At 66.5% G+C, this 57,007-nt stretch carries 53 protein-coding genes and 1 tRNA gene (2 of these 54 running past the window's edge); 30 read left to right on the top strand and 24 right to left on the bottom strand.

From position 1 onward, the window contains the following. The 4 genes from acs to ACQP0C_RS02310 form a co-directional block, all read left to right on the top strand. Window positions 1-873, top strand: partial view of an acetate--CoA ligase gene (acs, locus tag ACQP0C_RS02325; protein ID WP_433730091.1) — the 3' end only. It extends 1,083 nt beyond the left edge of the window; the window shows 873 of its 1,956 coding nt (coding positions 1,084-1,956); its start codon lies beyond the left edge, outside the window; its stop codon occupies window positions 871-873. 181 nt (window positions 874-1,054) lie between these two features. Next, on the top strand, window positions 1,055-2,314 hold the full coding sequence (gene nhaA / locus ACQP0C_RS02320) for a Na+/H+ antiporter NhaA (protein ID WP_433734399.1): 1,260 nt from the start codon (window positions 1,055-1,057) through the stop codon (window positions 2,312-2,314). Further along, the gene (locus ACQP0C_RS02315) at window positions 2,311-2,811 is read left to right on the top strand and encodes a phage holin family protein (RefSeq protein ID WP_433730089.1); all 501 of its coding nucleotides are present in this window, start codon (window positions 2,311-2,313) and stop codon (window positions 2,809-2,811) included. Before nhaA ends, ACQP0C_RS02315 begins: the two co-directional genes overlap by 4 nt. A 71-nt stretch (window positions 2,812-2,882) precedes the next feature. Continuing rightward, on the top strand, window positions 2,883-3,818 hold the full coding sequence (locus tag ACQP0C_RS02310) for an alpha/beta fold hydrolase (protein ID WP_433730087.1): 936 nt from the start codon (window positions 2,883-2,885) through the stop codon (window positions 3,816-3,818). A gap of 63 nt (window positions 3,819-3,881) precedes the next feature. Here the strand turns inward: ACQP0C_RS02310 and ACQP0C_RS02305 are convergent, their stop codons facing one another. From ACQP0C_RS02305 to nth, 4 genes are all read right to left on the bottom strand, one after another. Further along, on the bottom strand, window positions 3,882-5,075 hold the full coding sequence (locus ACQP0C_RS02305) for a MarP family serine protease (RefSeq protein WP_433730085.1): 1,194 nt from the start codon (window positions 5,073-5,075) through the stop codon (window positions 3,882-3,884). Beyond that, window positions 5,072-5,710, bottom strand: a complete 639-nt coding sequence (locus tag ACQP0C_RS02300; protein ID WP_433734398.1) for an NUDIX hydrolase — start codon at window positions 5,708-5,710, stop codon at window positions 5,072-5,074. Before ACQP0C_RS02300 ends, ACQP0C_RS02305 begins: the two co-directional genes overlap by 4 nt. A 77-nt stretch (window positions 5,711-5,787) precedes the next feature. After that, window positions 5,788-6,423 (bottom strand): redoxin family protein, encoded by a 636-nt coding sequence (locus tag ACQP0C_RS02295; protein WP_433730083.1) that lies wholly within the window; start codon window positions 6,421-6,423, stop codon window positions 5,788-5,790. Continuing rightward, on the bottom strand, window positions 6,420-7,253 hold the full coding sequence (gene nth, locus ACQP0C_RS02290) for an endonuclease III (RefSeq protein ID WP_433730081.1): 834 nt from the start codon (window positions 7,251-7,253) through the stop codon (window positions 6,420-6,422). The genes ACQP0C_RS02295 and nth overlap by 4 nt, the downstream gene beginning before the upstream one ends. 91 nt (window positions 7,254-7,344) lie before the next feature. Here nth and ACQP0C_RS02285 point away from each other — a divergent pair, with 91 nt between their 5' ends. Together ACQP0C_RS02285 and ACQP0C_RS02280 are read left to right on the top strand one after the other, a co-directional pair. Next, on the top strand, window positions 7,345-7,587 hold the full coding sequence (locus tag ACQP0C_RS02285; RefSeq protein ID WP_040773075.1) for a hypothetical protein: 243 nt from the start codon (window positions 7,345-7,347) through the stop codon (window positions 7,585-7,587). Window positions 7,588-7,734: 147 nt separating this feature from the next. Beyond that, a complete protein-coding gene (locus ACQP0C_RS02280; protein ID WP_011206875.1) occupies window positions 7,735-8,409 on the top strand; it encodes a Crp/Fnr family transcriptional regulator in 675 nt (224 codons plus the stop codon). Window positions 8,410-8,545: 136 nt separating this feature from the next. On the opposite strand, the gene ACQP0C_RS02275 is transcribed toward ACQP0C_RS02280, so the two are convergent. From ACQP0C_RS02275 to ACQP0C_RS02265, 3 genes are read right to left on the bottom strand one after another with little or no spacing between them, the layout of a single operon-like run. Then, the gene (locus ACQP0C_RS02275; protein WP_433730078.1) at window positions 8,546-9,334 is read right to left on the bottom strand and encodes an MBL fold metallo-hydrolase; all 789 of its coding nucleotides are present in this window, start codon (window positions 9,332-9,334) and stop codon (window positions 8,546-8,548) included. A 42-nt stretch (window positions 9,335-9,376) separates the two neighbouring features. After that, the gene (locus ACQP0C_RS02270) at window positions 9,377-9,835 is read right to left on the bottom strand and encodes a RidA family protein (RefSeq protein WP_355183684.1); all 459 of its coding nucleotides are present in this window, start codon (window positions 9,833-9,835) and stop codon (window positions 9,377-9,379) included. Window positions 9,836-9,851: 16 nt separating this feature from the next. Continuing rightward, complete coding sequence (locus ACQP0C_RS02265) at window positions 9,852-10,013, bottom strand: DUF4177 domain-containing protein (protein WP_085998464.1); 162 nt, start codon at window positions 10,011-10,013, stop codon at window positions 9,852-9,854. 386 nt (window positions 10,014-10,399) lie between these two features. Here ACQP0C_RS02265 and ACQP0C_RS02260 point away from each other — a divergent pair, with 386 nt between their 5' ends. Then, complete coding sequence (locus ACQP0C_RS02260) at window positions 10,400-11,419, top strand: ArsA-related P-loop ATPase (RefSeq protein WP_433734397.1); 1,020 nt, start codon at window positions 10,400-10,402, stop codon at window positions 11,417-11,419. Next, the gene (locus ACQP0C_RS02255; RefSeq protein WP_433730076.1) at window positions 11,416-12,555 is read left to right on the top strand and encodes an ArsA family ATPase; all 1,140 of its coding nucleotides are present in this window, start codon (window positions 11,416-11,418) and stop codon (window positions 12,553-12,555) included. The genes ACQP0C_RS02260 and ACQP0C_RS02255 overlap by 4 nt, the downstream gene beginning before the upstream one ends. Window positions 12,556-12,669: 114 nt before the next feature. On the opposite strand, the gene ACQP0C_RS02250 is transcribed toward ACQP0C_RS02255, so the two are convergent. Further along, complete coding sequence (locus ACQP0C_RS02250; protein WP_330251089.1) at window positions 12,670-12,993, bottom strand: WhiB family transcriptional regulator; 324 nt, start codon at window positions 12,991-12,993, stop codon at window positions 12,670-12,672. Between the two features lie 369 nt (window positions 12,994-13,362). Between ACQP0C_RS02250 and ACQP0C_RS02245 the strand changes: the two genes are divergently transcribed. Beyond that, window positions 13,363-15,735: a penicillin-binding protein gene (locus ACQP0C_RS02245; protein WP_433730074.1), complete on the top strand. Its 2,373-nt coding sequence runs from the start codon at window positions 13,363-13,365 to the stop codon at window positions 15,733-15,735. Between the two features lie 75 nt (window positions 15,736-15,810). Here the strand turns inward: ACQP0C_RS02245 and ACQP0C_RS02240 are convergent, their stop codons facing one another. Then, entirely contained in the window at window positions 15,811-16,275 is a 465-nt protein-coding gene (locus ACQP0C_RS02240) for a GatB/YqeY domain-containing protein (protein WP_433730072.1), read from the bottom strand. Window positions 16,276-16,439: 164 nt separating this feature from the next. Here ACQP0C_RS02240 and ACQP0C_RS02235 point away from each other — a divergent pair, with 164 nt between their 5' ends. From ACQP0C_RS02235 to ACQP0C_RS02205, 7 genes are all read left to right on the top strand, one after another. Further along, window positions 16,440-17,402 carry a metallophosphoesterase gene (locus ACQP0C_RS02235; protein ID WP_433682038.1) on the top strand — a complete coding sequence of 321 codons (963 nt, stop codon included), beginning with the start codon at window positions 16,440-16,442 and terminating at the stop codon, window positions 17,400-17,402. Window positions 17,403-17,451: 49 nt separating this feature from the next. Continuing rightward, complete coding sequence (locus ACQP0C_RS02230) at window positions 17,452-18,759, top strand: hypothetical protein (RefSeq protein ID WP_433730070.1); 1,308 nt, start codon at window positions 17,452-17,454, stop codon at window positions 18,757-18,759. Window positions 18,760-18,819: 60 nt separating this feature from the next. Then, window positions 18,820-18,893 (top strand) — tRNA-Pro (locus ACQP0C_RS02225). A gap of 545 nt (window positions 18,894-19,438) precedes the next feature. After that, window positions 19,439-20,146, top strand: coding sequence for a GntR family transcriptional regulator (locus ACQP0C_RS02220; protein WP_433730068.1), 708 nt, complete (start codon window positions 19,439-19,441; stop codon window positions 20,144-20,146). A 10-nt stretch (window positions 20,147-20,156) separates the two neighbouring features. Then, window positions 20,157-23,840, top strand: coding sequence for an urea carboxylase (gene uca, locus ACQP0C_RS02215; protein ID WP_433730066.1), 3,684 nt, complete (start codon window positions 20,157-20,159; stop codon window positions 23,838-23,840). Further along, complete coding sequence (gene atzF, locus ACQP0C_RS02210) at window positions 23,837-25,570, top strand: allophanate hydrolase (RefSeq protein ID WP_433730064.1); 1,734 nt, start codon at window positions 23,837-23,839, stop codon at window positions 25,568-25,570. The genes uca and atzF overlap by 4 nt, the downstream gene beginning before the upstream one ends. A gap of 105 nt (window positions 25,571-25,675) precedes the next feature. Beyond that, on the top strand, window positions 25,676-26,914 hold the full coding sequence (locus ACQP0C_RS02205; protein WP_433730062.1) for an FAD-dependent monooxygenase: 1,239 nt from the start codon (window positions 25,676-25,678) through the stop codon (window positions 26,912-26,914). A 740-nt stretch (window positions 26,915-27,654) separates the two neighbouring features. Here ACQP0C_RS02205 and ACQP0C_RS02200 read toward each other — a convergent pair. From ACQP0C_RS02200 to ACQP0C_RS02185, 4 genes are all read right to left on the bottom strand, one after another. Then, window positions 27,655-29,157: a catalase gene (locus ACQP0C_RS02200; protein ID WP_433730060.1), complete on the bottom strand. Its 1,503-nt coding sequence runs from the start codon at window positions 29,155-29,157 to the stop codon at window positions 27,655-27,657. Between the two features lie 10 nt (window positions 29,158-29,167). Beyond that, window positions 29,168-29,593, bottom strand: a complete 426-nt coding sequence (locus ACQP0C_RS02195) for a Fur family transcriptional regulator (protein WP_433730058.1) — start codon at window positions 29,591-29,593, stop codon at window positions 29,168-29,170. 48 nt (window positions 29,594-29,641) lie between these two features. Then, window positions 29,642-30,874 carry a tetratricopeptide repeat protein gene (locus ACQP0C_RS02190; protein WP_433734396.1) on the bottom strand — a complete coding sequence of 411 codons (1,233 nt, stop codon included), beginning with the start codon at window positions 30,872-30,874 and terminating at the stop codon, window positions 29,642-29,644. Between the two features lie 284 nt (window positions 30,875-31,158). Next, on the bottom strand, window positions 31,159-31,965 hold the full coding sequence (locus ACQP0C_RS02185; RefSeq protein ID WP_433730056.1) for a hypothetical protein: 807 nt from the start codon (window positions 31,963-31,965) through the stop codon (window positions 31,159-31,161). A gap of 265 nt (window positions 31,966-32,230) precedes the next feature. On the opposite strand from ACQP0C_RS02185, the gene ACQP0C_RS02180 reads away from it, so the two are divergent. From ACQP0C_RS02180 to ACQP0C_RS02170, 3 genes are all read left to right on the top strand, one after another. Next, complete coding sequence (locus tag ACQP0C_RS02180) at window positions 32,231-32,527, top strand: hypothetical protein (protein WP_433730054.1); 297 nt, start codon at window positions 32,231-32,233, stop codon at window positions 32,525-32,527. 271 nt (window positions 32,528-32,798) lie between these two features. Further along, window positions 32,799-34,043 carry an APC family permease gene (locus tag ACQP0C_RS02175; RefSeq protein WP_433730052.1) on the top strand — a complete coding sequence of 415 codons (1,245 nt, stop codon included), beginning with the start codon at window positions 32,799-32,801 and terminating at the stop codon, window positions 34,041-34,043. Between the two features lie 424 nt (window positions 34,044-34,467). Then, a complete protein-coding gene (locus ACQP0C_RS02170; RefSeq protein WP_433730051.1) occupies window positions 34,468-35,817 on the top strand; it encodes a serine hydrolase domain-containing protein in 1,350 nt (449 codons plus the stop codon). 185 nt (window positions 35,818-36,002) lie between these two features. Here ACQP0C_RS02170 and ACQP0C_RS02165 read toward each other — a convergent pair whose 3' ends face one another. After that, window positions 36,003-36,950, bottom strand: coding sequence for an oxygenase MpaB family protein (locus tag ACQP0C_RS02165; protein WP_433730049.1), 948 nt, complete (start codon window positions 36,948-36,950; stop codon window positions 36,003-36,005). Between the two features lie 77 nt (window positions 36,951-37,027). Here ACQP0C_RS02165 and ACQP0C_RS02160 point away from each other — a divergent pair, with 77 nt between their 5' ends. Further along, window positions 37,028-37,657: a TetR/AcrR family transcriptional regulator gene (locus tag ACQP0C_RS02160; protein WP_433730047.1), complete on the top strand. Its 630-nt coding sequence runs from the start codon at window positions 37,028-37,030 to the stop codon at window positions 37,655-37,657. Window positions 37,658-37,932: 275 nt separating this feature from the next. Beyond that, window positions 37,933-38,343, top strand: a complete 411-nt coding sequence (locus tag ACQP0C_RS02155) for a hypothetical protein (RefSeq protein WP_433730045.1) — start codon at window positions 37,933-37,935, stop codon at window positions 38,341-38,343. A 205-nt stretch (window positions 38,344-38,548) separates the two neighbouring features. Here ACQP0C_RS02155 and ACQP0C_RS02150 read toward each other — a convergent pair whose 3' ends face one another. Then, window positions 38,549-39,463 (bottom strand): aminotransferase class IV, encoded by a 915-nt coding sequence (locus tag ACQP0C_RS02150; protein ID WP_433730043.1) that lies wholly within the window; start codon window positions 39,461-39,463, stop codon window positions 38,549-38,551. A gap of 510 nt (window positions 39,464-39,973) precedes the next feature. Continuing rightward, the gene (locus tag ACQP0C_RS02145) at window positions 39,974-40,393 is read right to left on the bottom strand and encodes a nuclear transport factor 2 family protein (RefSeq protein ID WP_433730041.1); all 420 of its coding nucleotides are present in this window, start codon (window positions 40,391-40,393) and stop codon (window positions 39,974-39,976) included. Window positions 40,394-40,564: 171 nt separating this feature from the next. Here ACQP0C_RS02145 and ACQP0C_RS02140 point away from each other — a divergent pair, with 171 nt between their 5' ends. Together ACQP0C_RS02140 and ACQP0C_RS02135 are read left to right on the top strand one after the other, a co-directional pair. Next, window positions 40,565-41,131, top strand: a complete 567-nt coding sequence (locus tag ACQP0C_RS02140) for a TetR/AcrR family transcriptional regulator (RefSeq protein WP_433730039.1) — start codon at window positions 40,565-40,567, stop codon at window positions 41,129-41,131. Between the two features lie 278 nt (window positions 41,132-41,409). Next, complete coding sequence (locus ACQP0C_RS02135) at window positions 41,410-42,273, top strand: class I SAM-dependent methyltransferase (RefSeq protein WP_433730037.1); 864 nt, start codon at window positions 41,410-41,412, stop codon at window positions 42,271-42,273. Between the two features lie 377 nt (window positions 42,274-42,650). Here the strand turns inward: ACQP0C_RS02135 and ACQP0C_RS02130 are convergent, their stop codons facing one another. The 3 genes from ACQP0C_RS02130 to ACQP0C_RS02120 all read right to left on the bottom strand — a co-directional run bounded on the left by ACQP0C_RS02130 (window position 42,651) and on the right by ACQP0C_RS02120 (window position 45,499). Then, window positions 42,651-43,685: an aspartate-semialdehyde dehydrogenase gene (locus tag ACQP0C_RS02130; protein WP_433730035.1), complete on the bottom strand. Its 1,035-nt coding sequence runs from the start codon at window positions 43,683-43,685 to the stop codon at window positions 42,651-42,653. A gap of 3 nt (window positions 43,686-43,688) precedes the next feature. After that, on the bottom strand, window positions 43,689-44,954 hold the full coding sequence (locus ACQP0C_RS02125) for an aspartate kinase (protein WP_433730033.1): 1,266 nt from the start codon (window positions 44,952-44,954) through the stop codon (window positions 43,689-43,691). A 65-nt stretch (window positions 44,955-45,019) separates the two neighbouring features. Further along, window positions 45,020-45,499 carry an SgcJ/EcaC family oxidoreductase gene (locus ACQP0C_RS02120; RefSeq protein ID WP_433730031.1) on the bottom strand — a complete coding sequence of 160 codons (480 nt, stop codon included), beginning with the start codon at window positions 45,497-45,499 and terminating at the stop codon, window positions 45,020-45,022. Window positions 45,500-45,612: 113 nt separating this feature from the next. Between ACQP0C_RS02120 and ACQP0C_RS02115 the strand changes: the two genes are divergently transcribed. Further along, a complete protein-coding gene (locus tag ACQP0C_RS02115) occupies window positions 45,613-46,080 on the top strand; it encodes a MarR family winged helix-turn-helix transcriptional regulator (RefSeq protein WP_433730029.1) in 468 nt (155 codons plus the stop codon). A 35-nt stretch (window positions 46,081-46,115) separates the two neighbouring features. Next, a complete protein-coding gene (locus tag ACQP0C_RS02110; RefSeq protein ID WP_433734395.1) occupies window positions 46,116-46,523 on the top strand; it encodes a YjbQ family protein in 408 nt (135 codons plus the stop codon). Here ACQP0C_RS02110 and ACQP0C_RS02105 read toward each other — a convergent pair. Further along, window positions 46,520-49,867 carry a helix-turn-helix transcriptional regulator gene (locus tag ACQP0C_RS02105; protein WP_433730027.1) on the bottom strand — a complete coding sequence of 1,116 codons (3,348 nt, stop codon included), beginning with the start codon at window positions 49,865-49,867 and terminating at the stop codon, window positions 46,520-46,522. The genes ACQP0C_RS02110 and ACQP0C_RS02105 overlap by 4 nt on opposite strands. 159 nt (window positions 49,868-50,026) lie before the next feature. On the opposite strand from ACQP0C_RS02105, the gene ACQP0C_RS02100 reads away from it, so the two are divergent. After that, a complete protein-coding gene (locus tag ACQP0C_RS02100) occupies window positions 50,027-50,638 on the top strand; it encodes a dihydrofolate reductase family protein (RefSeq protein ID WP_433730025.1) in 612 nt (203 codons plus the stop codon). Between the two features lie 45 nt (window positions 50,639-50,683). On the opposite strand, the gene ACQP0C_RS02095 is transcribed toward ACQP0C_RS02100, so the two are convergent. Further along, a complete protein-coding gene (locus tag ACQP0C_RS02095; RefSeq protein WP_433730023.1) occupies window positions 50,684-51,259 on the bottom strand; it encodes a dihydrofolate reductase family protein in 576 nt (191 codons plus the stop codon). A 29-nt stretch (window positions 51,260-51,288) separates the two neighbouring features. Then, the gene (locus ACQP0C_RS02090) at window positions 51,289-51,864 is read right to left on the bottom strand and encodes a dihydrofolate reductase family protein (protein ID WP_433730021.1); all 576 of its coding nucleotides are present in this window, start codon (window positions 51,862-51,864) and stop codon (window positions 51,289-51,291) included. Between the two features lie 58 nt (window positions 51,865-51,922). Here ACQP0C_RS02090 and ACQP0C_RS02085 point away from each other — a divergent pair, with 58 nt between their 5' ends. The 4 genes from ACQP0C_RS02085 to ACQP0C_RS02070 all read left to right on the top strand — a co-directional run bounded on the left by ACQP0C_RS02085 (window position 51,923) and on the right by ACQP0C_RS02070 (window position 54,877). After that, a complete protein-coding gene (locus tag ACQP0C_RS02085) occupies window positions 51,923-52,513 on the top strand; it encodes a TetR/AcrR family transcriptional regulator (protein ID WP_433730019.1) in 591 nt (196 codons plus the stop codon). Window positions 52,514-52,573: 60 nt separating this feature from the next. Beyond that, a complete protein-coding gene (locus ACQP0C_RS02080) occupies window positions 52,574-52,762 on the top strand; it encodes a DUF1918 domain-containing protein (protein ID WP_354954598.1) in 189 nt (62 codons plus the stop codon). Window positions 52,763-53,142: 380 nt separating this feature from the next. After that, window positions 53,143-53,601: an SRPBCC family protein gene (locus ACQP0C_RS02075; RefSeq protein WP_433730017.1), complete on the top strand. Its 459-nt coding sequence runs from the start codon at window positions 53,143-53,145 to the stop codon at window positions 53,599-53,601. Window positions 53,602-53,665: 64 nt separating this feature from the next. Next, entirely contained in the window at window positions 53,666-54,877 is a 1,212-nt protein-coding gene (locus ACQP0C_RS02070) for a low temperature requirement protein A (protein WP_433730015.1), read from the top strand. Here the strand turns inward: ACQP0C_RS02070 and ACQP0C_RS02065 are convergent. Together ACQP0C_RS02065 and ACQP0C_RS02060 are read right to left on the bottom strand one after the other, a co-directional pair. Further along, window positions 54,855-55,703 carry an ion transporter gene (locus tag ACQP0C_RS02065; RefSeq protein WP_433730014.1) on the bottom strand — a complete coding sequence of 283 codons (849 nt, stop codon included), beginning with the start codon at window positions 55,701-55,703 and terminating at the stop codon, window positions 54,855-54,857. The two genes, ACQP0C_RS02070 and ACQP0C_RS02065, sit on opposite strands and share 23 nt — an antisense overlap. 57 nt (window positions 55,704-55,760) lie before the next feature. Then, window positions 55,761-57,007, bottom strand: the 3' portion of a protein-coding gene (locus ACQP0C_RS02060) for a GMC oxidoreductase (RefSeq protein WP_433730012.1). Its footprint extends 400 nt past the window's final position; only the last 1,247 of its 1,647 coding nucleotides appear in the window; its start codon lies beyond the right edge, outside the window; the stop codon is at window positions 55,761-55,763.

The raw sequence follows: 57,007 nt of genomic DNA, 5'->3' as shown, positions 1-57,007 counted from the left end.
GTACGCACCTTCATGAAGTGGGGCAAGGAGATCCCGGGTGCCCACGATCTGTCCAGCATCCGGCTGCTCGGCAGCGTCGGCGAGCCGATCAATCCGGAGGCCTGGCGCTGGTACCGCGAGGTGATCGGCGCGAGCACCGCGCCCATCGTGGACACCTGGTGGCAGACCGAGACCGGTTCGATCATGATCTCCCCGCTGCCCGGCGTCACCGCCGCGAAGCCGGGCGCCGCGATGACACCGCTGCCCGGCATCTCGGCCAAGGTCGTCGACGAGGAGGGCAGGGCGGTCCAACTCGGCGAGACCGAGGCCAATGGCTACCTGGTGCTCGATCAGCCGTGGCCGTCGATGCTGCGCGGCATCTGGGGCGATATGGAGCGCTACCGGGCCACCTACTGGGAGCGCTACGCCGAACAGGGCTGGTACTTCGCCGGTGACGGCGCCAAGCTCGACGCCGACGGCGATCTGTGGGTGCTCGGCCGGGTCGATGATGTGATGAACGTCTCGGGTCACCGCATCTCCACCGCCGAGGTGGAGTCCGCGCTCGTCGGCCACTCCGGGGTCGCCGAGGCCGCGGTGGTCGGCGCCAGCGACACCACCACCGGACAGGGCATCGTCGCATTCGTGATCCTCACCGCCGAGGCCAAGGACACCGGTGCCGCCCTGGTCGACGAGTTGAAGGCGGAGGTGTCGCGGGAGATCAGCCCGATCGCGCGGCCGCGGGAGATCCACGTGGTGCCGGAACTGCCCAAGACCCGCAGCGGCAAGATCATGCGGCGCCTGCTGCGTGACGTCGCGGAGGGTCGGGAACTGGGCGATACCTCGACGCTGGTCGATCCGAACGTCTTCGAGGCGATTCGGGCCAGTCGCACCTGAGTCGGCGCCCCGAAAACGGCACATCGTAGGGCCGGTGACGAGATTCGTCACCGGCCGTACCCGTTAGAATTGCGTAAGGTGTGCCGGGAAGCCTGGTCGGCATGCGGTCGTGTAGCTGAAAGCCGAATCGGTTGGATTGCGCGTCCGCAGCCATGTCCACCCTGCCGGAAGGTTTCCCGTGATCACCCAAGTGCGGTCGGAGCTGACGCGCTACCTACGCACCGAAACCGTTGGTGGCGCAATACTTCTGATCGCCGCCGCGGCTGCGCTGCTGTGGGCGAACTCGCCGTGGGGCGGCAGCTACGTCACCATCACCGAAACCGTCCTGCCCATCAGGGCGCTGCATCTGAACCTCACCGTCGCGGAATGGACCAAGGACGGTCTGCTGGCGATCTTCTTCTTCGTCGCCGGACTGGAACTCAAACGCGAGCTGGTGGTCGGTGAACTCGCCGATCCCAAGCGGGCCGCGCTGCCGATCATCGCCGCGGTCGGCGGTGTGATCACCCCGGCACTGATCGCGCTGGCGGTCGGATTCGGCATCGAGGGCATGGACCGGGGCTGGGCCATACCGGTGGCGACCGATATCGCCTTCGCGCTGGCCGTACTCGCCATGACCGGTTCCAGAATTCCGGCGAGCGCGCGGGTATTCCTGCTCAGCCTGGCGGTGGTCGACGATCTACTCGCCATCATCCTGATCGCGGTGCTGTTCACCACGACGCTGTCGGCGCTGTGGCTGCTGGCCGCGGCGGCCTGTTTCGCGGGCTGGGCGCTGGCCCAGCACCGGCGGATCTCCACGCCCCTGGTGTATTTGCCGCTGGCACTGATCCCCTGGTACGCGCTGCACGAGGCGGGCATCCACCCGACCCTGGCCGGTGTCGCGCTCGGCCTGCTGACCAGGGTGCGCAAGGATCCGGGTGAGGCGCAGGCTCCGGCAATGCGGCTCGAACACCTGATCCAGCCGATCTCGGCCGGATTGTGCGTACCGCTGTTCGCCCTGTTCGCCTCCGGAGTTCCGTTGGACGGCAAGGTCTTCCAGCAGCTGTTCACCGACCGCCTCGCGCTGGCCATCATTCTCGGATTACTGCTGGGCAAGACCCTCGGCATCTTCGGGATCAGCTGGGTGGCAATCCGATTGGGCATCGCCAAACGTCCGGTGAGTCTGGGCTACCGAGACATGTTCGCCCTCTCGGTGCTCGGCGCGATCGGCTTCACCGTTAGCCTCTTGGTGGCAGAACTCGCGCTGGCGGACGTAGGCGACGGCTCGGCCGTCGAATTGGCGAAGGCCGCGGTGTTGGTGACATCAATGACGGCGTCGCTCGCGGGTTCGGCGCTACTGTTGCGGCGTGGGCGTGTCCACCAGGCGCGGCGGGATGCGCGTGCGATAGAACGAGAGAGTGAGGCCGATACAGTGCCGGGACAGGGAGAAGGGTCGACCAAGTGAGTTTCACAAACGGCGGTAACGGGGACGAGTCGCGTCGCGGCCGCACTGTCACCTCGATTCCCCTCTCGGATACCGATCCCATCGGATCGGCGAGCTTCGGCACCCTGGTCCGCGATGCCACCGAGCAGATGTCGACGCTGGTGCGCGCCGAGGTCGAACTGGCCAGGGCCGAGGTGACCGGCGAGATCAAGAAGGGCCTGCAGGGCAGCGTCTACTTCATCCTCGCGCTGACCGTCCTGCTGTTCAGCACCTTCTTCTTTTTCTTCTTCCTCGGCGAGCTGCTCGATGTGTGGCTGGCGCGCTGGGCGGCGTTCCTGATCGTGTTCCTGTTGATGATCGTCGCGACGCTGGTGCTCGCACTGCTCGGCTATCTGCGGGTCAAGAAACTGCGGGCGCCGGAGAAGACGATCGATTCGCTCAAGCAGGCGCGCAACGTGCTGCCGAGTGGGTTCGGCTCGCACGAGGAGCACCTCGCGCTCGAGAAGCCGACGGAGTAGAACGCGCCGCACGGCCGATCCGACTGCGCCGACTAGGCGGCGAGGCCGCCGCCGCACTAGGCTCGATCGGCGTGTCGTCGAACTCGTTTCCCGATCCGTCCAGCGTCCGTTACGACGGCCCCTGGACGCATCGGGACGTGCACGCCAACGGCATTCGCTTCCACGTCGTCGAGGCGGCGCCGGACCGCAGGGATGCACCGCTGGTCGTGCTGCTGCACGGATTCGCCGACCTCTGGTGGTCCTGGCGACATCAGTTGACCGGACTCGCCGAGCTGGGCTACCACGCGGTCGCGGTGGATCTGCGCGGCTACGGCGATAGCGATAAACCGCCGCGCGGCTATGACGGCTGGACGCTGGCGGGCGATATCGCGGGACTCATCCGCGCGATGGGCTACTCCGAGGCCACGCTGGTCGGCCATGCCGACGGCGGATTGGTCTGCTGGACGACCGCGGTGCTGCACCCGCGGCTGGTGCGCTCGATCGCGCTGGTCAGTTCCCCGCATCCGGTCGCGCTCAAGAGCGCGGTGCTGCGGGATCGGCGCCAGCGCCGGGCCTGGCTGCCGAATTTCCTGCGCTACCAGCTGCCGCGGTACGGCGAACACCTGCTCACCACCGGCAATGGCTTCGAGGTCGAGCGGCTGCTGCGCCAGCGGGTGAGCCGAACCTGGTCGGGCAGTGCCGAATTCGTCGATACGGCCGATCGGATGCGCTCGGCCATCCAGATTCCGGGCGCGGCGCACTGTGCCCTGGAATATCAGCGCTGGGCCTTCCGCAGCCAGTGGCGTCCGGACGGGCGCCGCTTCATGGCCACCATGCGCCAGCCGATCCGCATTCCGGTCCTCACCATGCGCGGCGAACTCGACGGCTATTTATCACCCGCGACCTTCCAGCGCGGCCGCCGCTGGGCACCACAGCGGCGGCAAGTCGTGATCCCCGGCGCGGGCCACTTCGCCCACCAGGAGAATCCGGACGCGGTCACCGCCGAGCTCGCCAAGTTGCTCGGCTGACACCGATCCCAGGGGCCGCTCGCACGGACACAGGGGCGCTCGCACCCCTGTGTCCGCCGTCGATCAGCTCAGGACACACGCACCGGTATCCACCGCCGAAAACGAGGCCGTCGCGGCATCGAGTTGCGGCCGTACTTCCGCCAGTGTCAGGACGTATCCGGTGTCGTCGTCGGTCACCGCGGCACCGAATACGATGCCGAGCGCACGGCCGTCGGTATCCACCAGCGGCCCACCGGAATTGCCTGCGCGCACCTGTCCGCGGACCGTGTAGACCTCGCGTTCGACGGTGCCGTTGCGGTAGATCGTCGGTCCGGTCAGGTCCAGCGTTTCGCGGATACGGGCCGCGCTGGCGGTATACCGCCCGCCACCCGGATAACCGAGCACGATGGCATTCTCACCCGAGCGCGCGGGCGTTGAAGCCTGCTCCACCACCGGGGCGGTGAGCCCCGGCACCGCGAGGATCGCGACGTCCTTGGACGGATCGAAAAGCACAACCGAAGCGTTGAGCGGACCGCCGACGGCGTCCACCGTGATGCTGGTGGTTCCGGCGACCACATGGGCATTGGTCACCACCCGCTCGGGCGCGATCACGAAGCCGGAGCCCTCCAGTGCGCGCTGGCAGCTCGGGGCGACGCCACGGATGCGCAGGACGCTCTGCTGTAGCGAGGCCGCCACCGGACTGGTCAGGACGCTCGGGTCCGGGGGCTCGACGGCCGCGATCGGGGCGCGGCCGAAGGGACCGATGACGTCCGGGAGCCCGGAGGTGTTGAGCAGCTTGGAGAATTCGTTGGGCAGGCGGCGCAACCAGTTCGGCGAGACCTCGTTGACGTCGGCGAGCACCTTCGAACCATTGATGGCCGAGGCGATGGCGGGCTGCGAGGAGGTGGCCAGCGGCAGCGCCAGCAGCCATGCGGTGACCAGCACCGCCACCGCTTGCAACAGGGCACCGATGACGCTGTCCACACTGCGGGTGAACGGATGGCGCATACCGCCGCGCGCGGCCCGGCCCAGGACCATGCCCGCGACCTCGCCGACAATGACCAGCAGCACGATCAACAGCACGCCGGTGAGCACCCGCGGTCTGCCCTCGTTGACGTGGATCAAAATATGGGGCGCGATGAGAATGCCCGCGACCGCGCCGAGTACGACGCCGAGGAAGGCCAGTGCGGAGGCCACCGCGCCCTGCCGCCAGCCGGAGGAGGCGGCCAGCAGCGCGAGCAGCACCACCGCGATATCGAGCCAAGCCGATGAGGTCATAACGTCATTCCTACGGCCGCCAGCGCGGTCTCCAGATCACGGACATCGCTGTGGTCCCATTCCCGTTCCCACCCGGCGGCCTTGCAGATCCCGGCCAGAATGCCGCCGGTCAACCCCCACACCAGCATGCCGTCGACCTGGAAAGCCGCGCTCTGATAGCCCAGGCTGCCGCGCACCATGAAGCGGTTCGCCGGTTCCAGCAGGTCGGCCAGCGGCACCCGCACGACCCGTTCGGTCTCGGTCTCATTGACCACCTGGACCGCCCTAGGGGTGTGCCAGTAGGCCACCACCGGGGTCACATCGAAGCGGGACGGGGGCACGAACAGTTTCGGCAGTACGGCGAAGGGTTCGACGCCATCGCGCGCCAGTCCGGTCTCCTCACAGGCCTCGCGCAGCGCGGTGTCGATCGGCCCGGAGTCGCCGGGATCGACGGCACCGCCCGGAAAGGCGACCTGACCGCGGTGCTGGCGCATGGTGGACGCGCGCTGGGTGAGCAGCACATCCGCGTCGCCGGGCAACCCGCCGGGGGCATCGGGATCCGGTTCGGGTGAGCCGCTGAACAGCACGAGTACCGCCGCCTGCCGCGGCGTGCTCTTGGCGGTCATGGCCCGCCGCAACGCTCGCGCCAAGCTCATCGTTTCGGTGGTGTCGGTACTCGGGTCCGCCGCCCGACGCAGCCACTTCGGGATGCTGTCGGGCGTGGGGATCTCGGTCATGCCGCAACTCCCAGCTTGTTCGCGACCGTATCGGCGATATCGTCGATACCGGTGAAGGCGCGCACGACCACCTCGGCGACCGAGCCGTCCGCACGCAGCAGCACCGATACCGGTAGCACCGCGGGCGCACCCACCGCGGTGCGGACCTTGGCGCGCGGATCGAGCACGCCGGGCAATGTCACCCGCAAATCGGTCAGCAACGCGAGCGCTCTCGCCTCATCAGGATCGCTGTGCACGGTCAGCACGGTAATCGCGTTTCCGGCGCGTCGCGCGTACTCCTGCACATCTGGCAACTCTTTGGCGCACGGTCCGCACCAGTACGCCCACAGGTTCAGCAGTGCCGGTTTACCCGCCAGCGCGGCCGCCAGATCGACCGGCTTTCCGTCGGCCAGACAGCCGAGGCCGAGTCCGGCAAGCGGCCCGCGCCCCACCGCATCCGCCGCCGGCACCGGACATTGAGTGAGTCCGGCGGCGCTGCGGGCGGTGAGCGCGGCCGTTGTCCCGGAATTCGCCGGATGGTCGCCGCCCGCCGAGGTGTCGTCGCTATGGCGCGGCCACAGCGCGACCGCCAAGGCCACCATGGTGATCAAACCTGCCAGCGCCAAGCGCGCCCCGACAGGTATCCGTCTCACCGGCCCACCAGCTCGAGCAGATGCTCCGCTTCCGGACCCTTCACCAGCTTGGCCGCGGCTTCCGGATCGGTCGGCCCGGCCCCGAACGACGGGCAGTCCTTGGCCAGAATGCAGACACCGCATGCGGGTTTGCGGGAATGACAGACCCGGCGCCCGTGGAAGATCACGCGATGGGACAGCATCGTCCATTCCTTGCGCTCGATCAGCTCGCCGATGGCGTGTTCGACCTTCACCGGATCTTCTTCGGTGGTCCACGCCCAGCGCCGCACCAAGCGGCCGAAATGGGTGTCGACGGTAATGCCGGGTACCCCGAAGGCGTTGCCGAGGATGACATTGGCGGTTTTGCGGCCGATGCCGGGCAACTGCACCAATTCCTCGAGGGTGTGAGGCAATTCACCATCGTGCCGTTCGACCAGTGCCTGCCCGAGCCCGATCAGGGAACTGGTCTTATTGCGGAAGAAGCCGGTCGGCCGGATGTATTCCTCCAGTTCAGCGCGGTTCGCCTCGGCGTAGGCGCGGGCATCGCGGTACTTGGCGAACAGCGCGGGTGTGGTGAGATTCACCCGCTCATCGGTGCACTGCGCGGAAAGTATTGTGGCGACCGCCAATTCGAGCGGAGTGGTGAAGTCGAGTTCACAGTGCGCGTTCGGGAAAGCCACCGCGAGCGCACGGTCCATTCGGCGGGCTCTTCGGGTCAGGCCCAGTTGGGTTTCCGCTTGTCGCGCTCGGGATTTGCGTTTCGGAACGGGGACCGCGGCGGGTTGCGCATCGGTCGCCTCGGCGGCAGAGGAAGGCCCGCTGACGGCGGCTGTGGGGGGAGAGACACGCACCCGTCCACCATACGGAACCACGCGACAACGGTGCCCTCCTAGATCTCTTGCCGTGTTCCATCTGAGACCTAGACCGTGTTTACTGCTCGTCATGCAAGGACTCGCCGTGGTGCTCTTCCCAGTGGTGCTGATGCTTTTCGCACTGGGCATGGAGCGGGTCGAGAATCGGCTCCGCAAACTTCTCGAACCCGACGAAGAGGTTCAGCAGTACCTGGACAAGGCAAGCAACGCCGAAGTGAAGGAGCTGACGAAGCTCGGACTGCCCGCCGCGGTGGCACGGATGCGCAGGCGCCGGTCCCGTGGTGACGAACTGGACGTCGCACGCGCCAGCTGAAAGCCCTACCAACCGGTATCTGGCACGGCGCGCAATCCACTCGTTACGTGGTGTCTGTCACTACGCTGCCCTGATGCCGCGTAGACTGCGCTGTTGGCCGATTCGCTTCGGTCCAGGACAGAGCCATTTCCCATAAGGAGCACATTCGTGGACGAGGCCCTCGCCAGAGCAGGCATCTTCCAAGGCGTAGAGCCCACCGCGGTGGCGGCTCTAGCCAAACAACTGCAGCCCGTGGATTTTCCGCGCGGACATGTCATCTTCAACGAGGGCGAGCCAGGCGACCGGTTGTACATCATCACCTCGGGCAAGGTGAAGATCGGACGGCGTTCTCCGGACGGCAGGGAGAACCTGCTGACCATCATGGGCCCGTCGGACATGTTCGGTGAGCTGTCGATCTTCGACCCGGGTCCGCGCACTTCGACCGCGACCACCGTGACCGAGGTACGCGCGGTCACCATGGACCGTGACGCACTCAAGTCCTGGATCGACCAGCGACCCGAGATCGCCGAGCAGTTGTTGCGCGTTCTCGCCCGCCGTTTGCGCCGCACCAACAACAACCTGGCCGACCTGATCTTCACCGACGTTCCCGGCCGGGTCGCCAAGGCGTTGCTGCAGCTCGCGCAGCGGTTCGGCACCCAGGAGGCCGGTGCGCTGCGGGTCACCCACGACCTCACCCAGGAAGAGATCGCCCAGCTGGTCGGCGCCTCCCGCGAGACCGTGAACAAGGCGCTGGCCGACTTCGCGCATCGCGGCTGGCTGCGGCTGGAGGGCAAGAGCGTGCTGATCTCCGACTCCGAGCGCCTGGCCCGCCGGGCGCGCTGACGCTCGACCCATATCGGCGACCGGACATCCGGCCGCCGCATTGTCGTGCCGCGGCGGATATACGCCGCGGCACAGATGCGAAAGCACGCCGAGTTCAGCGCTTCACTGAACTCAGCGTGCTGTTGTTTTTCTAGGTCTACTCGGCGCGCAGGTACTCGAGCTGGGCCTGCACCGAACTGCGCGCGGCAAGCCACAATCGCTTGTCGACATCGGCGTAGACCTTGCGCACCACTGCCATCGCGCCCGCGTTCGGGCCGAGCACGCGCAGCGCCTCCCGCACCTGGTCCAGACGCTCCTGCCGGTGCGCGATGTAGTACCGGGCGACCGGCTCCAGATCGGGGTGATCCGGACCGTGCGCCGGTAGCAGTGCACGTCCCGCACCCACCTCGACCAGTCTGTCCAGCGATGCCAGGTAGTCGGCGAGGGTGCCGTCGCTGGAATCCAGCACGGTGGTGCCGGAGCCGAGGATGGTGTCACCGGTCAGCACCGCGTCATCGAGGACGAAGCTCACCGAGTCCTTGGTGTGGCCAGGGGTGTCGAGGACGGCGATCCGGAGACCGGCCGCCTCGATCACCTCGCCGTCGAGCAGCGGTGCGTCGGCGCCGTGCAGGAATTCGGCGGTCCTGGCCCGCACCGGAGTGCCCGTCAGCTGGACCAGCCGGTCGATGCCGCCGGTGTGGTCGTGATGCCGATGGGTGATCAGGGTGAGCGCGATATTGCCGTCGGTGGCGCGGGCGATGGCCTCGCTGTGCGCCTTGTCCTCCGGTCCCGGATCGACGACCACATACTCCGATTGCCCCGGGGCGCGCAACAGCCAGGTGTTGGTGCCCTCCAGCGTCATCTGGCCCGGATTGTCCGCGAGTACGACCGCTGCGGTCGGCGTGACCTGGCGCAGCTGGCCGTATGCGGGATGGGTGAGCGTCATAGGAGTACCCCAGTCGATCGAAAACCTTGCCTGCGAACCTGTCTAGCGCACTTCGGCGATCAGTTCGACCTCGACGGGGGTATTGCGGGGCAGTTCGGCGACGCCGACCGCGGAGCGCGCGTGCACGCCCGCATCACCGAAGACCGCACCGAGCAGCTCCGAGGCGCCATTGATGACCTGCGGCTGATCGGTGAATCCCGGTGCGGAGGCGACGAATCCGACGACCTTGACGATCCGCACGACCGCATCGAGTCCGACCAGATCGTGCACCGCGGCGATCGCGTTCAGCGCGCAGAGCTTCGCCGCCTCCTTGGCCTGCTCGAGCGAGACCTCGGCGCCGACCTTGCCGGTCGCCGAGAGCTGCCCGTCCACGAACGGCAGCTGGCCGGAGGTGTAGACCAGCGAACCGGTGCGGATCGCCGGAATATATGCGGCGACCGGAGCCACTACCGGCGGCAGGGTCAGGCCGAGCTGGGCGAGGTTCTTCTCCCACTGGGTCATTGGCGAATCCCTTCGCTTACTTGGGGCGCTTGAGGTAGGCGACGTGCTGTTCACCGGTCGGACCGGGGAGCACGGTCACCAGCTCCCAGCCGTCGGCGCCCCACTGGTCCAGGATCTGCTTGGTCGCATGCGTGAGCAGCGGAACGGTGGCGTATTCCCACACCTTCGAATCACTCATGTCCGAGACTGTATCTTCGGCCGCGCGGGCGCGGCGTGTTCGCGGTCCCCTTTTGTTTCGCGTCCGAGCCGTCGAGACCCGCGCCTTCGTCGCATGCGCTTCGACGACTCGGACGCGAGACGGGTCGCGAACGGGTCACTCGTTCTCGCTCCGTGGTGGTCACCGACGTGCGGATCGTTGACTGCCCGAAGTACACCGGCCTCGAGCAAGCCGCTGGTGGGACCGGCTCCCCGACGATCGACAAGGGCGGGGCTCTCGCGTCACCGTAAGACGTGCGAGTCTCACTGTCTGGGACGGGGTGGCTCGAAAACCGACTAGTAACCATATCGCTGGGGCGCGATCTGATGACGGGTTATAGGCTCGCGATCGTGGGAGTACCAACAGCAGTGCCCATTTCGGCGGAGCCGGGGCCAGAGACGGGTTGGCCGGAGCGCGCGGATAAGGCCCGCTTGCACTATGTCTCCGGCAAAGGGGGAACCGGCAAGTCGACGGTCGCCGCGGCGCTCGCGCTGGCACTGGCCGCCGGCGGACGGCGGGTGCTGTTGGTAGAGGTGGAGAGCAGACAGTCCATTGCCCAGCTGTTCGATCTGCCGCCCTTGCCGCCCACCGAGACCAGGATCGCCACCGCGGACGGCGGCGGTGAGGTGGTCGCGCTGGCACTCGATATCGAGCACGCCTTCCTCGAATACCTCGATATGTTCTACAACTTGGGCTTCGCCGGACGGGCCATGCGCCGGGTCGGTGCCATCGAATTCGTCACCACGATCGCACCCGGTCTGCGCGATGTCATCCTGACCGGCAAGATCAAGGAATGCGCGGTCCGGGTGGATAAGCAGGGCAAGCCCGTATTCGACGAAATCGTCGTCGACGCACCGCCGACCGGTCGGATCGCCAGCTTCCTCGATGTCACCCAGGCCATGGCCGAAGTGGCCAAGGGCGGGCCGATTGCCTCACAGGCCGAGGGCGTTTCGAATCTGCTGCACTCCGATCAGACGATGATCCACCTGGTCACCCTGCTCGAGGCACTGCCGGTGCAGGAAACCGCCGATGCCGTCGCCGAACTCACCGCCAATGACCTGCGCATCGGCACCGTCATGGTGAACCGCGCGACCAAGGGGCAGCTCCCCGCCGAGGTGCGCAGTAGGGCCGCGCGCGGCGATATCGACCGCGACGCCATTCGCGCCGGACTCACCGAGGCCGGAATCTCGTTGTCGGATCAGGACTTCCAGGGTCTGATCACCGAAACCGTCGAGCACGCGGCCACCCTGCAGGCACAGGACGATAGCGCCGCCGAACTCGCGAAGGTCGATGTGGCGCGGATATATCTGCCCGCACTCGCCGACGGCATGGATCTCGGCGGCCTCTATGAACTGGCCGAACATCTGAGTAAGCAGGGGGTCCGATGAGCAGCCCGAATGTGGCCACACCACTGGATATTTCGCGGATCATCGAGGATCCCACGGCGCGGGTGGTGGTCTGCTGCGGCTCCGGCGGCGTCGGCAAGACGACCACCGCGGCGGCCATCGGACTGCGTGCGGCGGAACAGGGCCGCAAGGTCGTGGTGCTCACCATCGATCCCGCGCGGCGACTGGCCCAGTCACTCGGTGTCGCCGATCTGGACAACAGCCCGCAGCGAGTGGCGCTCGGTCCCGAGGCCAAGGGCGAACTGCACGCGATGATGCTCAATATGCGTCGCACCTTCGACGATATGGTGCTCGAGCACACCAGTCCGGAGAAGGCGGAGCAGATTTTCGCCAACCCCTTCTATCAGACGGTCGCCTCCTCCTTCGGCGGTACGCAGGAGTACATGGCGATGGAGAAGCTCGGCCAGCTGGCCGCGCGCAAGGAGTGGGACCTCATCGTGGTCGACACTCCCCCGTCCCGCAACGCACTGGACTTCCTCGATGCGCCCAAGCGTCTCGGAAACTTCTTGAACGGCAGGATGATCCGGGTCATCATGGCCCCGGGTCGCGGTGTCACCCGATTGGTGACCGGTGCGATGAGCCTGGCCGTGCGCGGTGTGTCGACGATTGTCGGCGGGCAGATGCTCAAGGACGCGTCGAACTTCCTGCAGTCGCTGGAATCGCTGTTCGGCGGTTTCCAGGATCGCGCGGACCGGACCTATGCGCTGCTGTCCAAGCCGAGCACGCACTTCCTGGTGGTCGCGGCCGCCGAACCGGACGCACTGCGCGAGGCGTCGTTCTTCGTCGACCGCCTCTCGACCGAACGCATGCCGCTGGCCGGATTGGTATTGAATCGAACCCACCCGGTGCTCAGCGCACTACCCGCCGATCACGCGCTCACCACTGCCGATCAGCTGGCCGAATCCGATCCGCTCACCGCCGCGGTGTTGCGCATCCACGCGCAGCGGGTCGCCACCGCCAAACGCGAACAGCATCTGCTACACCGCTTCACCGGCGCGCATCCGCGGGTGCCGATCGCCTCGGTGACCGCGCTGCCCTTCGAGGTCTCCGATCTGGAGGCGCTGCGCGCGGTGGGTGCTCAGCTCACCGATGCGCACCCGGTCGAGGTGACCGCCTGATCGTGACGTCGAGCCGAAATCGCTTGGGCCACCGTGACATTCTGATGCTGGATTGATATAGACCCATTAACGGAATCGAGCCCGCAATCGCGGGCTCGGTACCATTTTCCAGGGTTAGATTGCTACTTGATGCTGACGCTGGGCCTGAAAAAAGTCCGCCCAGGACGTCACCTCCGGGTGCTGCTTGAGCAGCGCACGACGCTGCCGTTCGGTCATTCCACCCCACACGCCGAACTCGACTCGATTGTCGAGCGCATCGGCCCCACACTGCATCAGCACCGGGCAGTGCCTGCAGATCGTCGCCGCCTTGCGCTGCGCTGCGCCGCGGACGAACAGTTGATCAGGGTCTACTTCCTTGCATCGGGCCTGGGCAACCCAGGCGATCCTTGCTTCGGCCTGCTCCACGTCCAATCGAGCGATGGGGGTTGTCATGTGCATTTGGTGTGCCCCTTTGCAGTCCGAACACCGGGTCAACGGCGCTCCAGAATCGCGTGTCAGTGCCGCAGCAACCCAAACCCCGCTGCGAACTGCACCACATTCCACTTTGAGTGTTAGCTCTATCACACTGGGTTCTCAATCTAGGTAAAGGTATGGCCTCTGCGCAAGACCGTCCCGAGACTTTTTGGTACGTCCGTCCATGCAAACGTGATCGAGAACCGGGCGGTCGACCCGACATGTGGTTCGCCCTTCAACGACACGCCGGATTCCATCCCGCGACACGCCGATTCGGGCAGTCGAACCGCAGGATCTGACGGACTGACAAACACACCCGAGAGCCCCGGAACGGCACCCCGTAGTCTTGGCATCGTGCCGATCACACATACGCTCGCGAGGCTGTGCGGCAGCTGCGCGCTGGCCGCCGTGCTCGTCGCCGGGTTGTTGTTCCCTCTCGCAGGCGGTTTCGGGTTCGTCTCGAACCGTGCTGCCGACGCCGTCGACAATGTGTCCGCAGAACTGGTGGAGGGCACCGCCCCCGCCGTCTCGACCATGGTCGATATAAACGGAACGCCCATCGCCTGGCTGTACGAGCAGCGCCGCTTCGAGGTCCCCAGCGACAAGATCTCCAACGACATGAAGTTGGCGATCGTCTCCATCGAGGACCGGCGCTTCGCCCAACACGAAGGCGTGGACTGGCAGGGCACGCTGCGCGCGTTCCTCACCAATACCAGCAGCGGTGAGGTGCAGCAGGGTGCGTCCACCCTCGATCAGCAGTATGTGAAGAACTTCCAGCTGCTCGTCGTCGCGAAGACCGACGCCGAGCGCCGGGCCGCCATCGAGACCACTCCGGCGCGCAAGCTGCGCGAGATCCGGATGGCGCTCACCCTGGACCGGGAGCTGACCAAGGACGAGATCCTCACCCGCTACCTGAACCTCGTACCGTTCGGCAATGCCTCCTACGGCATCCAGGACGCGGCGCAGACCTATTTCGGCGTCGACGCGGTGAACCTGAATGTGCCGCAGTCGGCGATGCTGGCCGGCATGGTGCAGTCCAGCTCGAAGCTGAATCCCTACACCAATCCCGACGGCGTGCTGCAGCGGCGCAATACCGTGCTGGACACCCTGATCCAGAACATCCCCAGCCGTGCCGAGGAGTTCCGCAAGGCCAAGACCGAACCGCTCGGCGTGCTGCCCGAGCCGAAGGGGCTGCCGCGCGGCTGCATCGCCGCCAACGACCGCGGCTTCTTCTGCGATTACGCACTGCAGTACCTGGCCAATGCCGGCATAAGCCGCGAACAGATCAATACCGGCGGCTATACGATCAAGACCACTCTCGATCCGGCCCTACAGGATTCGGTGAAGCGCTCGGTCACCGAGGCCGCGAACCCGAACCTCGACGATGTCGCCCAGGTGATGTCGGTGGTCGGACCCGGACAGGATTCGCATCCGCTGCTCGCCATGGCCAGTAGCCGCACCTACGGCCTGAACCGGAATGCCAACGAAACGGTGCAGCCGCAGCCGTATTCGATGGTCGGTGACGGCGCCGGCTCGATTTTCAAGCTCTTCACCACGGCCGCCGCCATGGAGAAGGGCATGGGTATCAATGCCCAGCTCGATGTGCCGGGCCGGTTCGAGGCCAAGGGCATGGGTAACGGTGGTGCGCGCGGCTGCCCGCCGGCCACCTACTGCGTGCAGAACGCGGGCAACTACAAGTCGCCGATGTCGGTGACCGAGGCGCTGGCGACCTCGCCGAATACCGCGTTCGTCAAGCTGATCCAGGCTGTCGGCGTCACCCCGACCGTCGATATGGCGGTGCGCCTGGGCATGCGCTCCTACACCGAGGCGGGCAGCTCGGGGCACGGCAACCAGAGCCTCGCGGACATGATCAAGGACCAGAACCTCGGCTCGTTCACCCTGGGCCCGGTCGCGATCAACCCGCTCGAACTCTCGAATGTGGCAGCCACCTTGGCCTCCGGCGGCCGGTGGTGCCCGCCGTCGCCGATCAAGGAGGTGATCGACCGCTCCGGCAGGACGGTGCCGCTCACCCAGCAGGCCTGCGAACAGGTCGTCGACGCCGGACTGGCGAACACCCTCGCCAATGCGATGGGCCAGGACGACGTCAGCGGTACCGCGGCCGGTGCGGCGCGGGCCACCGGCTGGAATGCGCCGCTGTCGGCCAAGACGGGAACCACCGAGAGCCACCGCTCCTCGGCCTTCGTCGGCTTCACCAACTCGCTGGCGGCCGCGGCCTATATCTATGGCGACAGCCCGACGCCGGGCGAGATCTGCTCGTTCCCGCTGCGCGGCTGCGGTGACGGCAATCTCTTCGGTGGTAATGAACCCGCGCGCACCTGGTTCAACGCGATCAAGCCGGTGCTCGGGAACTTCCCGCCGCCCGGACTGCCGCCGCTGGACGATAAATATGTGCGCGGGTCGAACCAGGCCCAGGTCCCCGATGTCACCGGCATGTCACAGGGCCAGGCGACCGCCGCGCTGGTGACGGCTGGCTTCCAGGTCTCGCCGGTGAACGGCCCCGGTGCGCCGCCGAAGGGGACGGTGATGGGGACCGCGCCCAATGGATCGGCGATTCCCGGCTCGGTGATCACGATCTATATCAGCGATGGGACGCAGCGGGTCCCGACGCCCGCGCCCGGACCGGCGGCACCGCCGGGGATTCCGATTCCGGGCCTTCCCGGTATTCCCGGGTTCCCGAGCATCCCGGGATTCCCGGCTCCTCGATAGCGCTTCGACAACATGAAACCGCCGACCCGGATCTGATCCGGGTCGGCGGTTTCGTTCATCCGTCTCGGGCCGACGCTACAGGCGCGCCTTCACCGCAGCCGAGAGCCGCGCGCCATCGGCCTTGCCCGCGGCGATCTCGGTGGCGACCTTCATGACCTGGCCCATCTGTCGCATGCCCGGCCGCTCGCCGAGTTCCTGGGCGACCTGGGCGATCGCGGTGTCGGCCACATCGGCGACCTCCGCGTCGGTCAGCTGACTCGGCAGATATTCATCGATGATGCGCGCCTCGGCATGCTCATTGGCGGCCAGTTCGCCACGCCCGGCCTGGGTATAGACCTCGGCCGATTCGCTGCGCTTCTTCGCCTCTTTCTGCAGTACGGCAATGACCTCGGCGTCGGAGAGTTCCCGCGCCTGTGCGCCCGCCACCTCGGCGGTCTGGATGGCGGCCAGCAGCATCCTGAGGGTGGCGAGGCGCAGCGTGTCCTTGGCTTTCATCGCGGCGGTCATATCCGCGCGCAGCTGCGATTTGAGTTCCGACATGTGCCACACGGTAGCCGCTTCCCTGTTCCCGGCCCACTACATTTGGCGCCCTGTCGTATTGGCAATGCTCCCGGGGGCCGCGGGTCCGAATTGACCGCACCACGCCGACCGCTTGTGCGGAAACACACTCGGCGTTCCGCACCGGGGTCACCTATGCTGGGCAAATGCCCGTAATCTCGACCGCCGCCATCCGACGAACCGCCTTGGGAGCCGCCGGGGCCGCGGTGGCCGGTATCGGCTACGCCTCGCTGATCGAACGAAACGCCTTCGTACTGCGTGAGGCCACGATGCCGGTGTTGCAGCCGGGCTCGTCGTCGCTACGGGTGCTGCACATCAGCGATCTGCACATGATGCCCGGTCAGAAGCTCAAGCAGCAGTGGCTGCGGGAGCTGGACCGGCTGGAACCGGATCTGGTCGTCAATACCGGTGACAACCTGTCGCACCAGAAGTCGGTGCCCGCGGTGGTCCAGGCCCTCGGCGGCTTGCTTTCCCGCCCGGGCCTTTTCGTTTTCGGCAGCAATGACTACTTCGCGCCGGTGCCGAAGAATCCGGCGAAGTACTTCAAGAAGGACCACCGGCGGGTGTACGGCGCGCCGCTGCCGTGGAAGGACCTGCGCGCGGCCTTCACCGAGCGGGGCTGGCTGGATCTGACCCACGTCCGTCGCGACGTCGAGGTCTCCGGCTTTCGGATCGCGAGCGCGGGCGTCGACGATCCGCATCTGCAGCGCGACCGGTACGACACCATCGCCGGCGCACCCAACCCGCTCGCCGTGCTGAGCATCGGCCTGACCCACTCGCCCGAACCCCGGGTGCTGGACCGCTTCGCCGCGGACGGCTACGACCTGGTCATGGCCGGGCACACCCACGGCGGTCAGCTGTGCCTGCCCGGATACGGTGCGCTGGTCACCAACTGCGGTATCGACCGTTCGCGGGTGAAGGGCTCCTCCAAGTGGGGTGCGCACACCCAGTTGCACGTCTCCGCGGGTCTCGGCACCTCGCCGTGGGCGCCGTACCGCTTCTGCTGCCGCCCAGAGGCCACGCTGCTGACTCTGGTCGCCGCACCGCCGAAGCGTCCCAATGCCGATAGCGGCCAGGGCGTTTCACCCTCGGAAGCCATCGCACGCTGAGTTCGGCTAAGGTCCCTTGCCGAGACTGACGTCAGGCAGGGGAACCAGTGTGAGTGATTTCGACGACCGGCGCGACGAATCGACGGATTCGGGTCGACCCGGGACGCCGTATCAGCAACAGCATTACGGCGCCGGACAATTCGGTCCTGCGCTGGGACAGCCCGGGCATTCCACCCCGGCCGCTCACACCCGGCCAGTGCAGGGCGCCGAGGCGCACAACACATTCGGTGCGCCGGTACACTTCGATCCGCCGGTATCGCCGCCCGGCGGCGGTGCGCCGAACTGGTCCAACAACGGCACCCATGACGCGGCGGGTTCCTTGCAGTGGCAACCGGGCCACACCGGATCGGCCCGAACGGCAAGCGCGCAGCGACAATTCAAACCCACGACAGAGTGGGAACCCACGGCGATCGCCACGGCACCGCTGGAATCCGCCTCGCGACGGCAGACCGGGTCGGGCCCGACCGGATCGACGACGCAATTTCCGCCCGGTGCAACAGCATTCGGGCCGCAGGGGCCGACGCGAGCGACCTATGGACAAGACGGCGGCGTGAACGCGCTGTTCGGCGATCGGATCACACCGGACGCATTGCGCCCGAATCGCAGCCGGGACCGGCGCGGTATCGCCTGGGTCGCCGCCGCGGCGGCGGCACTGGTGATCGCGGGCGGAGCGACGGCGATCGTGTTCGCCAATAGCGGCCCGGATAACACCTCCGCGCAGAATCCGGCGCCATCGATGGTGAGCGCACTCACGCCAACGGCATCGCATACTCCGGCACATTCCAGCACCAGCCAGCCCAGCGCCCCGGCCAATCACGAAACCCCGGTCGTACCCGGTTATCAGGTGGTGGTGGCATCGGACCTCGGCGCCGCCTATGACGTGCCCGCCGACTGGACCGTGGCCCCCGACGGCAAGGTCGGCGGTTTCGGCGAGCCGCCCAACGCCGTCACCGGTAAGGGCCTGGCGACCGAGGGGAAGAGCTACTGCCCCGGCTCCACCCGCACCGTGGCCTTCCTGACCGGTTCCAAGGACACCGATTCGGCAACCGCCGCAACCGAACTGGGCACCAGGACCGCCAAGATCGCGTACACGAACTCACCGGGCGGCACACCGAGCCCCGCACAGCCGCTCACCTCCCTCGACGGCTCCCAGCACGGCATGTTCGTGGAGACCAGGGGCACCGCAACCAAGACCAATCCCGGCTGCGCGACGGACTACTCCGTCTACACCTTCGCGACCCCCACCGAGAACGGCAGCTTCGTCATGGTGATCACCGCCGATACCGGCGTCCCCAACGCCGTCGACGCGGCGACCGCGCAGCGCATCTTCACCAGCATTCGACCCCATGAAGGGTGATTGACCTGCCGGTTTAACGTCTGGACCAGAGCTGTTGTAAGCTACTCCAGGTTCGATTCACGGGGTGTGGCGCAGCTTGGTAGCGCGCTTCGTTCGGGACGAAGAGGTCGCAGGTTCAAATCCTGTCACCCCGACTCGTGGTTGAGACGAACGGTTCCGCCCCCGGCCCGCACAGGCTGGGGGCGGAGCTGTTTGCGCTGGTTGGCCCGACGGTACGGGGTCGGCCACCACACAGCGCAGGCGATGACCGCTAGTAGCCCGGATATCAGGGCCAGCAATCCGACGATCACGAACGCTTCCATAGCTACCTCCCGAGACTGCTCGTAGGTGCACCCGGCGCCGAGGGCGGATCGCCGCCGACGGACGGCGCGGGAGGGCTGTCCGTCGGCGGGCCGTCTTCGCTGGCTCCGCTACCGCGCGCCGGGCCGCTCATCAGCCTGCTGCGGCAATGTGTCCTGCAGTGGCGTTGCGGCGTTGCCAAGGTGTTGCTGTCTGCTCCACCTCACTGTGCACCGGTGGTGAGAAGTTCCGGAAGGAGGCGCGCCGAGGACAGGACCGAATGACAGCATGGCTGTTCCGATATGTCCCGCGATGTCCCGTATGGGCGGTGAGCACACTCTTACCGCTTGCTAACTTGCCGACATCTCGACGAAACGCGAGGTCCATAGCGTATACACGCATGTCGACACGGGTGGCCACACAGGCGGATGCGGCGGGACGACCGTTGCGGGACGTGGTTTATACGACGCTGCGCGGCGAGCTGATGAACGGGGATATAAGGTTCGGCGAGCGCCTGACCGAGCCCAAGCTATCGGCTCGGTTCGGGATATCCAGGACGCCGATCCGGGAAGCGCTGACGGTGCTGTGCTCGGATGGGCTGTTGCAGCGCGAGGAGTACGGCTTCACCCCGGTGCGGCCGAGCATTCCACTGATCCGCGATCTCTATGAGTTGCGAATCACCTTGGAGCTCAGTGGAATTCAGCGGGCCATCGATAATCCGGCGGTGGTGCACGATAACGCGCTGCTCGCGGCCGAGCGGGAGGCCTGGCTGGTCTTGCGGGCGGATCCGCCCGAGCAGGAGCCCGGTTTCGTGGTCCGGGACGAGGAATTCCACGTCACCCTGCTGACGGCAGCGGGCAATGCCGAACTGGTGCGCTCGTTGAAGGCGGTGAATTCCCGTATCCGGCATGTGCGGATGTACGACTTCATGGTCAACAACCGGATCGAGACCACCATTGCCGAGCACCTGGGAATTCTGGATGCCGTACTGGCACAGGATCTTCCGCTGGCCTACCGGCTACTGCACACCCATATCGGCGAATCGCTCGATGTGGTCCTCGATCGGGTCACGCGGGCGATTGCCGCGATGTCCCTGGCAACTGAATAGGGAGATTCCGGTGGCACTGGAGTTCGATACCGTCCTGGTCGCCAATCGCGGCGAGATCGCCTGTCGGATCATGCGCACGGCCCGCGCATTGGGCCTGAAGACCGTCGCGGTCTACTCGGACGCGGACGCTGGCGCGACACATGTCGAAATAGCCGATGTCGCAATACATCTGGGGCCGAGCCCGGCCGCCGAATCCTATCTGCGCGCCGACCGGGTGATCGATGCCGCCTTGTCGACCGGCGCGGGCGCTATCCATCCAGGGTACGGATTCCTTTCGGAGAATGCGGATTTCGCTACGACCGTCACCGACGCGGGGATTGCGTTCGTCGGGCCGACTCCGGAGCAACTGCGCATCTTCGGCGATAAGCACATTGCCAGGGAAACGGCCAGATCCGTTGGGGTACCACTGATTCCGGGCAGCGGGCTGCTCGAATCGGCCGAGCACGCGGTGGCCGAGGCCGAACGCATCGGCTACCCGGTGATGCTCAAGGCGGTCGGTGGCGGCGGCGGTATCGGCATGCAGGCCTGCGGCAATGCCGATGAGTTGCGCGCTGCGTATCGGCGGGTGCAGCGGCTGGCCGCGACGAACTTCTCCTCGACCGGTGTCTTCCTGGAACGGTTCGTGGCGCGGGCCAGGCATATCGAGGTACAGCTTTTCGGTGACGGTCGCGGACGCGTGGTCAGTCTCGGCACCCGGGATTGTTCGCTGCAGCGGCGCAATCAGAAGGTGCTGGAGGAGGCGCCGGCGCCCGGGCTCCCGCCGGGGCTGTCGCAACAGCTGCTCGCGGCGTCGCGGGAGTTGGCCAGGTCGGTCGGGTACCGATCGGCGGGCACCGTCGAATTCGTCTACGACGTCGACCGCGGTGCGGCCTCGTTCCTGGAGATGAATACCCGGCTGCAGGTCGAGCATCCGGTGACCGAGGCGGTGACCGGGGTCGATCTGGTCGAGTGGATGCTGCGGCTCGCGGGCGGGGATACCGCGATGGTGGACGAACAGCCCGAGAGCGGACCGGCGATCACCGGCTGGGCGGTCGAGGCGCGGGTCTACGCCGAGGATCCTGGGCAGGATTACCGGCCCAGTGCCGGATTGATCACCTCGGCGGCCTTCCCGGATCAGACTGTTCGATCCGCGCCCGGTGTTCGGGTCGACACCTGGATCGCCACAGGAACCGAGGTCAGCCCATTCTATGATCCGCTGCTGGCCAAGGTGATCGCATCGGGGTCCAGCCGCGACGCCGCCTTCGCGCAGTTGCGCGATGCGCTGGCCGCGACGCGGATCTATGGGGTCCAAACCAATCTCGCTCAGTTGCGTGCCGTAGGCGCCGATGCCGTCGTGCTCGGGGCCGAACATGTCACGACCACGCTGGCCGATATCCGGCCCGCCGGGCAGCGCATCGATGTGCTGCGTGGCGGCACCATGACCACGATCCAGGACCATCCGGGTCGAATCGGCCTGTGGCAGGTCGGAATTCCGCCATCCGGTCCGATGGACGATCTCTCGTTCACCCTGGCCAATGCCGCCGTCGGAAACCCCTCGGGCGTACCGGCACTGGAATGCACGCTGCAGGGACCGCGGCTGCGCTTCGCCGATACCACTGTGGTGTGTGTGACCGGTGCGCAGACGCCGGTCACGGTGGATGAGCAACCGGTTGCCATGTGGGAACCGGTGACCGTCCCGGCCGGATCGGTGCTCGATATCGGCGCACCGGCCGACGCGGGATTGCGCACCTACCTCGCGGTGCGCGGCGGCATCGATGCGCCGCTGTATCACGGCAGCTCGGCCACTTTCACTCTCGGTGGTTTCGGCGGCAGCACCGGCAAAGCCGTGGTGGCGGGCGATGTTCTGGGTGTCGTCGCGAATCGGGTGGATCTCGGTGCACCGCGCGCGGTGCAGCTCGACGAGCGGCCAGAATGCACCCATGTCTGGCGACTGGCCGTCGGTATCGGCCCGCAGACCTCGCCCGCATACTTCACCGACGCGGATATGGACCAGTTCTATTCGCACCCTTGGAAAGTCGGCAGCCACGCGAATCGCACCGGCATCCGCCTGGAGGGTCCGAAACCGACCTGGTCGCGCACCGATGGCGGCGACGCCGGACTGCATCCGTCGAATCTGCACGACAATCCGTACAGCGTCGGAACATTGAACGTCTCCGGCGATACGCCGATCCTGCTCGGACCGGACGGACCGAGCCTCGGCGGCTTCGCGTGTCCGCTGACCGTGATTTCGGCGCACCGCTGGAAACTCGGCCAGCTGCGCCCCGGCGACACCGTGCACTTCGTACCCGTCGACGACGATCGCGCCACCGCGCTGCGCCGTTCGCATGCCGCCCGCGCCCGCGCCGATATCCCCGACACCACAGCGGATTTCACCGCAGCCCGGAGTCTGCTCACCGGTTCCGGCGCTTCCGCCGGTCTGGACGATCGCGGCATCCTCGGCACCGTGGCCGCGGGCGCGGATCGCCCTCGGGTCGCCTATCTGCGCGGCGGCGATGACAATATCCTGGTCGAATACGGCGAGATGGTGCTGGATCTCGGGCTGCGCATGCGGGTGCACGCACTCGCGCAGGCGCTGGCCGATACCGGACTGCCGGGCATCATCGATGTGACGCCGGGTGTGCGTTCACTACACATCCACTTCGATCCCGATGTGCTGCCGCAGTATCGGTTGCTCGGCGCCTTGACCGAGCTCGAGCTCGAATTGCCCGCCACCCACGATCTCGTGGTGCCGAGCCGCACCATCCGATTGCCGCTGTCGTTCGATGATCCGTCCATCGCCGAGGCCATCGACCGCTATCGCAGCGGTGTCCGCGATACCGCGCCGTGGCTGCCATCGAATACCGAATTCATCCGCCGCGTCAATGGACTCGATAGCGTCGAGGATGTCCGTGCCGCGCTCTTCGACGCCGAATATCTGGTGCTCGGCCTCGGCGATGTCTATCTCGGTGCGCCACTGGCGGTTCCGCTGGATCCGCGACATCGGCTGGTCACCACCAAATACAATCCGGCGCGGACCTGGACGCCATCGGATGCCGTCGGCATCGGCGGCAAATATCTCTGCGTGTACGGGATGGCGTCACCGGGCGGCTATCAGCTGATCGGCCGGACGGTGCCGATCTGGTCCAGTTATCGACAGTACGCGCCATTCGAATCCGGCACCCCGTGGCTGTTCCGGTTCTTCGACCGGATCGTCTGGGAGCCGGTGACCGCCGAACAGTTGCTCGAGCAGCGCGCGGCCGCGGCGGCGGGACGTTTCGACGCCGAGGTCGGCGAGGGTACTTTCGCACTCGCCGACCATCTGCGGATGCTCACCGAAAATGCGTCGGCCATAGCGGAATTCGAGACCGGACAAGCCATCGCGTTCGAGGCCGAAAAGCAGGCCTGGCGCGCCGCGGGAGAATTCGAGCGCAGCGTGACCGTGGCGAGTGCGCCCGAACCCGCCACCGACCCGCTGGCCGGATTGCCGCCGGATGCGACCGTCGTCACCGCGCCGATGATCGGCAATGTCTGGCGAGTGGAGATCGAGGTGGGCCAGCGAGTCGGCGCGGGTGACCAGGTGGCCATCCTGGAAGCGATGAAACTGGAACTGCCGGTGCACAGCCCGGGCACCGGCACGGTATTGAAGGTGCTGGCCACCCCCGGCGCCAAAGTAGAGCCGGGAACCCCACTAGCAGTGATCGGAGCCGCCGAATGACCTCGGGCGTCCTGGGCAATACCGAAATCCACGGCACGCCGACCGGACGGGTCGCCACCGCGTATCGGCGCATCGCCGAGGTCGATCGGCCGGAGGTGTGGATCACGCTGCGCGCGCAGGCCGATGTGGCCGCCGATGCCGCGACCGTCGAGCGCCGCGTCGCCGCTGGCGAATCCCTGCCGCTGGCAGGGGTTTTGGTCGCGGTCAAGGACAATATCGACATCGCGGGATTGCCGACCACCGCGGCCTGTCCGGAATTCGCCTACACCGCCGAGGTCACCGCGGCGGCGGTCGAGCGCTTGATCGCCGCGGGTGCCGTGGTGCTCGGCAAGACCAATCTGGATCAATTCGCGACCGGACTGGTCGGGACCCGCAGCCCGTACGGCGCGGTCCGCCATGCCGAGGATCCGGAGTTGATCTCCGGCGGATCCAGTTCCGGATCGGCGGTCGCGGTGGCATTGGGTATCGCCGATATCGGAATCGGTACCGACACAGCGGGTTCCGGACGCGTACCGGCCGCGCTGCACGCAATCGTGGGCATCAAGGCCACCCTTGGCATCATTCCGGCACACGGTGTCGTCCCGGCGTGTGCGGACTACGACGCCGTGACGGTCTTCGCCACCGATCTGGACCGCGCGGTCGCGGCCGCCGCGGTGATGGCCGGACCGGAGCCGCGGGATCCGCGCAGCCGCACTTGGCCCGCCGACGTGCCACTCGCCGCACCGCGCACACCTCGACTCGCGATCCCCCGCGCGAAGGATCTCGCGGCGCTCAGCGAGCCGTACCGAGATGCCTTCGCCCGCACGGTATCCGCGGTGACCAGCGCTGGTATGACAACCGAAGAGGTGGATATTTCCGGCATGCTCGATGCCGCGCGGCTGCTGTACGACGGCGCGATCGTCGCGGAACGCTATGCGGCCGTCGGCGCCTTCCTCGACACCGCACCGGCGAGCGCCGACCCGACCGTCACCGCGATCATCAAGGCCGCGCGGGCCACCACCGGTCCGGGCTTCGCGGCCGATCTGGACGCGCTGGCCAGAGCCAAGGCCGCGGCCGCGGTGACACTGCGGGGATTCGCGGGTCTGCTGCTGCCGACGACCACGGAGCATCCGAGTATCGCCGCGGTACAGGCGGATCCGGTCGACATCAACCGGCGGATGGGCACCTACACGAACTTCTGCAATCTGCTCGATATGGCGGCGGTGGCCGTGCCCGGTCTACCCACCGCGACCGGAGCACCGTTCGGGGTGATGGTCGTGACACCCGCCTTCGACGATCAGATCGCCATCGATATCGCCGCCCGCATCCTCGGCAACGACACCGCGCCGACACTGATCGACAGCGGTGTGGAGCTTGCCGTATTCGGCGCACATCTGCGCGGTCAGCCACTGCACTGGCAACTCGAGGAGATCGGCGCGCGCTTCACCGGGGAGATCCGCACCACCGATGCCTATCGCCTGACCGCACTGGACACCACGCCGCCGAAACCGGGACTGGTGCGCCACGGCCCCGGACTCGGCGCGCCGATCCTCGGCGAACTGTTCCGGGTATCGGCGGCGGGCCTCGGCAGCTTTCTTGCCGCGCTACCCGCGCCAATGGCGCTGACCAGCATCGAACTCTCCGACGGCGGCGCGGTCATCGGCTTCGCCTGCACCTACGACGCCGCCCGCACCGCCACTGACATAACCTCTTTCGGCGGCTGGAAGGCCTATCTGCAGAGCCAGAACTAACTCGCTACCTCACTATACGAACGTCTTACACATTTGTACTAGACAGACGTGCAACCCGTCTGTTAGACATATGTGCAAGACAAACGAGTCAGTGAGGAACAGACCATGAGCACCAACCACTCCGCCACCACCCAGCCTCGGATCCTCGTGTGCGGCGGCGGGATCGGCGGCAATGCCGTTGCCCTGCAGCTGCTGCGGGCCGGGATCCGGGCGACCGTGGTCGAGCGTGCCGCCGAGCCGCGCCCGGGCGGGCAGGCCGTCGATCTGCGCGGCCCGAGCGTCGAGGTGGCGGAGCGGATGGGGCTGATGCCCGGAATCCGCAAGTCCCAACTGGATGAGCGCGGCATGGTCTTCGTGGACAGCGAGGGCAAGGAGCTGCTGCGCATGCCCGCGGAGGTCTTCGAGGGCAAGGGGACGGTCGCCGAGATCGAGATCACCCGCGGCGATCTGAACCAGGTGCTGCTCGATCTGCTCGCCGAGGCGGGCGGAGTGGACTACCGCTATGGCGAATGGGTCACCGAGATCAGCCAGGACGACGCGGGCGCGGAGGTCACCTTCGCCTCCGGCACCACCGAGCGGTTCGACATCGTCATCGGTGCGGACGGACTGCATTCCGCGACCCGGCGCCTGGTCTTCGGACCGGAGGAGCAGTACTCCACCTACCTCGGCGGCTACATGTCCTTCTTCACGCTACCCACGCCCGCGTACGCGGAGCCGCACTGGATCGCGATGAACTCGCTGGTCGGCGCGACGGGTGTCGGACTGCGCCCGGATGCCGATCCGGCCACCTGCAAGGCGCTCGTGGTCATTCGTGATGCGGCGAATCCGGCACTGCGCCGCGATGTCGCGGCACAGCAGCAGCTCATTCGCGAGCGGCTGGCCGACGGCGGCACGATCGCGAGCACCGTCTGTGACGCCATGGCCGAGGCGAATGACTTCTACTTCGACGAACTGGCCCGCATCGACGTCCCGAACTGGTCCGAGGGCCGGGTGGTGCTGCTGGGCGACGCGGGCTACTGCGGTTCGCCGCTCACCGGGCAGGGCACCGCCATGGCGCTGGTCGGCGCCTACGTGCTGGCCGGTGAAATCGCCGCGCACGCAACCGATCCCACGCAGGCGCTGGCTCGCTACGAAGAGGTGCTGCGCCCGTTCGTGGCCACCGCCCAGGAACTGCCGCCCGGCGGCCTGCGGTCCATGACGCCGCAGTCCAAGTTCGGCATCCGCGCTGGCCTGTTCGTCAGCAAGCTGATGACCACCAAGGTCATGAAGCCGCTGATGATGAAGATGCTCACCAAGACCGAAAGCTACGACCTGCCCGATTACTCGGTTCAGACCGTCGGCTGAACGCCGCGCTTCGCCGAGACCGGCACCGTGCGCCACGGTGCCGGTCCTCGCGTTTGCCGCGACATTGTGCGGACCCGAGGCGGAGTTCCAACCGCCCGGCCGGGCCGATCCCCCTCGTGAACCGGCCCGGCCCATATCTGTGGATGGGATCTGGGCGTGCACCGAATGGTTACCTTCGGCAGCGGCGAGCGCAGGTTCGCCGGTCAGCTCCGGGAAGAGCCATCCGAAGTGGTTGCCCCCGATAAAGCTCCAGCCGGGCCGGTCACCCCTCGTGGACCGACCCGGCTGGCGCTACCCCCGTGACGCGACCTGTTACCCCTCGTGAACAGGTCGAGCCCGGTTCCCCACCCCCGGTGGTGGCTTAGTACCGCCGGTGTTGACACAAACAATGCCGCCGCGGGCTTGTTGGGCACTTAAGAAGACCTTGCAGATGAAAAACCGCAGGTAGAGGCGCTATTTACACGGGATCCCGACAAGTTTGCAGCACGTCGGCGCGAATCGGCGGATGATGGGAATGAGGGTGCAAAGGAGATTGGAGCGGCGATGGAGACCGTGATTGTCTGGGTGCTGGCCACCCTGCTTTATTGGTGGGGCCTGTTGTAGTTCCGAAGCCTGGGGCCCGTCGAATCCTGCCCCTCTATAACGAAACGGCTCCGCCTCCGACCGAAATGGTCAGGGGCGGAGCTGTTTTCGCCAACGCTCGTCAGCGACCGCGTACCGGCTGCCGCGGCTCGGGCAGGTCAGCCCTCGAGTCCGGCGCGGACACCTTCCTCGATGCGCTTGCCGAGCTCTTGGTCCACGTTCTTCCAGTACTCGAAGACACGGGACAGTACGGGCTCGCGCACGCCGCCGAGCACGTGCCCAACGATATTGGCCACCAAGCGATCCCGCTGGTCGTCGTCGAGAACCTCACGCACCAGGGTGCCCGCCTGGGTGAAGTCGCCGTCTTCGGCGTGCTCGATATACCCCGCGCGAACGGCGCTCACCCGCCCCGTCGGCTCCGCCGACTGCCGTCCCCCAGTGGTGGGGTCGAACTCCCAGATGCCGCCATCGGGCGCCTGCTCGGGGTCGGCATGCGGGCCGCCGAACGAATTAGGCGCGTAGACGGGCACCTTCGCGTCGTTGTAGTCGTAGCGCATGGCGCCCTCCTTGGAGTAGGAGTTCACCTCGGCGGCCCTGGCCCGGTTCGGCGGCAGCTGCGCGTAGTTGGTGCCGATGCGGTAGCGGTGCGCGTCCGCGTAGGCGAATACCCGGCCGAGCAGCATCTTGTCGGGCGAGAAGCCGATGCCGGGAACGACATTCGAGGGTTCGAAGGCGGCCTGCTCGATATCGACGAAGTAGTTGCCAGGATTGCGGTTCAGCGTCCACTTGCCGACCTCGATCAGCGGGTAGTCCCGATGCGACCACACCTTGGTCAGGTCGAACGGGTTGAAGCGATAGCCCTCGGCCTCGGCGACCGGCATGACCTGCACATGCAGCGTCCAGCTCGGGAACTCACCGCGCTCGATGGCCTCGTACAGATCACGGCGGTGGTAGTCGCCGTCGGCACCGGCGAGGCGGTCGGCCTCGGCCTGGGTCAGGTAGTCGATGCCCTGATCGGTCTTGAAGTGGTATTTCACCCAGAAGCGCGCACCGTCGGCATTGATCCACTGATAGGTGTGCGAGCCGTAGCCGTTCATATGCCGATAGGTCTTCGGGATGCCGCGGTCACCCATCAGCCAGGTCACCTGGTGGGCGGTCTCCGGACGCAGGGTCCAGAAGTCCCACTGCATGTTGTTGTCGCGGAGTCCGCTGCCGGGCAGGCGCTTCTGCGAACGGATGAAGTCGGGGAATTTGATCGGATCCTTGATGAAGAAGATCGGGGTGTTGTTGCCGACGAGGTCGTAGTTGCCGTCCGCGGTGTAGAACTTCACCGCGAAACCGCGCGGATCACGCCAGGTGTCCGGGCTGCCCTGCTCGCCAGCGACGGTGGAGAACCGGACCAGCGATTCGGTCCGGGCACCCGGCTGGAACAGCTCGGCCTTGGTGTAGCGGCTGACATCGTTGGTCACTACCAGCTCGCCGAAGGCGCCGGCGCCCTTGGCGTGCACGATGCGCTCCGGCACGCGCTCCCGGTTGAACTGGGCCAACTTCTCGATGAGGTAGTGGTCGTGCAGCAGGATCGGGCCCTGTGTGCCCGCGGTGAGCGATTCGTTATCGCTCTGGACCGGCGTTCCGGCATTCGTGGTTGTCGGCGTGGTCAATGCAGCCTCCTCAGCTCGTACGGCAATTCGGGCACAGTCCCCAGAAGACGACCTCTGCCTCGTCGATGACGAACCCGTTGGCGTCCTCGGGTTCCAGACAGGGGGCACTGCCCACGACACAGTCGATGTCCACGACCGTGCCGCAGCTTCGGCACACCAGATGGTGATGGTTGTCCCCGGTCCGGGTCTCGTAGCGCGCGGGCGAACCGGCCGGCTCGATGCGCCGCAGGATTCCGGCATGCACGCAGGCCCGAAGCACGTCGTAGACGGCCTGCGTGGATACCGAACCCAATTTCTCCCGGACGGCGGCGGCCACTCGATCGGCCTCCGAATGCGGACGGGCCGCGACCGCGTTCAGCACCGCGACCCGCGCGGCCGTGACCCGCAGGCCTGCCGCGCGCAGCTGTGCCTGCGGATCGGTGGCGTTGGTGTGCATGGAACCGATGGTTATCGCTTTTCTTGAATAAGTCAAGAAAATGATCTCTTAAAGATTAGGTGGCGGGCAGCCCATGGCGCGCATTTCGGCGCGCACCCGATCCGCCAGCGGAACGCCGATGCTCTCGTAGATGCCACCCGCCTCCGCCAAGGCGGTGCAGGCTTCCGATAGGTATCCGGTGTCAGCGGCGACATGCCCCAGACTGCGCAGCACATCGGCGCGGCCGTGCCGGTTGTTGATCCGATCCGCGTCGCGCAATGAGTCGACGTAGCGGCGGCGAGCGGCGTCGTAGTTCCCCAACTGCCGTTCGAGATGCCCGATCCCGCGCAGGATCTCCTCCTGAGCGAGCGCGAGATTGATCTCGATCGCGATGTCGTAGGCATCGGAAAACCGCTGGCGCGCTTCCTCGAACCTGCCCGCATTGCGTTGGACGTGCCCGAGTCCCCACAGCGACCAGACCTCGCCGTGCCGATCGCGGATATGGCAGGCGATCTCGAGTGCGTCCTCGTAGTAGCGGCGCGCGCTGTCCCAGTCCTCGGCCAGCCGGGCGACATGAGCGAGGCCGCGCAGGGCATCGCCCTCGATCTTCGGGTGGTTGATCTGACGTGCGGTGCGCAGTGCGTCGGTGTAGTTCTGCCGGGCGGTGCCGTTATCGCCGAGCCGCCGGACGACTTCGGCATGTCCCCACAGCGCCGATGCCGCGCGGGCGCGGTCGCCGGCACCGATGGCAATGGCCCATGACCTCCTGAAATGCTCCGTGGCGGCCGCGTAATTGCAGGCCAGCCGTTCGACGTGGCCGAGGCCATTGCGGGCATCGCATTCGGCGGGGGGATAGTCGATATCGCAGGCCATCCGCAGCGCCTTGGTGTAGAAACGTTCGGCGTCACCGTGATCGCCGATGCGCCAGGCGGTTTGGCCGAGTTCGCACAGCGCCTCGGCCTGACACCGTGGATCACCCACCGCCACCGCGATCCGGCGGGCCAACCGGAATCCGGTTCGGGCCGCACCATAGAAGCCGCCGATCTGATCGATCCGCCCCAGTTCCAGCAGCGCGTACGCTTCGGCGCGCTGATCGCCGATATGGCGGGCGGCCTGTAGCGCGCGGTCGTAGAGCCGATGGGCGTCCGACCACCAGCCCAGACCCCACAGTGCGGGGGCGAGCAGTCGCGCCAGTTCCGCGGTTTCGGCGGTCGGGCTCGCGGCGTCGATTATGGCGAGCAGGTTTTCGCGTTCCGCGATGAGCCATTCGTCGACCTGCGCGAATTCGGCGGAGGCGTACATATCCTCCGAGTGCGCGTGCCTATTGCCCGGCCCCAAGGGTCCCGGTCGACCCATTCGGCGGGCGATCGCCAGATTGCCCACGACCAAACACGCGACGACGACCGCGTGGTCTGATGCCGAATCCTCCTGTTCGGCATGCAATCTCGCGAACAATCGGGTCAGATCGTGCAGCCGATAGCGGCGGCCGCCGGTGCGCCGGGAGCGCGAATAGTCCAGAAAGCCCGCCTCGAACAGCTCGCGCAACAAGGCTTTTGCCTGATTGTTCGGCACGGCGGCCAGCATGGTTATGGTGTCGGCGGTGATCTCGGCACCCGGATACCAGCCGAGCACGCGCAAGGCCCTGCGTTGCAGCGGATCACGCATGCGCTGATAGGAACCCTCATAGGCGGCCAGCAGCGATTCCCCCTCGGTGGTGAACCGATCGAGAATGCCCTCGGCAGCCGATTCGCCGAGAATGTAGTGCGCCACTGGTCCGCGCGCAGGGCCGGATCCGCCTCGATCGACTCCGGCGGCACGCCGATTTCCAGTAGCAGCCGTTCGAGCACATCGGCAGGTTCGCGGGGTTCGCGGTCCACGGTGTGGCCGTGCATATCGATCCAGATGGTGCCGTCCGGATAGTGCCTGGCGAAGGCGGCCACCGCATATCTGGCCAGCACCGTTTTGCCCACTCCCGGCGGACCATCGATCACATGCACCGATGAGACCCGACCCTGCACATGGCCGACGACGCGTTCGTGCAGTTCGCTCTTCGGAATGTCGGGGTCGCTAGGTGTTTCAGCACCGCCATGGTCGGACGCATCCCGGCGGGCTTGCCGGTGCTCGGCCTCGTTCTGCCGCTGGGCCATGCCTCGTTCGGAGATCCGGCTCGACCGCATGGCCGCCTGGTCGCCGACGATCTCGTTGTACCGATCGGCGACCGCCGCCTGAGTGAAGTCATTGGCATGCCGCCACGCCGTGCGCGGGCGGCAGCCGCGCTGGCGCAACTCGATGGCCATCGGTTCGAGCAGTTGCTTATCGGTCAGTCCGAGTGCGATCAGTCGTTCCCGTAGTGCGCGGCGATCATCCGCGCCGAATCCGTTGCCATCTCGCATCGCCGAGTACCTCCGAGCGAAATTCCCCCCGGCGCGGTGACTCCCGACGCACCGCCCGCAGGCGAACCTGGCCCCCGGCGCCGGAAAATCGGGGCGACGTTGCGATATTTCCTGGGTACCAGCACTGTTTCGGCAGGTCAAGCGATGCTCGAAGCCGAAGAAATGCGCATGTCGGCTGGGATCGCGACGCACCGGATCGCATTGCCACCATGGAATGACTCGACGCGGACATTCGGTGTCGACACGAAGGAAGGGGGAACCGGCGATGTTCATCATGCTCGGTCCATTGGCCATCGGAATTCCGATCGGCGGAAGTATTGCCCTGCGCCTGGGGTACGCGATCATGGCGATGGTCGCTATGGCGATAGCGGTATTGCTGTTCATCATGGGCAGTGGTGTGGGCGCGGTGACGCCCGCACAGGATGCGCCGCTGGGGGTTCCGACGAGCAGCACCGCACCCGTCGCCTGCCAGATGTTCTGCACGCCGAGGGAGGCGCCGCGATCCGGGGAGGTGCAGTTGGGTGTGGCGAAGCGGGTCCTGCACCCGAACATTGCATTGTGATCTAGTTCACATTCGGTCACGCGGAATAAGTCGGGACGGTGGGTGGTTGATCAGCACTGTCGGCGTCCGGACAGCCCCGGGCCTCACCCCATTTGTCGCTTCGAGCGACCACTCGCCGAGAGGCGCTTGTGGGACGTCGGCACCGGAGTCGTGACGCTGGCGTGGCGTCCGTTGGCTCAGCGCCGCCAGGTGACCCCTGTTCCTGGCGGCGTTTCGCATTTCCCGGGCGGCCCGATTCGTGGTTCGCGGCGCTGTGGCCGATGATGCAGCCATGGCAACGCACGGCGATGCGCTCCAGCGCAGGCTCGGGCTCACCGATTCGGTGATCATCGGGCTCGGATCGATGGTCGGCGCTGGCATCTTCGCGGCGCTCGCTCCCGCGGCGGCAGCGGCGGGCAGTTGGCTGCTGCTCGCGTTGGCGGTTGCCGCGCTGCTCGCGTATTGCAATGCGACGTCCTCGGCGCGGCTGGCGGCGCGGTATCCCGTGTCGGGCGGCACCTATGTTTACGGACGCGAGCGCCTGGGTGCGTTCTGGGGATATCTCGCCGGGTGGGGGTTCGTCGCGGGCAAGACCGCCTCGTGTGCGGCAATGGCGCTGACGGTCGGCGGCTATGCGTGGCCGGAACATTCGCGGGTCGTCGCGATCGCGGCGGTGGTCGCGATCACCGCGATCAACTACACCGGGGTGCAGAAATCGGCGCTGGCCACCCGGCTCATCGTCGCGGCAGTGCTGTCCGTGCTCGCGGTGGTGATCGGGGTGGGACTGTTCGGAAGCCATTGCGCCGCAACGGCTCTGCCGGACCGGATCGGGCCGCGCCGGGTATTGGAGGCGGCGGGATTGCTGTTCTTCGCCTTCGCGGGATATGCCCGCATCGCCACCCTCGGCGAGGAGGTGCGCGACCCCCGGCGCACGATTCCGCGCGCCATCATGATCGCGCTCGGGCTCGCGCTCACGGTATATGCGCTGGTTGCGGTGACGACGCTGGCGGTACTCGGATCCGCGGGTCTCGCGCACGCGATCGACCCGCTGGCCAGGGTCGTCTCGACTGCCGGAGTGCCGGGTCTGGCACCGGTTATCCGGATCGGCGCGGTACTCGCGGCCGCCGGATCCCTGCTCGCACTGATTCTCGGGGTCTCGCGCACAGTGCTCGCAATGGCGCGCGACCGCCATCTGCCGGGCGCGCTGGCCGCGGTGCATCCCCGCTTCGGCATCCCGCATCGGGCGGAATTGGCGGTCGGCGCGGTGGTTGCGGCAGTGGCCGGAACCTTCGATCTGCGTGCGGCCATCGGCTTTTCATCGTTCACAGTGCTCGTGTACTACCTGATCGCCAATGTCTCGGCCGCGACATTGACCGCGGCGGAGGATCGTCCGGCACGCTGGGTGCCGATCGCCGGTGCGGCCGGATGCGTGGTCGTCGGGCTGTCATTGCCCGTCGGCTCCGTACTGGCCGGGCTCGCGGCCCTCGCCGTCGGCGGCTGTTGGTACGCCGCACGCAGTTGGTCCGCACGCGACTAAAGCGCCGCGAGGAGTTGATTCCCGGCGCCATTCGGACCGGCAGTGCCCTCGACGTGACGAAAATCGGCGGTGGCCTCACCTGAGACACGACTCAGCCCGCGCCATTCACGGCGCCCGGCTGGAACAGCGGCCGATGTCGCACGGTATGACCGCCGAAAGGGGAGCATCAGCGGGAACCCAGGGCAGGCCGAAGGGAATCGCCGTTCGGACCAGCCGTGCCCTCGGGCAGAGCGGACATCGGCCATGGTGTCACCCGAGGCGCGGCGCGCGCGATCTCGCGGCACTCGATTGTGGGAGTAGCTGAGGTCGCACTGTATGACCGCCGCAGGCGGGCGTCGGGAATGCGGTGGGGGCGGGAGGCAATCGCCAGCACATCCGCCTGTTGCACGATGTGGCAGGGGGTTGGCGCGATAGCCTCATGCGCATGGGGCGCATCTACGGATTCCTGGCCGGAATTGCGGCGGTATCGCTGGTGGCGGGGGGTGTTTTCGCGGGCGGGGCGCAGGCGCAGACGGATGCTCAGGTGACGTGTGGGATGTCGTCCGGGCGGGAGTTGGAGCGGGCGGCGCCGGAGCAGGTCGGGTTGGATTCGGAACCGCTGGCGCAGGCAATGGCATTCGCGAGTGGGCGCAATCGACTGAATGTGCAGGTCTTCCGGCACAATTGCCTGGTCGGCGAGGGCCCTACCAATGCGCAGACCGGGAATGTCGCCTGGAATATCTGGAGCGCCACCAAGAGCGTTGTTTCGCTGCTCGCCGGAATTGCGTGGGATCAGGGCAAACTGGATCTCGACGCGCCGATCGGCCAGTATCTGCCGCCGGGGCTCGGCGATGATCAGCATCGGTCGATCACCGTCGAGAATCTGCTCACCGAGACCTCCGGGATGAAGGTCGGTGTGCTCACCGAGGGCGTCACCGGGGTGATTCCGGTCGATCCGAATAGTGCGGTACAGGCGCTCGGAGTGCCACTGGACCATCCGCCGGGTGCGGTATTCAGCTACAGCCAGCGCAATGTCGATCTGCTCTCGTATGTCATCGAATTGGCCGTCGGTGAGCCGCTGCAGCAGTTCGCACAGCGTGAGCTTTTCGATCCGCTCGGCATCGAACGCGGGGACTACTACTGGGCGCGCGATCGCGCCGGGCACACCTACGGATACGCCCATCTGCTGATCCCCCCGAACGATTTCGCCAAACTCGGTCTGCTGGTGAGCAATAACGGACGCTGGGGTGCACAGCAACTCGTCTCCCAGACGTATCTGCGCAAGGCACACCAACCGTCGCCAGCGAACAAGTGCTACGGCTATCTGTTCTGGGTCGGGCCGGGATGCGCGGAGACCCCCGACTACCTGCCCGCCGATGTGTACACGATGGCCGGGCTCGGCATGCAGAACATCTTCATCGTGCCGAGTCTGGATCTGACGGTGGTGTGGACCGGCGTCTTCGGAAATGTCAGCGGCGAGGGCATTTTGGGGAGCGTGCAGGACACCGCGGAATTGCCGTACGAATTCTTCCGCCGGTTGTTCGCGGCATTCCAGGACCATCGGGTGCCCGATCCGGGTCCGTACGTGGAGCCCCCGCTGGTCTTGGATCCGAACCGATTCGTGGATACGAATATCCTGCTCGCGGTCTTCGGCGTCGGACCGGCCGCCTATCCGGGCTGCAATGTCTTCAGCTGCCTGAACTATCCGCTGTCGCCACCGTTCGCGGATACCGCACCGGGATGCGTCATTCTGGTCTGCCTCGGTCCGGATCCGCGCACGCCGGGGATCCGCTGAGTCACACGCAGTGCGATGCGTCGACCGCGCGATCGCGTAGTCCGCAGCCGAAGCAGGTCCATATACCGCGACAGCGGCCGTCGACCATGGCGCGATTCAGAGATTCCGCTGACGCACAGCGATTTCCGCGCACTTATCACGGCCCGTAACGGTCGCACGTCGAAGGCTGTTCATGCTTCCGCCTTTCACTGCAGTGCGGGTGACGGCGCGTCCGTGGTCACAGCGCGGTCCGAGATCGACTCTCGCGCTGCCGCGGCACGTCGAATATTGTTCATGATCTGATCTTTTCGACGCAGCGCGACGACGCGGGTAATCGTGCGCAGCGGCGGCGGCACTACCCGGGCGACAAGTCGGATCACCGCGGCGTAGCGGCACAGCCACTGCTCATCGCGCGCGGACCAGTCGAGGCCGAGTCGGGCGCGCACCATCGGCGGCAACACGCCGGTGTTCACCCAGACCGCGAGCGGTCCGACGATGCGCCACATGACCAGCTTCCACAGCCAGGCCGGGATCGGCGGCGGCACCGGTGGCCGCGACATTGTTTCCAGCACGTCGTCGACGCAGGGGTGGTGTTCGAGGCGCTCGTGCACGACCTGGTCGAACCATGTCTCGAAAGACGAAAGGTCCTTGGGCACGGCGCGTTCCGGGAGTCCGGCCAGTAAAGCGGTGTGCCGCCAGCCATCGTAGAGTTCGGCGCGTTGCGCTGCGGTGAGGCCGGATCCGAAACGGGTCGCGACGATTTCGGTGGCCCAGTGCGCGGTGGCGAGGACGAAGAAGTAGGCCTCGGGCTCCCAGGCGTGGTAACGCCGACCGACATGGTCGACGCCGCCGATGCGCTTGTGCATGGCCCGGATATCGCGGCCGAAGGCGGCGGCGTCGTCGCCGTAGAAGGCCAGGGCGAGGGTGGGCCAGTAGGAGCGGTCGAAGCGGCCGATCGGATCGGTTTCGAAGATGGAGTGTTCGGCCACACCCGAGCCGATTACCGGATGCGCGACCTGCAATAACAGTGCGCTCGGGGCGAGCATGATCAGCCGCCAGTCCGCGGCGAGGCGGGCGGTCAGCGAGTCCTTGTTCAGGCCGGGCAGATCGGCGTGCGCCGCGGTCGGATCGGACGCGTCGGTGAGTCCGGTCATGCCAACTCCTCAATTGGGAATCAATTGTCTCTCGAATAGACGTTAGATTCAGGAAACAAATGTGTCAAGATTGATGGATGGTTCAGGCTGCGCGCAGCTACGGCGGGGTTTCGGCGGATCAACGTCGCGCGACGCGGCGTGAGCAGCTATTGGAGGCCGCATTCGAGGTGATGGCAACCGAGGGTGCGGGCGGTCTGACGATCCGAACGGTCGCCAAGGAGGCCGGGCTGTCCACCCGGTTCGTCTACGAGAGTTTCACCGATCTCGACGATCTGATCGGAGCCGCGTTCGAACTGGCCTTCCGTCAACTGTCGAACACGGTCGGCGAGGCGGCCGCGAGTGCCGCACCGGATCGCCGGGCGACGGTCACTGCCGTGGTCGAAGCGCTGGTCGATTTCTTCCTGGCCGCACCGGCCAAGGGAAAGATCCTGTCCACCAAGGCATATGGTCATCCGGCCGTGGCCGAGCGGCGACTGGCGCGCTCGGAGGACGTCTCGCGCGCCTTCGGTGGTATCCTGTCGCGCCTGGTTCCCGATCGTGATCCGGACGACCCCGCCATCGACCTCACCGCACGGTTTCTGGTCGGCGCGTTCGGCGACACCGTCACCGCATGGATCCAGCAGGCCCTGCCCTATCCCCGCGACAAATTCGTACACGACAATGTCGAACTCTTCCTCGGCGCCATCGCCGCCTTGGAGCGGTTGTAAGGATTCACCCGCGTCGCCATCGACCATCCACCGGTTCCGGCGCTGTATTGGGCGTCGTGGATCTCGACGGTATGCGGGGGCGGGAGGTGACCCGGGATCGGCACGCGTCATGGGCGGCCGGAAACACCGTCTGACAGGCGGTTTCAGCTGAACCCGGAGGTCCCCAGTTGCGGGAAGGGTAGCGGGGGTAGCTGGTTTGGCTAACCTGGGAACTCCGACTGTGGCGGGCCTGCCGTCACGGGAAGTCGAAAGCTACTGCGTCCTCGAAGGTTTGCATGACTCGCACCACTCCGCCGCGGCCGGTCGATGTCGCGGCTGTCTTCCCTGCTCTGGCGCCGTTGGCGCGCACCGCGACCCGGCTGCACCCGCGCCCCGGAAACCCCTCGCCGCAGGACAGTTCGGTTGGCGGGCCACTGCTGTGGCCGGCGTCGAAGCCGTGGCCGCACTGCGACGACCTCCATGCGGAGTGGTACAAGGTCATGACGCTGGCGGACGCCAGGCTGGAGCGAAGGATCCTGGCCGCCACCCACGGCAGAGCAATGACCGCCGAGCAGCGGGAGACCTTCAACCGGATCAACGAGGGTATCCCGATACCCGACGACCCGATCGTGATGCTGCCAACTACGTCGTGTACCCCGACCCGGCGCGACCGAGCTGGATCACAATCGGCGATGTCTGGAACCTGATCATCCGCACCTGCCCGGAATCGCCCGACCACCCACACATCCAGCTGACGCAATAGCCAGCGAACCACAGAGCCCGCCGCGACCAGGCGGGTCGGCAGAGCCGCGAGCCCAGCCGTCCCCCAAGGGATATGACCTCCTCGCATATCGAGTGGCTACCTCGCACACGGTAGAGCTTGTGCGCGATGGTTACTGCTTATGCGGGAGATCAGCTCAGGGGGGTGAGCCAGGCGTGGTGGGTGTCGGTGCGGAGGGCGGCGGTGTGGCGTTTGCGGAGGGTTTGGGTGAGGGGGCCGGGGTGGCCGTTGGCGATGAGGCGGCCGTCTACCTCGGTGATGGGGGAGGTGCCCGATGAGGTGCCGGTGACGAAGACCTCGTCGGCGATGTAGAGCTCGGTGAGGTCGATGGTGCGCTCGACTACTGGGATGCCGTCCTCGGCGGCGAGGGTGAGGATGGTGCGGCGGTTGATGCCGTCGAGGATGTCGCAGGACACATCCGGGGTGATCAGGGCGCCATTGCGGACGAGGAAGATATTGGCGGCGCTGAGTTCACAGACGTGGCCGTTGCCGTCGAGGAAGATGCAGTCGTCGTAACCGCTGTCGATCGCATCCTGTTTGGCCAGCACCGAATTGACGTACGCGCCATTGACTTTTGCCCGCGAGGGAATCGCATTGTCCGGAATGCGCCGCCACGGACTGGATTTCAGGCGCATACCGTCCTGGGGCACGATCGGCACCGCCTCGTAGACGAAAATGCTGACCTGAATCGCGCACCCACGAACTCGGGTGCCAGGAATCGATTCGACGACATGCACTGTCGCACGGACGAATACATCCTCGGTCGGCGAATTGGCGGCGATCAGATCGATGACCGCGGTACGGAATCGCGTGAAGTCCCATTCGGCCGCGAACCGATCGATGCCGATGATCTTGCAGGATTCCTCGAGTCGCCGGAAATGGTCGTCGAGTCGAAATGCGGTGCGCGCCGATCCATCCACATGCACCGGGAACACTGTGTACACACTCAGGCCGTACAGCACCGCCGACGATGCGACAGCGACCGACGCCGCCTGCGCGTCAACGATCCGGTCCCCGAAGTACACCTGTGGATAAGGATTCACCATCGGCGCAGGCTAGCAGCCGGAACCCGGGCGGTGCGACGATATTTTCGCAGCGACCGCCCGGTGCGGGTCAGGTCTCCACGAGTCGGGCGAAACGCACCACATCGATGTAGTCACAGAACAATTCGACCTCGCCACCCAGGACGCGAGGCGGCGACATTTCGGATCGCCCGGTACTCGTCAGTCCTGCACGAACCGGACGAAACGCACCACATCGATGTAGTCACAGAACAATTCGACCTCGCCACCCAGGACGCGACGCGGCGACATTTCGGATCGCCCGGGTACTCGTCAGTCCTGCACGAACCGGGCGAAACGCACCACATCGATGTAGTCACAGAACAATTCGACCTCGCCACCCAGGACGCGACGCGGCGACATTTCGGATCGCCCGGGTACTCGTCAGTCCTGCACGAACCGGGCGAAACGCACCGCATCCATATAGTCACAGAACAGTTCGACCTTGCCGCCCGGGGCGAGGCAGCGGCGGGTTTCGGATCGCCCCGGTGCTGGTCAGTTCTCCACGAGTCGGGCGAAGCGCGCGGTATCCATGTAGTCGCGGAACAGCGTGACCTTGCCGTCGCGCACGCGAATCACATTGACGGAGGTGCGAACCCGCGCCCGCTCGGCGCCGGGCATCGTCATATCCACCTCGTTCTCCACGAAAACCACCTCGGGATCGGCAGTTTCGTACACCTGTGGATAGATCCCGTGCACCTCGATCGCCGAAATTCCGGACCAGCGCTGCGCGAGATGCGCCCGGATCTCCTCGCGCCCGACCAGCCGGTTCGGCATTCCGGGGATGACGAAGGGGATCTCGAATACCGCATCCGGTGCCATCAACTCGGCGAATGCGTCGGCATCGCGGGCAGGCAGCTCGCGGAAGATCCGTTCGACCAGCTCACGCGGACTTTCCACCGAAGTCTCGACCATGAAAACACCTTCTTCAGTTAAGCGGAACGTTGACCCCGTTTATGATCCGGAACGATCACCCCGTTTGTCAATGGTTTCGGTAAACTCGTCCCTCATGACCGGGCGCAGCAAGACAACCCACGACACCACCCTGCCGGTCGCAGCGGAATCGAGCGCCAGCGAGATCCGGCTGTGACCGATAGCGAGCAGCCGCGCCCGTTGCGCGCCGACGCGCGCCGCAATCGCGACCGGGTACTCGCCGCGGCGCAGGCGGCATTCGCCGAGGAAGGCATTTCGGTGCCGCTGGACGAAATCGCCCGCCGCGCGGGCGTCGGCGCCGGCACCGTCTATCGCCACTTCCCCACCAAGGAAGCCCTTTTCCAGGCCGCGATCGTGGATCGCGTCGAGCGCATGATCACCCACGCCCGCGACCTGGCCACCGCCCCCGACCCCGGCCGCGCCTTCTTCGAATTCCTCGACACCATGGTCACCGAAGGCGGCGTCAAACGCGACCTCGCCGACGCCGTCGGCGGCCACGACTCCCCCGGCTACCTCGCCCCGGTCCGCGACCTGAACGCCGCCATCAGCGAATTACTCACCCGCGCACAACAATCCGGTGCCGTACGAACCGACATGGACATCAACGACCTGATGCGCCTCTTGAAAGGCGGATTCATGGCCGCCCACGACACCGGCGCCACCAACGAACAACGCCACCGCACCTTCACCATCCTCTTCGACGGAATGCGCCCCCACTAACCGGACCATCCCCGCGTCCAACCCGCCAATGACGCGAAACGCCCTGTACAACAGCGCATTACGCCACCCCCAAGCTCCACTTCCCCTAACCCACCTGGACAGTTGATCACCATGCACTGATGCAGCTAAACGTCGAGAAGGCGCTGCATCAGCGCATTCTCGAGGGGTCGTTGTGTGTGAAGGGGGATCGAACTCGCCATCGTTCACATGAGCTGGGTTGAGGTGTCCCATTTGTTGGGAGTGATGACCGGGGCCGGACCGGTTGGATTCTTGGAGTCATGGACATCGACCATGCCCCCGGCCAGATGCATTCCGCCGTGGATTCGCTGCGACTGGACTTGAACCAGTTGGCATCGGACAGATCGACGATCACAACGAAACCCCGTCGCCGCCGAGAGTTCGTCCCGACCCGGCTCGCGACGCCCGCTACCGAAATCGGGTCGGCTCCGGCCGTGCGATGCCGACCGGTCGGCCTCGTGTGGTGGAGTATGGCGGGTATGGGCAGTGATCAGCATCAACATTGGGAGCAGACCTATCGGTCTCATCCCGGGATGTACGGCGACCAGCCCTCCGAAGCCGCGGTCTATGCCAGCGGCATGTTCCGCGCCGCGGGGGTGCGCGATGTTCTCGAACTGGGTGCCGGGCATGGACGTGATGCGCTTTTCCTGGCCCGATCCGGGTTCCGGGTCACCGCTACCGATTTCAGCACGGTCGGGTTGACGCAACTGCAGGCCGCTGCCGAAGCCGCCGGCGTCACCACCCGGGTGCAGGCGGTGGAACACGATGCGCGCGAACCGATCCTCTTGCCCGACAACACATTCGACGGCGTGTTCGCCCACATGCTGCTGTGCATGAACCTGTCGACCGACGACATCCTCGCGCTGACCGCCGAAATCCGCCGAGTCCTGCGACCGGGAGGAACCTTCGTCTACACCGTCCGCCATACCGGCGACGCGCACTACGGCAACGGCATCGCATACGGCGACGACATCTACGAACATGGTGGATTCGCCGTCCATTTCTTCACCCGAGCCCTGGTCGACCAGGTCGCCGAAGGATGGAACCTGGTCCAGATCCACTCTTTCGAAGAAGGCGAATTGCCCCGCCGCCTATGGCGCGTCACCCAAACCCTGCCAACGTAATCCCCACACCGACGAGCTCATCGACAGCCCATAAGGATCCAGTCCAACTCGGATCACATCGCGCGGTCCGGCCGAGACTCGCCGCGCGACCAGTGCGCCGAAAGCCCTCACCCGACAGCAAGACTCGATGTTCATGATCCGACGATGCACGCCGCCACCATGAACTGCTGCGCACGGCACGCAAGCGTTGCGATCGGAGAAGGCGAATTGCCCCGCCTGTGCGCATCACCCGAACTCGGCCAACGTAATCCCGCATGACGAGCCTCATCGACCCATGAGCTGCTGGGGACGGTACCGACGCGTTGCGATCTTCGGCGGGCCGAATACCGAACGGGCCGTTCGGATCTCGCGATCGGAACGGCCCGTTCGGTCAGAGGTCAGCGCTGGGCCAACAGAACTTCGGCGATTTGAATGGTGTTGAGGGCGGCACCCTTACGGAGGTTGTCGCCGGAGATGAACAGCGCGAGGCCGCGGCCATCGGGGACGCCCGGGTCCTGGCGGATGCGGCCGACGAGCGATTCGTCCTTGCCTGCAGCGGCCAAGGGGGTGGGCACGTCGGTGAGCTGGACGCCGGGGGCCTTGGCGAGGATTTCCTTGGCGCGCTCGACCGATATCGGTTCGGCGAATTCGGCATTCACCGACAGCGAGTGGCCGGTGAAGACCGGGACCCGCACGCAGGTGCCGCTGACCAGCAGGTCGGGCAGGCCGAGGATCTTGCGGCTCTCATTGCGCAGTTTCTGGTCTTCATCGGTTTCGAAGGAACCGTCGTCGACCAGCGAACCGGCGAGCGGGATCACGTCGAAGGCGATCGGCGCGACGTACTTGTTCGGGGCCGGGAACTGCACCGCACTGCCGTCGTGCACCAGCTTTTCGGCATCGTCGACCACGGCGCGCACCTGCGAGGCCAGCTCCTCGACACCGGCCAGGCCGCTGCCGGAAACCGCCTGGTAGCTCGAAACAACCAGGCGCTGCAGCCCGGCCACCTCGTGCAGCGGCTTGAGCACCGGCATCGCGGCCATGGTGGTGCAGTTCGGGTTGGCGATGATGCCCTTGACCAGATTGCGGGTCTGCTCCGGATTCACCTCGCTGACGACCAGCGGAACCTCGGGATCCTTGCGCCACGCCGACGAGTTATCGATCACAGTGACACCGGCCGCCGCGAAACGCGGGGCCTGCACCCGGGACATGGTGGCGCCCGCGGAGAACAGCGCGATATCCAGGCCGGTGGGATCGGCGGTCTCGGTGTCCTCGACCACGATCTCGCCGCCGCGCCACGGCAGGGTCTTACCCGCCGAGCGGGCCGAGGCGAAGAAACGCACCTCATCGGCCGGGAAGTCGCGCTCCTCCAGCAGTTTTCGCATGACGGCGCCGACCTGGCCGGTCGCGCCGACGACTCCTACCCGTACGCCCATGGCTTAACGTCCTGTTCCCGCGTGGACGACGGCGACCTCGTCGCCGCCCAGATCGAAGGCCTTGTGCAGCACCTGCACGGCCTCGTCCAGTTCGGTGTCCTTGACCAGCACCGAGATCCGGATCTCGGAGGTGGAGATGAGATCGATGTTCACACCCGCGTTCGCCAGCGCCTCACAGAACGTGGCGGTGACGCCCGGATGGCTCTTCATACCCGCGCCGACCAGCGAGACCTTGCCGATGTGGTCGTCGTAGAGCACCTGCGAGAAGCCGATCTCGTCCTGACGCTTGGTCAGCATCTCCACCGCACGCGCGCCCTCGGTCTTGGGCAGGGTGAAGGTGATATCGGTCTTGCCCGTCTCGATCTTGGAGATGTTCTGCAGGACCATATCGATATTGATCTCCGCGTCGGCGATCGCGCGGAACACCTTGGCGGCGTAACCCGGTTCGTCCGGCAGTCCGACCACGGTCACCTTGGCCTCGCTGCGGTCGTGCGCGACGCCCGTGAGGATTGCTTGCTCCAAGGGGATGTCCTCCATCGATCCATAGACGTAGGTGCCGGGCTTGTCGGTATACGACGAGCGCACATGCACCGGAACGTTGTAACGGCGCGCGTATTCCACACAGCGCAGCATGAGTACCTTCGCGCCGCAGGCCGCGAGCTCGAGCATCTCCTCATAGGAGACCTGCTCCAGCTGCTGGGCGTCGGGCACGATCCGCGGGTCGGCGGTGAAGACGCCGTCCACATCGGTGTAGATCTCGCACACGTCGGCGTGCAGCGCCGCGGCCAGCGCGACCGCGGTGGTGTCGGAACCGCCGCGGCCCAGCGTGGTGACATCGCGGCTGTCCTGGCTGACACCCTGGAATCCGGCGACCAGCACGACCAGCCCCTGGTCCAGCGCGTCGCGGACCCGGCCGGGCGTGACGTCGATGATCTTGGCGTTACCGTGCGAGCCGGTGGTGATCACACCTGCCTGCGAGCCGGTGAACGAGCGGGCCTCGGCACCGAGCGAGTGGATGGCCATGGCGACCAGCGCGTTGGAGATGCGCTCGCCGGAGGTGAGCAACATATCCATTTCGCGGGCGGGCGGCGCTGGCGCCACCTGCTGGGCCAGATCGAGCAGTTCGTCGGTGGTATCGCCCATGGCCGAGCAGACGACCACCACATCGTGGCCCTGCTTCTTCGTTTCGACGATCCGTTCAGCGACGCGCCGGATCCGCTCGGCGGTTGCCACCGAGGATCCTCCGTACTTCTGAACCACGAGAGCCACGACAGGGTCCTCCAAGATCGACAAACAGCTGCTAACAGCTCCCCAGAGTACCGGCCGAGGTCGACCTAATTTGCTGGTACCTCCCGGCCCGGCAGCGTCGAGGGGGCCTGACGCGAGTCGATCTTGATGCCGATCGCTTCCATGAGCGGGTGCGTTTTCGTGTTCTGGAACGCAGCGATCAGCCACTCGTCGTGCTCGCGAACGACGACCGTCGTCTGCACCTTCATGGCGCGGCGGGTGCGGCGCTGACGCGGCTCGAGCATCCAGCCCCGGCCGTGCACGACCGCCACATCCGGGGTGAGAAACCGCAACTGGGTGATCTCACCTTCCAGGTGGGTGTTCTTCAGGTATTTCGCGAACAGCGGGGTATGCGAATCGCGGATGGCCGCGCGTCCCTTGAAATGGGTGCCGATCCAGGTGACGTAGTCGGCGTCGGGCGTGAACACGGTCGCGTACGCCTCGGCATCGCCCGCCGCCCACGCCGCGTTCTGCCGTTCGAACAACGCGAGAATCGCGGCCTCATCGGCCTGCTGATCAACGGACATGACAACCTCCGAACCAGGTTCCGATCAGCGTAAGATCTGAACAACTCAATAACTGATCAAGTAAATAGTTGACTGAGTAAGATATTGATCGAGTGAGACGAGGATGTCAAGGGATGCCCGAACGCACGGATTTGGCGACGGCACTGACCATCGCGGCCCAGCAGAGCGCCAATGACGGCGTGATGATGCATCAAGCGGTCGCCGATCGGCTCGGCATGCACGTGACCGATCTGCGCTGCCTGAACATGCTCCGACTCGGCGGTCCCGCCACGGCCGGTGAACTCGCGACCCGCACCGGACTGACCACCGGCGCCGTCACCCGGATGATCGACCGGCTGCTGAAGGCCGGATATGTGCGGCGCGAACACGACGACAAGGACCGCCGTCGCGTCGTCATCACTGCGGTCCGGGAGCGCATCGATGAGATCGCGCCGCACTACGAGGTGCTGGCCAGGGAGTTCGGTGCCGCGATGGCTGAATACACCCCTGAGCAGCTCGAGCTCGTACTGGATGTGTTCCAGCGACTGCACGAGACCGCGGTGCGCGTCACGGCCCTGCTGCGCGACACCGAATCCGGATAACTCGACCGCCACATCCCAGGAGGACGATGGACGCCATGAAGACCACGGTGATCGAGGTGACCACGGGACGATCCGAAGTCGTATACGACCTCACCCCACAGTGTGCGTCTTTCGCGCGGGAGGCGGGCGCGGACGGACTCCTGCACATCTTCGTACCGCACGCCACGGCCGGAATCGCCATTATGGAACTCGGTGCGCGCAGCGATGACGATCTACTCGCCGCACTGCGCGAGCTGCTGCCCGCCGACGATCGCTGGCGCCACGCCCACGGTTCGCGCGGGCACGGACGCTCCCATGTGATGCCCGCGCTGATCCCGCCCTACGCCACCGTTCCGGTCATCGGCGGTGCGCTGACATTGGGCACCTGGCAGTCGATCGCGCTGGTCGATCTCAATGTCGACAATCCGGATCGGCAAGTGCGCCTGTCGTTTCTGCGCGGCTAACCGGAGCCGGGTGCGAGCCGGGCGAGTTCGGTGCGATTGGCGATCCCGAGTTTTGCGTAGACATGGGCCAGATGCGTTTTGACGGTGCCGCGGCTGATGAACAGGCGCGCGGCGATCTGCGGATTGGTCAGGCCGCAGACCGCGAGTTCGACCACGGAACGTTCGGTGGGCGTGAGGCTTTCCCAGCCTGAATCGGGACGATTGCGTCTGCCGCGCGCCTTAGTGATGTAGTCGATCGCGTCTCGCAATGACATGGCGCGGCCGCGTTCGAGGTGCTCGAGCAGCTCGGGTTCGTCGGGAATGTCGACGCGGACAACCGATCCCGTATCCGTGCGGGCTTGCTCGGCCGCGCCGAACAGCAGTCCCGCGGTCTCGAAGGAAGAGCGCCGAAGCGCCACCGCGGCCAACGCCGCCAGACTGTCCGCGCAGCCGAGCACCAGACCGTGTTCGCCTCGAATGCGTAAGGCCTCGTGGTGCATTCGCATTTCCTGCTCGGTGTCCGGAGCGAGTAGTGCCCGCTGCTCGAGCACGGCGGCGTGCACGGACGGTAGGACCGCGGTCAGCGGTGCCGCCGATAACCGGTCGAGCAGATCGGCGGCCTCGGCCTCGGCGCCCGATTCCCGCTGCGCACGTGCGAGCAACAGCTGCGTCCAGGGTGTGAGTTGATCGTCGGAGGGCCGCTCCTGCCAACGCCCTTCGCGCCGACACCAGACCATCGCATCGGCGGGTCGTCCGGAATCGAGTTCGAGCAGGGCGTGTACCCGCTCCCAGCCGGGGACGAACGGCGGCGTCTCGGCACCGTCGACGAGACGATCCAGCGGTGCGAGCGCGGCGGCCGCGGCCGCGGATCTGCCTGCCCACAGCAGGATTTCGGCGAGTGCGGCACGGGCGAGTGCGATGCGATGGAAATCGCGTAGCGGAGCCGCGGTGGTTACGGCTTTTTCGGCGAGTTCGATGGCGCGCGGCAGCACACCGGATTGGGCGGTCGCCAATGCGAGCCAGCACAGCGCGGAGGAACCGACGGCTCGATCGCCGCGCCGGAGCAGACCGGATACCGCGGGCTCGAGTTGGTCGATCGCGTCGCGGTGTTCGTCGCGCAGCAGGTGGACCAGGCCGATCAGCGCCTGGGTGGCATCGGTGACGAAGCCGTCACCGGCACGTATTGCGTCCGCGTGCACGGCTGCGGCTTCAGCATGGGCACGGTCCAGATCGAAACCGATGGCTCCGATGGCGGTGAGCGCGCGGGCCAGCAGACCGACATCGGCCAAATCGAGCTCTTCGGCTAGTTCTGCTGCGGTGCAGGCCTTTTCATAGCTGACGAATCCGGGGATGGCGGTATCCGCGACGAGCGCTTGGGCGAGCAGGACCCGCGCCTGCGTCTCGTCACGGGAGCCATTGCCTTGTACCGCAGCACGCTCCAGCAGCCGAATACCGTCGGCGGCATGGATGCCCAGATGCCACAGCCAAGCCACCGCGGCCGCCAGCCGCCGACCCGCCGTCGGATCACCGACTGCCTGGAGGTTGCTCGAAGCGGCGGGCGGGTCATCCGAATCGGCACGGTGCAAGCCCCATTCGATGGCCGCACGCAGATTGGGGTACTCGACGGTGAGTTGGGTACGCCACGCGTCCTTGTCCGAATCCAGCATCGGCGCGGCGTCTTCGACCAGTGCGAGCATGAGATCCAGGTGCAGATCACGCAATTCGGCTGTCTCGCCCGCCTCGTCGAGCCGCAGCAGCGCGTAATCGCGCACCACGCCCAGCATTCGATATCGGGCCACCGCGCCAGTGGTATCCGCGGCCACCAGCGATTTGCCGATCAAGCCGCGCAATGCGCGCAGATAGCGCCCGGCCGGAACCCCCAGCCGCTCGGCCAGACCGGTGACCGCCTGCGCGGCGAAGCCGGGCTCGAAAACCCCCAGGCACCGGAACAATTCGCGCTCATCGGCGTCTAGTAGGTCATGGCTCCACCGCATCGATGCGGTCAGCGTGGCCTGCCGGAACGGCGTGCGGCCGGTGTCGTCGTCGAGCAGTGCGAACGGATTCCGCAGCGAATCCGCCAGCTGGGCCAGCGAGAGCGTGCCCGTCCAGCCCGCGGCCAGTTCGAGAGCCAGCGGCAGTCGATCGAGCCGGTCGCACACCCGACGCGCGGCGGCCAGCGCATCCCGGCCCGGCTCCGCGCCGCCCGCGCGATCCAGAAAGAGTTCGAGCGCGTCGGCCAGATTCAGTGCCGACAACCGCTGCACCCGCTCGCCGGGCAGATCGAGCGGTACGCGACTGGTGGCGAGCACACCAACGCCGGGCCCGCGAGCCAGGATGGCCGCCAAAATCCGAGCCACCGGATCACGAAGGTGCTCACAGTTGTCCACCACCAACAACGTGGTCTTCGACCTCAATTCCTGGACCAACATCCGCACCGGATCCGCAACCATCGCGGGCCGCTCACCCGACACCGCCAGCGGCCCACCCAACTCCGCCGCCGGCCGCTCACCCGACACCGCCAGCGATCCACCCAACTCCGCCGCCGGCCGCTCACCCGACACCGCCAGCGGCCCACCCAACTCCGCCGCCGGCCGCTCACCCGACACCGCCAGCGGCCCACCCAACTCCGCCGCCGGCCGCCCACCAGACACCGCCAGCGGCCCACCCAACTCCGCCGCCGGCCGCCCACCAGACACCGCCAGCGGCCCACCCAACTCCGCCGCCGGCCGCCCACCAGACACCGCCAGCGGCCCACCCAACTCCGCCGCCGGCCGCCCACCAGACACCGCCAGCGGCCCACCCAACTCCGCCGCCGGCCGCCCACCAGACACCGCCAGCGGCCCACCCAACTCCGCCGCCGGCCGCCCACCAGACACCGCCAGCGGCCCACCCAACTCCGCCGCCGGCCGCCCACCAGACACCGCCAGCGATCCACCCAACTCCGCCGCCGGCCGCCCACCAGACACCGGCAGCGATCCACCCAACTCCGCCAGCCGCCCACCAGACACCGGCAGCGATCCACCCAACTCCGCCAGCCGCCCACTGGACTCCGGGAGCGGTTCACCCGACTCCGGCAGCGCAATACCCGTTGCTGTGAGCGGAATACCAAGCGCAGCCGCGATCGCGCGGACGACGCCGTCGGCGTCGCGCTCATCTTCCAAGCCGATCCAGCGGATGCCATCGGGCCATGTGTCGGCGAGGGCGGCGCAGGCCCGCAGGGCCAGCCGAGTCTTACCGCAGCCGCCAGGGCCGACGAGGGTCAGCGCGCGGCCGGGGGCGACTGCGGCGGTGAGCGCGGCCAGTTCCTCGGCACGGCCGACGAATGACGATAGCTCGGGCGGAAAGTGCTGGTCGGAGTCGATCATCGCGCCTCGGAGTCTGCCACCGCGGCCCGCATCAGACCACCGGGAATCGGCCACCCCGCGGCGCGAATATCGGCCAGCTGGCAGATGTTCGGCGGTGGCAGCGCCGGAAGTATTCAGTGCAGCGGCGCACCGGGCGCCACCGAAACGAAGGAACCGAAAATGCCGGACACCACCACCCGCCGCGTCGTCGCCAATATCTCGCTGTCGCTCGACGGCCGGACCAATGGCAGCGGCGGCGATTACGACATGAGCTGGATCGTGCCGCACGCGGTGACCGATGCCGCCCGCGATCAGATGGTCGCGCTGACCACCACCGCGACCACGGCCCTGCTCGGCCGGAAGAACTACGAGGGCTTCGGCGGCTACTGGCCGACCGTCGCCGCGGACGAGAATGCCGATCCACGCGATAGGGCCTTCGCTACCTGGCTCGATGCGGTGGACAAGATCGTCTTCTCGCATACGCTCCCCGACGCGGCGTGGCCGAATTCCCGTATCGCCGACGCCGATCCGGCCGCGACGGTCAAGCGCCTGCGCGCCGAATCCGGCGACGACATCGTGGTGCTGGCCTCCGGCAGCGTGATCAAGGAGCTGCTGGCGGCGGGCGAACTGGATCGGCTGATCATCACGCTGTGCCCCGAACTCGTCGGCGGAGGCGCGCGGCTGTTCGAGGACGGTATCCCCGCGACCAGCTGGTCGCTGAGCGATCTGTCCACCACCGACTCCGGTGCGATCGTCCTCGTCTACGACCGGATCGGCGCGGGCGCGCGCTGAGCACGGCCCGGCCCCGTGGCGGCACGATGCCGCCACGGGTGGGTCTCAGCTCCTGGTCAGCCAGGTGACCTGGGTGCCGTTGCCCAACTCCGCGCGCTTGGTCGGCGCGAACAGGGTCGGATCGAATTCACCTGCGAACGCAGGGGTGCCGCTACCGGCGACCACCGGATAGCTCTTGATGACGAGTTCATCGATCTCGCCGAGCAGTTGCGCGGCGAGTTTGCCACCGCCCGCGAGCCAGATGTCCTTGCCGTCCTCCTGCTTCAGGCGACGAACCAGACCGACGGGATCGCTGTCGACCAGTTCGACCGTCGGATCATCGATGCGGCCGAGGGAACTCGACACGACGTACTGCCGCATATGGGCGTACGGGCTGGTGATGCCGATGGCGGGGCCCGGGGCGTAGGTGCCCCGGCCCATCACCAAGGTGTCGAACTTCTGATTCGGAGCATCGACCGCCAGCCCGATATGCGGGCGCACATGGGTGGGCAGTGTCTCCGGGTACTCGGCTTTCAGCCAGTCCCACATGTCATCGCCGACCGGATAGAAGCTGATGTCATCGCCGGGACCCGCGATGTAGCCGTCGAGGGACATGCCGACGAAGTAGACGAGTTTTCGCATACCGATACCTCTTTCGTGCCGCTGGATGGTCAGGCTCGGGAGAACCAGGTGACCTGGGCGCCATTGCCGAAGTCCCGGCGCTGGGTCGGCGTGAACAGGGTGGGGTCGAACGCACCCGAGAAAGCGGATATGCCGCCGCCCGCGACGACCGGATAGCTCTTGACGATCATCTCGTCGAGCTCACCGAGCAGCGCCCCGGCCAGCTTGCCGCCACCGCACAGCCAGATATCGCCGCCCTCTTCGGTTTTCAACCGCCGCACCAGAGCGACCGGATCGCTCGCGACCACCTCGACCTTCGGATCGTCGATCGGTCCGAGGGTGCTCGAGATGACGTACTGCCGCATATGCGCATATGGGCTGGTGACGCCCTCGGACAGCGCGGGCTCATAGCTCGCCCGTCCCATCAGGACGGTGTCGAAGCGCTTGCTCGGTTCATCCACCGCCCGTCCGAAGTGCAGCCGCGCGGGGGTCGGCACGAAGTCCGGATACTGCTCGTTGATCCAGGTCGCCATCTCGGCGTCCGTGGGATAGAAGTCGTACTCCCCCGCCGGACCCGCGATGTAGCCGTCGAGCGATACGGCCACGTAGTAAACAAGCTTTCGCATATCAAAACCGCCTGATCCGTTGTACTCTGTACGTAGTGATTTAAAGGTAGTACTACGGATGGAGTGGTGTCAAGTGCGGACAAATCCGGAGCGACGGCAGGCGCTGCTCGACGCGGCGCTCGAGGTATTGGCCAAGGAGGGGGCGCGCGGGCTCACCTTCCGAGCGGTGGACAAGGAGGCCGCGGTGCCCGCGGGTACAGCGTCGAACTACTTCGCCAACCGCGACGACCTGCTCACCCAGGCGGGCGGCCGATTCTATGAGCGCTTGGCGCCGAGCGCGGCGACCATGGCCGAACTCACCACCGGCCCGAAGACGCGCGCGCATATCACCGACCTGATGCGGGAGTTGGTCGGCCGCATCGAGGCGTTCCGCACCGGCTACCTGGCCATGCTCGAGCTGCGCCTGGAGGCGACCCGGCGACCGGAGCTGCGTGCGGTCATGACCGAGGCGGTGCGCGCGGATCTGGATTTCAATGTGCGCAACCACCTCGATGCCGGAATGCCCGGCGACGAGAAGTCGGTGATTCTGCTCTATCTAGCACTGAACTGGCTCATCGTGGACCGGCTCACGCTGCCGGGGATCTTCACCGAGGACCACAGTCAGGAGCTGATCGAAGCCGCGGTCGATCGACTCATCGGAAGCGAGTGAAACGCCGCGTTATCCTGCGAGCCCTTGTGATGCACGTCACCACCATTCGATAATGGGGCCATGATGGCGAATGTCGGAGACCGGCTCCTCGTGCATGGACACGTTGTGGGACAGGGCGATCGCCATGGCGAAATCGTCGAAGTCCGGGGGCCCGAGGGAGCGCCGCCCTACGTGGTGCGATTCGACGACGGGCATGAATCGCTCGTCTACCCGGGCCCGGACGCGATTATCGAACCCGCGATGCCCTGAACCACGCAGCCCGAGGGCCCGCTAGCGGCGGGCCCGTTCTTTGCTGCGCGGCCACACCCGGGCCGCAATGCCCGCGATCGGCACCCGACCGACCGTCGCGATCACCGCGTTGACGTCGACAGCCGGATGCCGGTCAGCTTTCCGTCCCTGCGGACGGATACCCCGCCTGATCCGATGGCAAGTCCACTGGACCCGCCGTTTTGCCGTTTGATCGAATATGAATCGGAACACGTTCTCGCAGTTCATAATCGATCGTGATCACCCCGAGATATGCAACGGGAGCCGCCCGAGTGGTTCCGAGCACCGGAACCTCGGTTGACTTGCGAATGTGTCGCTGGGCACAATTTGCCGATGTAGTTGGGCGGGGGCGGAGGTATGGAATGCGTACAAAGACCGATATCCGTTTCGTCGTCGACGCCGATCCCGAGCAGGTAATGGATGCATTGGCCGCGGTCGAGATGCTCCCGGAGTGGTCGAACTCCTACACCGACGCGCGAGTCGCGAGCCGCGATGACGCGCTACGCCCGCGCCGGGTATTCGTCAAAGCGGAGCTGATGGGCAGCTCGGATCTACAGGTGCTGGAGTACGAATGGACCGATATCCGGTCCTCCTGGGAGGTCACCGACAGCACGCGCGGCGTCAAGGGCGGCGGCTGGTTCGAGGTCACCGAGGGCGCCGAAGGCACCGACGTCTGGTACCACGTGGAGCTCTACGTCCCGATCCCCATTCCGGGCATGCTGGTGAGCCGGACCATGCGCCGCTCGAACGAGACCGTCGTGCAGAACTTCATCGAGTTCGCCGAGGGTTTCACCGAGAACGAGAACTTCCAGGCCGTGTAGCCGGACCCTTTCGAGCAACCGGCGAGCGGTGCATCTGTCCTATTCGGATGCGAGTATGTGCACCATGATCGGTTCCAAACGGGCGCGACTTCTGCCAACGGCCGAGGATGCGTCGGTCACTCAGCTCGAGTTGTTCTTCGACCTCGTGCTCGTCTTCGCCTTCACCATGGTCACCGACCTGGCCGCACACGACACCAGCGCCAAGAACATGCTGCGCGCCGGGCTGGTACTCGCCGTCATGTGGTGGCTGTGGATCGCCTACTCCTGGCTGGGCAACGTGATACGCGCGGACGAGGGCATCGCCCGGGTCGCCATGTTCGTCGCGATGGGCGGCGGCTTCCTGGCCGCGCTCACCATTCCCGAGGCCTTCCACGATCTGTCCGGCGGATGGTTCGGGCCGCTGGTCTTCGCGATCGCGTATCTGATCGTGCGCCTGGTGCACCTGGGCATGTTCCTGCTGGCCAGCGCCGAGGATTCGCAACTGCGCAACCAGGTTCTGAAGTGGAGCCTGGGTTCGATCACCATCGGCACGTCCCTGCTCGTCATCGCCGCCATGACCACCGGAACCGTGCAGATCGTGCTGTGGATCGCGGCGATCGCCGGGGATATGGGCTGGACGCTGCTGGCGGGCGAGGACTGGCGAGTGAATTCGCCCAGCCACTTCTCCGAGCGCTACGGGCTGATCGTCATCGTGGCGCTCGGCGAATCGATCGTCTCGATCGGCATCGGCGTTGCCGGACTGCCCATTTCGTGGCCGATCGCGGTCGGATCGATGCTGGGGCTGGCGGTATCGGGTCTGCTGTGGTGGGCGTATTTCGATGTGGCGGCACTGGCGGTGGAGCACGAGTTGCAGCATGCCGAGGGCGAGCGACAGATCAAGATCGCCCGAAACTGCTACACGTTCTGGCACTTCCCGATGATCGCCGGGATCATCTTGCTCTCGCTCGGGCTGAAGAAGGTGCTCTACTACGTCGGCGACGAATCGGCGCACACCCTGCACGACGCGCTCTACGGCATCCCGCTGTTCTCGCTGTACGGCGGTGTGGTGCTGTATCTGATCGCGCTGGTCGGATTCAAGCACTACGCGACCCGCAGTGTCACGGTGCCGCGACTGGTGGCCGCGGTGGTGCTGCTCGCGCTGATTCCGGCGGCCTGCGCGCTGCCCGCGCTGGCGTCACTGGCGCTGCTGTGCGGTGTGCTGTTGGCGCTGATCGTTTGGGAGACAATGCGTTACGCGCAGCCACGCGACGAGATCAGGCACGCGACACACGGCTGAGCTGGTGCCGCACGCCGGCGTCGGGCGGCGTCGGGCCGTGGTTGGACGGCTCGACGCGCACCCCGGCGTGCACCGCGTCCCGGATCTGATCCACGTTCTCGCGGATCATGTCCGAAACCAGTTCGTCGGTGCGCGGATCGGCGAGCACCTGGAACACGATGCGAAATGTGGTGTCGGCGACGAGCCGGATGATCTCGTCGTGGAACGGGATGTAGCGGACCCGACCGGCCTGCGGATCGTTCTTGATGAGTTCGAGGATCATCTCATCCATTTCGGCGCGGTTCTCCTCCAGCGCCGCCGCGATATTGCGGGTGTAGTGGCCCGCCCGCAGCACCTGCGCGACCTCGTCCAAGATGGCGATGGTCATGGGGCGCTTGATGACATCGACGATGGTCGTCACGAACCGGTTCACCACCGCCGCGGTCACCCGCTCGCCGAGTGCCCGATCGGCCACCCGACCGACGCGGACCGCGATCACCACGATCCGCAGTAACCGGAACCCACGGAAGAACGGGCTGGTCACCGGGATCATGCCGAGCACTTCGTACCAGTAGATGAACGGGAACGTCCACGCCCAGCCCGCACGCCGCCAGCGCCAGAGGAATTCGGCGGCGAAGATCGCGCACACCGAATAGTCGATGACCACGATCACCCGGTAGGTGTGCGCGGTGACGTCGAAGAAGGTGACCCAGGTGACCAGCGCGACCGAGACGATGGCCAGCGCCAACATCACCAGATCCGACCACAGCGCGGGCGGTTTGCGTGGAAAGTCCAGCTTCGGCGCTTCGTCGAGGCCATAGCGGTTCGGCCTGGTTGGAGTTGCCACGTGAGGATCCCTTCGACGCCGAACGGTCCCGCCGACAGTAATACGCCCCGCGCCGGGCTACTTCCCAGCGCGGATGATCGCCTCGATATTGCGCTCGGCCAGCGCGGTAATGGTGAGCGACGGATTGACCGTGCCGGTGCTGCCGGGAATGGCCGCACCGTCCATCACATACAGACCGGGGTGGCCATGTACGCGGCCATTGCCGTCGGTGGCCCGGCCGAGCACCGCACCGCCCAGCGGATGCGCGGTGAACAGGGCGTTCGCGTCGTAGCCGAGTGCACCGTATTCGACCAGGGCATTGGCGCGTTCGGCGATCCGGTGGTCGACCGCGCGGGCGGCCGCCACGATATCGTCGCGGTTCTTGGTCGACCAGGACAACCCGACCGCATTGCGGGCGCGGTCGTAGCCGAAGCGCGCGCGGGCCGGATCGAGCACCATGCCCAGCGAGGCGAGTGCACCGGTCTCGAACGGAATGCCCGGGATATACCAACTTTCGAGCGTGAGCGGCACGGCGGATTCATCGAGGATCCGGCTCACGCTCGGCACGCCCTGGCCGAAACCGGCGAGCTGGCTGGCGCCGCGGGCCAGCACCACATCACCGTTGGTGCCCCAGCCGTCGCCGATGTGCTCGTTGAGGTTCGGCAGTGCACCGGTGGCCTGGGCCCGGACCAGCAGTTCCGAGGTGCCGACCGAACCGGCGCCGAGGAACAGGCGGTCGCAGGTGAGGGTGCGGGTGCAGATCACCTCGCCGGTCGGCGCGAGTTTGGTGACGGTCACCGCGTAGCGGCCGCCGGATTCCTGTGCGATGGAGTCGACGCGGTGCCCCGGATAGATCGCGGAATTGCCGGTTTCCTGGGCATAGCGCAGGTAGTTCTGGTTCAGGTCGAACTTCGCGCCATTGGAGTTGCCCAGATTGCTGCGCGCTACCGTGGCGGAAGGCCTTGTGGTGCCGGCGATTTCGCCGCGCAGGATATCCCAGTTGAAGATCGAGTCGTTGCCGAGCGGCTGGTAGCCGGCCTTGCGCACCTGCTCGTCCCACGCCCGGGAGTGCGCGAACGGCGACGCAGCGTAGAGGTCGCCCGGAATCGGACTGAGCCGCAACATCTCCCGCACGCGCGGGTAATAGACGCTTTCCATTTCGCCGTACTCGACCGTGCCGCCGAAGACGTGGTCGAAGAAGCGGCGCTCGGGTGCGACCATGGCACCGGAGAAGATCACCGAGCCGCCACCGACCGCGGCCGCCCGCCAGACGTCGATGCCCGGGTACTGGGTGCAATCGAGCACCCCGCCGAAGCTGGCGAAAT

The organism is Nocardia sp. CA-129566 (assembly GCF_050956075.1).
Classification (GTDB): Bacteria; Actinomycetota; Actinomycetes; order Mycobacteriales; family Mycobacteriaceae; genus Nocardia.
The sequence above is the reverse complement of the archived record's forward strand: the minus strand, read 5'-3'. Positions and strand labels throughout refer to the sequence as shown.

What these genes read in the sequence shown, in the direction of transcription:
- ACQP0C_RS02130 (WP_433730035.1), bottom strand. Translation starts at nt 43,685, where the DNA reads ATGGGCGTACGGGTAGGAGTCGTCGGCGCGACCGGCCAGGTCGGCGCC.
- ACQP0C_RS02110 (WP_433734395.1), top strand. Translation starts at nt 46,116, where the DNA reads ATGAAGACCACGGTGATCGAGGTGACCACGGGACGATCCGAAGTCGTA.
- ACQP0C_RS02085 (WP_433730019.1), top strand. Translation starts at nt 51,923, where the DNA reads ATGGAGTGGTGTCAAGTGCGGACAAATCCGGAGCGACGGCAGGCGCTG.
- ACQP0C_RS02150 (WP_433730043.1), bottom strand. Translation starts at nt 39,463, where the DNA reads ATGGTGAATCCTTATCCACAGGTGTACTTCGGGGACCGGATCGTTGAC.
- ACQP0C_RS02075 (WP_433730017.1), top strand. Translation starts at nt 53,143, where the DNA reads ATGCGTACAAAGACCGATATCCGTTTCGTCGTCGACGCCGATCCCGAG.
- ACQP0C_RS02070 (WP_433730015.1), top strand. Translation starts at nt 53,666, where the DNA reads ATGATCGGTTCCAAACGGGCGCGACTTCTGCCAACGGCCGAGGATGCG.
- ACQP0C_RS02135 (WP_433730037.1), top strand. Translation starts at nt 41,410, where the DNA reads ATGGACATCGACCATGCCCCCGGCCAGATGCATTCCGCCGTGGATTCG.
- ACQP0C_RS02090 (WP_433730021.1), bottom strand. Translation starts at nt 51,864, where the DNA reads ATGCGAAAGCTTGTTTACTACGTGGCCGTATCGCTCGACGGCTACATC.
- ACQP0C_RS02205 (WP_433730062.1), top strand. Translation starts at nt 25,676, where the DNA reads ATGAGCACCAACCACTCCGCCACCACCCAGCCTCGGATCCTCGTGTGC.
- ACQP0C_RS02235 (WP_433682038.1), top strand. Translation starts at nt 16,440, where the DNA reads ATGCCCGTAATCTCGACCGCCGCCATCCGACGAACCGCCTTGGGAGCC.
- atzF (WP_433730064.1), top strand. Translation starts at nt 23,837, where the DNA reads ATGACCTCGGGCGTCCTGGGCAATACCGAAATCCACGGCACGCCGACC.
- ACQP0C_RS02275 (WP_433730078.1), bottom strand. Translation starts at nt 9,334, where the DNA reads ATGACGCTCACCCATCCCGCATACGGCCAGCTGCGCCAGGTCACGCCG.
- ACQP0C_RS02105 (WP_433730027.1), bottom strand. Translation starts at nt 49,867, where the DNA reads ATGATCGACTCCGACCAGCACTTTCCGCCCGAGCTATCGTCATTCGTC.
- ACQP0C_RS02145 (WP_433730041.1), bottom strand. Translation starts at nt 40,393, where the DNA reads ATGGTCGAGACTTCGGTGGAAAGTCCGCGTGAGCTGGTCGAACGGATC.
- ACQP0C_RS02255 (WP_433730076.1), top strand. Translation starts at nt 11,416, where the DNA reads ATGAGCAGCCCGAATGTGGCCACACCACTGGATATTTCGCGGATCATC.
- ACQP0C_RS02175 (WP_433730052.1), top strand. Translation starts at nt 32,799, where the DNA reads ATGGCAACGCACGGCGATGCGCTCCAGCGCAGGCTCGGGCTCACCGAT.
- ACQP0C_RS02120 (WP_433730031.1), bottom strand. Translation starts at nt 45,499, where the DNA reads ATGTCCGTTGATCAGCAGGCCGATGAGGCCGCGATTCTCGCGTTGTTC.
- ACQP0C_RS02190 (WP_433734396.1), bottom strand. Translation starts at nt 30,874, where the DNA reads ATGTACGCCTCCGCCGAATTCGCGCAGGTCGACGAATGGCTCATCGCG.
- ACQP0C_RS02305 (WP_433730085.1), bottom strand. Translation starts at nt 5,075, where the DNA reads ATGACCTCATCGGCTTGGCTCGATATCGCGGTGGTGCTGCTCGCGCTG.
- ACQP0C_RS02155 (WP_433730045.1), top strand. Translation starts at nt 37,933, where the DNA reads ATGACTCGCACCACTCCGCCGCGGCCGGTCGATGTCGCGGCTGTCTTC.
- ACQP0C_RS02270 (WP_355183684.1), bottom strand. Translation starts at nt 9,835, where the DNA reads ATGACCCAGTGGGAGAAGAACCTCGCCCAGCTCGGCCTGACCCTGCCG.
- ACQP0C_RS02100 (WP_433730025.1), top strand. Translation starts at nt 50,027, where the DNA reads ATGCCGGACACCACCACCCGCCGCGTCGTCGCCAATATCTCGCTGTCG.
- ACQP0C_RS02195 (WP_433730058.1), bottom strand. Translation starts at nt 29,593, where the DNA reads ATGCACACCAACGCCACCGATCCGCAGGCACAGCTGCGCGCGGCAGGC.
- ACQP0C_RS02285 (WP_040773075.1), top strand. Translation starts at nt 7,345, where the DNA reads ATGCAAGGACTCGCCGTGGTGCTCTTCCCAGTGGTGCTGATGCTTTTC.
- ACQP0C_RS02095 (WP_433730023.1), bottom strand. Translation starts at nt 51,259, where the DNA reads ATGCGAAAACTCGTCTACTTCGTCGGCATGTCCCTCGACGGCTACATC.
- ACQP0C_RS02220 (WP_433730068.1), top strand. Translation starts at nt 19,439, where the DNA reads ATGTCGACACGGGTGGCCACACAGGCGGATGCGGCGGGACGACCGTTG.
- ACQP0C_RS02265 (WP_085998464.1), bottom strand. Translation starts at nt 10,013, where the DNA reads ATGAGTGATTCGAAGGTGTGGGAATACGCCACCGTTCCGCTGCTCACG.
- ACQP0C_RS02300 (WP_433734398.1), bottom strand. Translation starts at nt 5,710, where the DNA reads ATGAGCTTGGCGCGAGCGTTGCGGCGGGCCATGACCGCCAAGAGCACG.
- ACQP0C_RS02160 (WP_433730047.1), top strand. Translation starts at nt 37,028, where the DNA reads ATGGTTCAGGCTGCGCGCAGCTACGGCGGGGTTTCGGCGGATCAACGT.
- ACQP0C_RS02185 (WP_433730056.1), bottom strand. Translation starts at nt 31,965, where the DNA reads ATGCGAGATGGCAACGGATTCGGCGCGGATGATCGCCGCGCACTACGG.
- ACQP0C_RS02170 (WP_433730051.1), top strand. Translation starts at nt 34,468, where the DNA reads ATGGGGCGCATCTACGGATTCCTGGCCGGAATTGCGGCGGTATCGCTG.
- ACQP0C_RS02180 (WP_433730054.1), top strand. Translation starts at nt 32,231, where the DNA reads ATGTTCATCATGCTCGGTCCATTGGCCATCGGAATTCCGATCGGCGGA.
- ACQP0C_RS02250 (WP_330251089.1), bottom strand. Translation starts at nt 12,993, where the DNA reads ATGCACATGACAACCCCCATCGCTCGATTGGACGTGGAGCAGGCCGAA.
- ACQP0C_RS02080 (WP_354954598.1), top strand. Translation starts at nt 52,574, where the DNA reads ATGATGGCGAATGTCGGAGACCGGCTCCTCGTGCATGGACACGTTGTG.
- ACQP0C_RS02115 (WP_433730029.1), top strand. Translation starts at nt 45,613, where the DNA reads ATGCCCGAACGCACGGATTTGGCGACGGCACTGACCATCGCGGCCCAG.
- ACQP0C_RS02240 (WP_433730072.1), bottom strand. Translation starts at nt 16,275, where the DNA reads ATGTCGGAACTCAAATCGCAGCTGCGCGCGGATATGACCGCCGCGATG.
- ACQP0C_RS02165 (WP_433730049.1), bottom strand. Translation starts at nt 36,950, where the DNA reads ATGACCGGACTCACCGACGCGTCCGATCCGACCGCGGCGCACGCCGAT.